This is a genomic window from Erwinia mallotivora, from assembly GCF_000590885.1.
Lineage (GTDB): Bacteria > Pseudomonadota > Gammaproteobacteria > Enterobacterales > Enterobacteriaceae > Erwinia > Erwinia mallotivora.
Map to the genome: position 1 here is coordinate 172,091 of NZ_JFHN01000075.1, position 57,671 is coordinate 229,761.

Here is a 57,671-nt window from a genome sequence, read left to right on the forward strand (position 1 = left end):
TGCTGTTCGATGAGCCTACGTCAGCGTTGGATCCTGAAATGATCAACGAAGTGCTGGATGTCATGGTTGAACTGGCTAACGAAGGAATGACCATGATGGTGGTCACCCATGAGATGGGCTTTGCCCGAAAAGTGGCTAACCGGGTTATCTTTATGGATGAAGGAAAAATTATTGAAGATTCGGCCAAAGATGACTTCTTCAGTCATCCGCAATCTGAACGTGCCAAAGACTTTCTCGCCAAAATCCTGCACTAAACCCGACGGACAGGGCGACGGTTCGCCCTGTCCTTTTCAGGGTACTTTCTGCATGCAGACGACTTCGACAACTACTTCTGTCTGAATGGCATCATTCTGAGCAGGGTATTGTCACGAAAAAGGGAGTGGTGACTTAATGCCGCCAGTGCATGTATACCGACCAGCCAGTAGCCGACGGGTGCCAGCGTCTCATGCCAGTCTGTCAGACTGGCAGCCAGTTCAGGAAGCGGGCTGGTGGACACCGGCATATTAATGCCAAACAGCATCCATTCTTTCCCTTTCAGATAACGCGAGCTGATCCCGAGCACCGGCAGCAAAATAAATAACCCATAAAGGCAGGTGTGAAGCAGATGCGACGCGGCAGTCATCCACAGGCGCAGGGGCGGAACAATCGCAGGCGTACGGTGGCGGGTTCGCAACCAGAGACGCAGAAGAATAATCAGCAACACCGTCGTACCGGCACTAAAATGCGTCACCACCATCAGGCTTCTCTGCCATGAGCCGTGGCTGGCCAGTCCGCGAAACTCCATCGTCGCATAGACAATAATCAGCAGTAACAACGTCAGCCAGTGAAGCAGAATTTGTGAAGTGGCATACCTGTTTTGCACGTTTTTCCCCTCTTAAGATACAGCACTATTAATTGTTGTAAGCTTAAGAAGGTATTACGCAAACCGTACAACTACCACAATAACCTCAGGGTTTATTGTAAATTGCCTGTTACGAAGGGAATTATTAACCAGAAAGTTACCCGGTGAGCCAGTTCAGCAGAACTGGCTGAATGTAAAAAACTGCCTGTAAGGGGCGAATGATTCAGGGGGCAAAGGCCCGGCGCTGGAACTGGTCATTGCCACATTCCGGGCAGCGGGTCAGGGTTTCCGGGGTGTAAATCGCACGGGTGAACTGACATTTTTCACAAACCAGATTGCCCAGCCCCACCACTTCGCCACTTTGATATACCCCGTGATGATTCAGATCCTGAAAAACCTCACGCCACTCCAGCTGGCTCTTATCGGTGATATCAGCCAGCTCCTTCCACACGCTTTCCCGGATAATACGCATAAATACGCTGTCGGTGCTGTCGTCCTGATTTTCCGCATAGCTGCGGGCAAATTCTTCCAGATCGCGGCGTACCGCGCGCACGACATCATCAATCTGACTGCGAGTCAGCTCACCGCGATTATTCATGCGCTGACGTGCGCTCTCCACCAGCATATCAATGTCGTGCTCTCCTTTATTAATTCTCTCGGTCAGCGATGACACCAGCTCCCGGTAATATTGAGCAACCTTGTTCATTTTTCCTCCAGTGGCGACCAGTTAGTGACATTTTCAGTTTAGCGTTGATCGGCTGATAACGAAGAGGGGACGATAAAATTTGCCTGCCGTCTTCCAGCTTGCAGAGAAATGCCTGCCGACGCCCCGGATACTGTTGTTGCGCCGGGCCTGAATCGGCTATGCTATGCGGATCTGAACGAAAGCATAACGTTTACAAAGGACCACTGGCCGCCATGCAAGAGCAATACCGCCCGGAAGAGATAGAATCCCAGGTTCAACAGCACTGGGATGAGAAGCAAACTTTTAAAGTCGTCGAAGAGGAAGGTAAAGAGAAGTATTACTGCCTCTCCATGCTGCCCTATCCTTCTGGCCGCCTACATATGGGCCACGTTCGTAATTACACCATTGGTGATGTCATTTCTCGCTACCAGCGCATGCTGGGTAAAAACGTCCTGCAACCAATAGGCTGGGATGCATTTGGCCTGCCTGCTGAAGGGGCGGCGGTAAAAAACAATACCGCGCCCGCGCCCTGGACTTACGACAATATTGCCTACATGAAAAACCAGCTTAAGCTGCTGGGTTTTGGTTATGACTGGAGCCGTGAACTGGCGACCTGCCAGCCAGAGTACTACCGCTGGGAGCAGTGGTTCTTCACCCGACTTTATGAGAAAGGCCTGGTCTACAAAAAGACCTCTGCCGTTAACTGGTGCCCTAACGATCAGACCGTTCTGGCTAATGAACAGGTTATCGACGGCTGCTGCTGGCGCTGTGACAGCAAGGTTGAGCGCAAAGAGATCCCTCAGTGGTTTATCAAAATCACAGACTATGCCGATGAGCTGCTCAACGACCTGGATACGCTGGAAAGCTGGCCGGAACAGGTCAAGACCATGCAGCGTAACTGGATTGGTCGTTCGGAAGGGGTGGAGATCACCTTTGACGTCGCCGACAGCAGTGAAAAACTGACTGTTTACACTACCCGTCCGGATACCTTTATGGGGGCCACTTACCTGGCTGTGGCTGCGGGTCATCCGCTGGCCGCTCAGGCTGCCGCCAGCCAACCGGCGCTGGCTGATTTTATCGCTGAATGCCGGAACACCAAAGTTGCCGAAGCAGATATGGCCACTATGGAGAAAAAAGGCATGGCGACCGGGGTGTTTGCTGTTCATCCACTGAGCGGTGAGAAACTGCCGGTCTGGGTGGCAAACTTTGTGCTGATGGAATACGGCACCGGGGCTGTTATGGCGGTTCCAGGCCATGACCAGCGTGACTGGGAATTTGCCACCAGATACAGCCTGCCTGTGGTCCCGGTTATCCTGAATGCCGATGGCAGCGAACCTGACCTGCGTGACGCCGCGATGACCGAAAAGGGAACGCTGTTCAACTCCGGCGAGTTTGACGGTTTGTCTCACGAACAGGGTTTTAACGCCATTGCCGACAGGCTGGCTGAACGGGGAGTCGGGGTACGCAAAGTCAATTACCGCCTGCGCGATTGGGGTGTCTCACGGCAGCGCTACTGGGGTGCACCGATTCCGATGGTGACGCTCGAAGACGGTACTGTAATGCCAACGCCTGAGGACCAACTGCCCGTTATCCTGCCGGAAGACGTGGTGATGGATGGCATTACCAGCCCGATTAAAGCCGATCCGCAATGGGCAAAAACCACGGTTAACGGTCAGCCAGCCCTGCGCGAAACGGATACCTTTGACACATTTATGGAGTCATCCTGGTATTACGCGCGTTACACCTGCCCTGATTACGACAAAGGTATGCTCGATCCGGCTGCGGCCAACTACTGGCTGCCGGTGGATCAGTATGTAGGCGGCATTGAACATGCCATTATGCACCTGCTCTATTTCCGCTTCTTTCACAAGCTGCTGCGTGATGCTGGTCTGGTCAACTCTGATGAGCCTGCCAAACGCCTGCTGTGCCAGGGGATGGTTCTGGCTGATGCCTTTTATTATCAGGGTGCGAACGGTGAGCGTAACTGGGTTTCCCCGGTTGAGGTTACCGTCGAGCGGGATGAAAAAGGCCGTATAACCAAAGCCACTGATAGCAACGGGCGCGAGCTGGTTTATGCCGGCATGAGCAAAATGTCCAAGTCCAAAAACAACGGCATTGATCCTCAGGTGATGGTTGAACGTTACGGCGCAGATACCGTGCGTCTGTTTATGATGTTTGCCTCCCCGGCAGAAATGACGCTCGAGTGGCAGGAATCGGGCGTGGAAGGCGCTAACCGTTTTCTCAAGCGCGTCTGGAAACTGGTTTTCGACCACACCGAAAAAGGTGCCACGGCAGCGCTGAACGTCGACGCGCTGAATGAAGATCAGAAGGCGTTGCGCCGCGATCTGCATAAAACCATTGCCAAAGTCTCTGATGACATTGGTCGCCGTCAGACCTTTAACACCGCTATAGCGGCAATTATGGAGCTGATGAACAAACTGGCTCGCGCGCCACAAGAGAGCGAGCAGGATCGCGCCCTGATGCAGGAAGCCCTGCTGGCCGTGGTCAGAATGTTATATCCATTTACTCCCCACGCCAGCTTTACGCTGTGGCAGGCGCTGGGCGGTACCGGGGATGCGGATAATGCAGCATGGCCGGTTGCTGACGAAGCAGCGATGGTCGAAGATTCTCTGCTGGTGGTGGTACAGGTTAATGGTAAAGTACGTGGCAAAATTACCGTTGCGGCAGACAGCACACAAGAGCAGGTGCAGGCTCGCGCCGCGCAGGAACACCTGGTCGCCAAATATCTTGCCGGCGTCACCGTGCGTAAAGTGATTTATGTTCCTGGCAAGCTGTTAAACCTGGTTGTGGGCTGATGTCAGGAGGAAATGTGCGACATCCGATAATGTCATTGCTGGTAGGACTGGCGGTATTAATCACCGCCGGATGCGGCTTTCACCTGCGCGGGACCACGTCGGTCCCGCCCGAAATGAAAACCCTGATTGTCGATTCAGGCGATCCTTACGGGCCACTGGCTCGCGCAGTGCGAGAAGAGTTGCGTCTTAACAACGTCACCGTGCTGGAAAAACCAGGTATGCGTAAGGATGTTCCCTCGCTGCGTCTGGGTGTGGAAACCCAACATCAGGATACCGCAACCATTTTCCAGGATGGTAAAACAGCCGAATACTCTCTGATGATGACCGTCAGTGCTCAGGTTCTGGTGCCGGAAAAAGGCATCTATCCGATTAACGCCACCGTCTATCGTTCGTTCTTCGATAACCCGCTGGCTGCGTTGGCAAAAGACTCTGAACAGTCAATTATTGTGAGTGAGATGCGCACCCAGGCGGCACAGCAGTTGGTGAGGAAGCTGCTTACTGTGCATGTTGCAGAAACTGACGCTTCCGTTAACACACTGGGTTCCACTCCGGCAGCGGCTGAAGATACCTCCCCCCGCTCCGCACTGCCGGACACCTCTTACGCCAGATGATCAGGATCTATCCTGAGCAACTTCGTGCGCAGCTCAATGAAGGGCTGCGCGCCTGTTACCTTTTCACCGGCAATGAAGCCTTATTGTTGCAGGAGTCGCAGGATGCTGTGCGCGCTGCTGCTCAGCCGGAGGGTTTCGTCGAATGCTTCAGTACAGAGATTGACGCTTACACCGACTGGCCGTCGATCTTCTCCACCTGTCAGTCGATGAGTCTGTTTGCCAGCCGTCAGATACTGATACTGACGTTTACTGAAAATGGTCCCAACGCCGCAATGGCAGAACAGCTGCTGACGCTCTCCACTCTGTTGCATAACGATCTGCTGCTGCTGCTGCGGTTACCCAGGCTGACCAAAGCGCAGGAAAACAGCGCCTGGTATAAAGCAATCAGTCAGCATGGCGTCGTGGTGCCCTGCCAGACACCAGAGCAGGCGCAACTGCCACGCTGGGTTGCCTCACGAGCAAAAAACATGCGGCTGTCGCTGGATGAGGCAGCTATTCAGCTGTTGTGTTATTGCTATGAGGGTAATCTTCTGGCGTTATCACAGGCGCTGGAGCGTCTGTCACTACTGTGGCCGGATGGCAAACTGACCCTGCCAAGGGTGGAGCAGGCGGTTAATGATGCGGCACATTTCACCCCTTTTCACTGGGTTGATGCCTTGCTGGCAGGTAAGAGTAAACGTTCGCAACATATCCTGCGACAGATGCAGGCTGAGGGCAGTGAGCCGGTCATTTTAATGCGTACCCTGCAGCGTGAACTGATGCTGTTGCTGACGCTGCAACGACAAATGGGCACCACCCCACTCCGCACCCTGCTTGATCAACATCGCGTCTGGCAAAATCGGCGGCCTCTGTTCAGTGAAGCCCTGCAACGCCTGTCAGCAAAACAACTGGCGCAGGCTGTCCGTTTACTGGCAAAAACTGAGCTGAGCCTGAAGCAGGACTACGGACAGAATGTCTGGCCTGAACTGGAGACGCTGTCGTTGCTGCTGTGCAGCAGGACATTTCCGGAGAGCTTCTGTGATATCTGATAACCGCAGTCTACAGGCGCTGTTTGGCGGAACCTTCGATCCGATTCATTACGGCCATCTGAAACCCGCTGAAGCGCTGGCGAAACAGCTTGGGCTGCAAAAAATCACGCTGATGCCAAATAATCTCCCGCCCCATCGCCCCCAACCGGAGGCTTCTCCCGCACAGCGGGCGGCAATGCTGGAACAGGCGATTGCCGGAAACCCGCTGTTTGACGTAGATCTGCGGGAAATGCAGCGCGATACGCCCTCCTGGACGGTTGAAACACTGGCGGCCTTACGAAAAGAACGCGGTAACACTCAACCTCTGGCATTTATTATTGGTCAGGACTCTCTGCTCGGATTAGATAAATGGCATCGCTGGCAGGCGCTGACTGACTATTGCCACTTACTGGTTCTCAGACGCCCCGGTTATGCTGAAAAGATGCCCACTGCGGAGCTTGAAACCTGGTTGCAGGCACATCTGACAAAAGATATCTCCCGCCTGCATCAATCACCTGCCGGCTGTGTTTACCTTGCGGAAACATCACTACTGCCTGTATCAGCCACTGAAATTCGCGCACGTCGTCATGCCGGGCTTCCCTGTGATGATCTGTTACCCCCTGCGGTAATTAAATGGATTAATCAGCAGGGTTTATATCCGCAGGTGAAATAGCCATATCACACGGCAGCATAATTTTTTTCATCCCCTGAAGTTATTGTTATTATCTGATAAGCAACAGATAAGAATAAAAGCGTATTAATAAATTAATGAGCATTTATACCTCAGCAATAAGATTAAAAAAATCGTAATAACTTTATTTTAATAATGACATTAAGATTATGAGAATCATCGCGGTGGTTTTTTATTATTATTGATTTGCCCCCTCTGGAACAGAAGACAAAAATTCATCCGGACCCCATCATCAGGCACGGGTTTAAAATCCGTTATCTGAGATGGGGATTACGTTCTCTTTCCGGAATATCTTAAAATGAAAAAAGAAAAGATGATGGTTAAAAGCCTGCTTCTGGCAGGCTGCATGGCGCTGTCTTTTAATGCCTTTGCTTATGATTTATATAATCCACAGCAAAGTTATCCTGGTGGCACCTATGTTATCCATAACGGTAAAACTTATTTAGCCAAATGGTGGGTGGCCGCCGGCCAGCGTCCCGATGAAGTGGTGGCAAATCCCTGGGATACCCCCTGGGAACTGGTGAGCGGTGCAAACATACCGGATGTTCAACCTGAACCGGCACCACAACCACAACCACAACCACAACCTGAGGTTAAACCTGAGCCGGAGGTGACGCCCTCTGACTTTCCACCTTACGTTGCAGGAACCCCCTATAAATCAGGCGATATTGTCAGCAACGCCGGCAGAGACTACATCTGCAAACAGGGTGTTGCCGCGTGGTGCAGCGGCAGTGCGCTGGCTTATGAACCCGGCGTCGGCCACGGCTGGGAATCCGCCTGGTCCGTCTATCAGGGCAGCGATCAAGGTGGAGCCGATAAACAACCCGAGCCGACAATGGTACTGCCGCGCAGTGAACTGGAAAAAACTGAGGCGCAGTTAACCAGCGGCGGATTAATGAGTGACGTGATGGCTTCAATTGCCACACTGGATAACGACCGGGTTGAAAAGATTACCGCTGGTGCCAGAGATAATCCTGACAATGTCAGGCGTGTGGAAAATATCCTGGGCGCCCAGCGCTGGGAATATCTGTTCCCGCATCGCGACCCTGCCTACACTTATGATAATTTCCTGAAAGCCGTAGGAAAATTCCCCCGCCTCTGCGGCGATTTTAATGATGGCCGCAATGCCGATCAAATTTGCCGCAAAACGCTGGCAACCATGTTTGCGCACTTTGCCCAGGAAACCGGTGAGCATAATGTTCACGGTACGGTTCCTGAATGGCGTCAGGGGCTGCACTGGGTACGCGAGATGGGCTGGGTGGAGGGCCAACCAAACGGTTACAACGGTGAATGTAATCCTGCTACCTGGCAGGGTAAAGCCTGGCCCTGTGGCACTGACAGTCAGGGACGCTATCTGAGCTATTTTGGTCGGGGAGCCAAGCAGCTCAGCTACAACTACAACTATGGTCCGTTTTCTGAAGCCATGTTTGGTGATGTCAGCGTGCTGCTTAATAAACCGGAGCTGGTGGCCGATACCTGGCTTAATCTGGCCAGCGCTATCTTTTTCTACATCTATCCACAGCCGCCTAAACCCAGCATGCAGTTTGTTATAGACGGAACATGGCAGCCCAACTTATACGATAAAGCCGATGGCCTGTTACCCGGCTTCGGCGTTACCACGCAGATCATCAACGGTGGCGTAGAATGTGGCGGCAGTGTTGAAATTGCTCAGTCGTTGAATCGTATTAAATACTATCAGGCCTTTGCTAAAGAGCTCAGTGTGCCGATTGCGCCCGATGAGATCCTCGGTTGTAAGAACATGAAGCAGTTCTCGGAGAACGGTGCAGGCGCATTGCCCATTTACTGGGAACAGAACTGGGATTACAACGAACACAATCCGGGTGGTAAAAGCTATGCCTGTAAACTGGTTGGCTATCAGACACCGTTCAGCGCATTTAAAAAAGGTGATTACATCCAGTGCGTCAAAGAGCACTTCCCTGATTTGACCATTACTGACAAATAAGCCCGGTTGGCGGGAGGGAGCGACCAGCCCTTCCGCACTCTCTGCCGGACCACGCCATCCATAGCGGATCTCTTCAGGTTATTCGCGCCCTGCCCCGCCTCTCAGTGAGCTCCACAAGGTCACTTCTGTTGTAATCAACATAAGATGATATAGTGATGATAATCAACCTGACTCATATACTTCAGATGGATCTCGTTATGTTTCAAAAGATGTTAATTAAGGTGAGGGATAAATCCGTGCAGTCTGAACAAGAACCACAATCATTTGTTGAAAAATTGCATCGGTTAAGAAGGGATATTCCCCCTTCTGAGATCAAAGAACTCATCCTGGACAGTGAAAAATACTATCTCGATAATCCAGACGTTAAAGAATCCGGTATGTGTGCCGTCGGGCATTTCTTTGACTATGGTGAGAAAGAAGGCCGCACCTTTCACATTCCTCAATTACGTCATAAAAAAACGTATACTGCTGAAAAAACCCATAAAAAAACAATTTATTCCACATTACCTCTCAACAGTGGAACAAATTTATACAGAGCCATATTTCCCGGCGAAAATGATAAAAACTGCATATTTAATCATGCAGGCAGCGCTTTGAAAGAAACGCTGGAAAGTATATTCACTGCTGATGAAGTTATTTTTATTCGTCCAAATTACGACCCTCTGACCGTATTCCTGATGACTCTCTGCCGCAAAACAGGTGTTACTGTCACGCTGGACATCGACGATTTAATGCTGCCTGAATTTGTTGCCAGCCAGGGTACTGTTCGTTCAAATGATACCGATGCAGGCTGGCTTGAAAAAATACTGATATGCGACTCTTCATTGTTATTACTTGCTGACAAAATAGTCTGCTCAACCCCACTGCTGGTTGAAATATATAAAAAATCTCACAATAATGTTTTATTACGTAGAAATAAATTACCCAAACGATTTTTCTCAGAAAACCAGATAAATAAAAAAGAGAAAAATGGGCCATTAAAAATCCTCTACCTTTCAGGTACTAAAACCCACGTCATGGACTTCAGTATCATATCTGGCGTGATGATGAAGCTTGCACAAACTCGCGATGATTTTGAAATAACATTTCTTGGGAAAACCGGGAATTATGCCAATACGCTGAAGGCTGCGGGTGCATCAGTACAACAAATCGACATTGTCAGTTTTGCAGAAATGATGACCATTATTTCACATCATGATGTTGTTTTAGTTCCTCTTGAAGATACTGTTTTCAATAACGCAAAATCCAATATTAAATTTATTGAGGCGGCCGCATGTGGTGTCCCCATTATCGCCTCGCCTGCGAGTGAGTTTTCTCAGTTTATCAAACACGGCGTCAACGGCTGGATATGTCACAGCACGGATGAATGGTATAATTGTATCGCCAGCCTGGCCCATGACAGAGACGCGGCGATTAACGCTGGCCTGGCAGCCCACCATACCAGCCTGACGGAGCTGTCCCTGTGAAAAATAAAGAACTGTATCCTGAATTTACCCTGATTATCGTTCCCGCCGCTGATGACCGTGAAACAGGCGATAAAATCAGGCGTTTCTTTTATGATGCTTATGCTGATGCCGTCAGCCATAAAACAGATTTATTTATTATCACCCGAGAGCATGATCTCTGTGAAAATCATTATGTTGACTGTGCACTGGCGGTCAGACCTGACAATGTTTTAATTTATGGTCTGGAAAATGATGTTTATTTTCATGGCATTGAAAATCTCAACCAGCTGATCGACATCTCCAGCGCCGTGGTGCGTATGGAAATTCAGACAGTGGCATGGACACCATCAGAGGCCTGAGCCTTTTTATCACGCCCTGAAAATCAGCCAAAGCTGAGGAAGCTCTCAACGCTTTTTCTTCTTAAGCAGGAATTTCACCAGGCTTCAGAAATCGGACTCAACATGGATAATCCGGGTGACGGATGTTCGATGACGACATCTGAACAAATAAAACCGCTCATCCGGGTTCTGCCCCCGCAGATTATCAACCAGCACATCATTGACACCGACCTTAAGGCTGTTATCCTTCGCTGCCATGTTTTTTAAGGCCGCGCCGTTGCTGTGAGTACCCGCTCAGTGATGCTGACATTAAGTGAAAAAAGCTGACAAAATTCTTCATCAGCCGGGCGAAATGCCTCGCGTCAGGTGGCACAATAATCAACCGTTTTTTCAGCAACCAGAAACCTCATGTGGGTCCACCTTCAGAAGCTGGCAAAACGTTGTTCAGCACGATCAGACCGTCATTCAGCCGTCAGGCAGGGCAATACGCCTGAATAAACGGATCTGGCAACGGAAAAACCATGTCGGGCTGCATACCATAGCTCATTGAAATTCCATCAAAATCAGAGGGGAACCTTTTGCAAGGTCAAACACTCCAAGACTTCGTCATTGACAAAATCGACGATTTGAAAGGCCAGGATATCGTTGCTGTTAACGTGCAGGGCAAATCCAGTATCACCGACTGCATGATTATCTGCACCGGCACATCAACCCGTCATGTGGCTTCCATTGCCGACCACGTTGTACAGCAATCCCGGGCAGCAGGCCTGAAGCCTATGTCGGTTGACAGTAAAATCTCCACCGACTGGGTAGTGGTGGATCTCGGTGACGTGATTGTCCATGTAATGCAGGAAGAGAGCCGTCGTCTGTACGAGCTCGAAAAACTCTGGAGTTAACAGGTGAAGTTGCAGTTGGTTGCAGTCGGCACCAAAATGCCGGACTGGGTGCAAACCGGGTTTATGGAGTATCTGCGCCGTTTTCCCAAAGATATGCCCCTTGAGCTGAGCGAAGTTCCCGCCGGTAAACGGGGGAAAAATGCTGATATAAAACGCATTCTTGAAAAAGAAGGTGAAATGATGCTCAGCACCGTGGGTAAAGGCAATCGCATCGTCACTCTGGATATTCCGGGCCAGCCGTGGGAAACCCCACAACTTGCCTGTCAGCTGGAGCGCTGGAAACAGGATGGTCGCGATGTCAGTCTGTTGATTGGTGGGCCGGAAGGCCTCTCTCCCGCCTGCAAAGCGGCGGCGGAGCAAAGCTGGTCACTCTCTGCCCTGACGCTGCCCCATCCGCTTGTCAGGGTACTGGTCGCCGAGAGTCTGTACCGGGCATGGAGCATCACAGCTAACCATCCCTATCATCGTGAATAACGCATAAACATACGGATACCCTGAAACAGCGGATGAAATTACAGCGCAATTTTTTTCGTGACTACACAGCCGAACAGGCACTGTTCGTTCGCCGGGCGCTGGTCGCTTTTCTGGGCATTTTTTTGCTTTCCATAATTCTGGTGGTCAATCTCTATCACCTGCAAATTATTCGTTATAACGATTACACCACCCGTTCGAATGTCAACCGCATCAAGCTGGTTCCGGTTGCGCCAAGTCGCGGTATTATTTATGACCGCAACGGTATCCCTCTGGCGCTGAACCGCACCATCTGGCAGATTGAACTGGTGCCAGATAAGGTCGAAAACCTCGAAAAAACGCTGCTGGCACTGCGTCCGATTGTTAATCTCAGCGACGAAGATTTGATTGCGTTCGAAAAGGAACGCAAGCGCTCACGTCGTTTCACCTCCATTCCGGTCAAAACCGGACTGAACGAAGAACAGGTTGCCCGATTCGCCGTTAATCAGTACGCCTTTCCTGGCGTGGAGGTTAAAGGTTATCAACGTCGCTACTATCCCTATAATTCTGCTCTGACTCACGTGCTGGGTTATGTTTCGAAGATTAATGACCGCGATGTTGAACGTCTGAATAAAGAAGGCAGGCTGCCGGACTACGCTGCAACGCACGACATTGGCAAGCTGGGAATTGAACGTTATTACGAAGATATCCTGCACGGTAAGCCTGGCTATGAAGAGGTAGAGGTGAATAATCGTGGCCGGGTGATCCGCCAGCTGCATGAGCAACCGCCTCAGGCCGGCCAGGATATCTGGCTGACTATCGATCTCAAATTACAGCAGTATATTGAAACGCTGCTGGCAGGCAGCCGTGCTGCGGTTGTGGTCACCGACCCACGCAACGGCGATGTTCTCGCCATGGTTTCCATGCCAAGCTACGATCCAAACCTGTTTATCGACGGTATCAGTAGCAAGGACTATAACTCGCTGCTTAACGATCCTAATCGACCGCTGATCAACCGCGCCACCCAGGGCGCTTATCCTCCGGCCTCTACCGTCAAACCCTACATTGCCGTCTCGGCGCTCTCTGCGGGGGTGATTAACAAAAATACCAGCCTGTTTGATCCGGGCTGGTGGCAGTTACCCGGTACGGAGAAACGCTTTCGCGACTGGAAGCACTGGGGACATGGACGCCTGAATGTCACTAAATCGCTGGAAGAATCGGCGGATACTTTTTTCTATCAGGTCGCCTATGACATGGGGATCGATCGCCTGGCGGAATGGATGAGCAAATTTGGCTACGGCCACCTCTCCGGTATCGACCTGACCGAAGAGACACCGGGTAATATGCCTACCCGTGAATGGAAAATGAAACGTTTCAAAAAGCCGTGGTATCAGGGGGATACCATCCCGGTTGGCATCGGTCAGGGCTACTGGACAGCCACGCCATTACAAATGAACAAAGCGATGATGATCCTGATTAACGATGGCATCATCAAAACCCCTCATCTGATGGCTTCAACCAGAGTCAATAATGTTCAGGTGCCCTGGCGCCAGCAGGAACTGAAACCGGTGGCCGATATTCACTCTGGCTACTGGGAGATTGCCAAAGACGGTATGTATGGCGTTGCCAACCGACCAAACGGCACTGCCCGTAAAAGCTTTGCGGATGCACCCTACAAGATTGCGGCGAAATCCGGTACGGCCCAGGTTTTTGGCCTTAAAGCTAATGAAACCTACAACGCCCATAAAGTGGCAGAGCTACTGCGCGACCACAAGCTGATGACCGCGTTTGCGCCTTTTGATAATCCCCGCGTGGCGGTCAGCATTATCCTTGAGAACGGTGGCGCTGGTCCGGCTGTCGGCACCATCACGCGACAAATCCTCGACCATATTATGCTTGGGGATAACAATACCAACCTGCCGGATGCGGCACCGGTGCCATCCGGCTATGAAGGTGAATAACCATGAATGACCGTCATCAGAAACGCACCATCTGGACCCGAATTCATGTCGATCCAACGTTTTTTATTCTGATTGCCGCCCTGCTGGTCTACAGCTCGCTGGTTATATGGAGCGCCAGTGGCCAGGATCCCGGCATGATGGAGCGCAAACTGGGACAAATTGCCATGGGCACGGTGGTGATGCTGGTTATGGCGCAGATCCCCCCCAGAGTTTACGAAGGCTGGGCGCCCTTTCTGTATATTTTTTGTGTCGTGTTACTGATTGCGGTCGATGCGTTTGGCCATATCAGTAAAGGTGCACAGCGCTGGCTGGATCTGGGCGTGGTACGTTTTCAGCCTTCGGAGATTGCAAAAATTGCCGTGCCGCTGATGGTTGCCCGTTTTATCAACCGCGATGTCTGTCCGCCCACGCTGAAGAATACCGCTATTGCCCTGGTACTGATATTTATGCCCACCCTGCTGGTGGCGGCCCAACCCGATTTGGGAACGGCGATCCTGATCGCCGCAAGCGGACTGTTCGTGCTGTTCCTGTCAGGCATGAGCTGGCGACTGATTTTGATAGCCATTTTGCTGGTCGGGGCTTTTATTCCGATACTCTGGTTCTTCCTGATGCATGATTACCAACGCAACCGGGTGATGATGCTGCTCGATCCGGAAACCGATCCCTTAGGTGCGGGTTACCATATTATTCAGTCGAAAATCGCCATCGGCTCTGGCGGTCTTCGTGGCAAAGGCTGGCTGCACGGAACGCAGTCGCAGCTTGAATTCCTGCCAGAACGCCATACTGACTTCATCTTTGCCGTGTTGGCCGAAGAGCTGGGGTTAGTCGGCGTGCTGATTTTGCTGGCTCTCTATGTGCTGTTAATTATGCGTGGCCTGATGATGGCAGCCAGAGCACAAACCACCTTTGGCCGGGTCATGGCCGGTGGATTAATGCTAATCTTCTTTGTCTATGTTTTTGTCAATATTGGCATGGTAAGCGGTATTCTGCCGGTGGTGGGCGTTCCGCTACCGCTGGTCAGCTATGGCGGTTCTGCGCTGATTGTACTGATGGCCGGTTTTGGCATAATCATGTCAATTCACACTCATCGAAAACTGTTATCGAAAAGCGTTTAAGAGGCTTGAACATGCGTAAGGACTGGCTCTGGATTGGCCTGGCTACAGCTCTGCTGGCAGCCTGTAGCACCACTGAACAACAGGCACCGGCTCCGCAGCAGCCAGCATATAATGGCCCGGTAGTGGAGATTGGCGGTGCTGAGCCGCGTTATGAACCGCTGGCGGCGGGAGCAAATCAGGATTACAGCGTTAACGGCAAAAAGTACCGCATTGTTAAAGACCCTTCCAACTTCAGCGAAACAGGTCTGGCAACCTGGTATGGTGATGAGGCCAAAGGTAATCGCACCGCTACAGGTGAACAATTTGATCCGGAAGCCCTGACCGCTGCTCACCCTACATTGCCCATTCCAGGCTATGTTCGCGTCACGAACCTGGCTAATGGTCGCCAGCTGGTGGTGCGGATCAACGATCGTGGCCCCTACACCCCAGGGCGCATTATCGATCTGTCAAAAGCAGCGGGCGATCGCCTGAATATTTCCAACAATACCCGGGTTAAAGTGGACTATATCAGCGTGGCACCAGATGGTTCGCTGTCTGGTCCGGGTACTGTTGGCACCCGGGTTGCCAAACAAAGCTACGCGTTGCCGCCGCGCCCGGATATCGGCGGGGGCATGGTGGTAATGGGCGCAGGCGCAGGAGCAGCCACCGCATCCGCACAGAGTCAAACCGTGACGCCTGTCGCCAGCCAGCCACAGGAGGAGGCAGAATCACACCCTGTCGATAATCGCAGCCTGAGTAGCGACGGCGGCATCGGCGCGCCGGTTAACAGCAACGGTTTCCTCGGTGCGCCACAGCCGCTGCGCAATGGTGTACTGGAAGGCAGTGAACCTGCGCCCGTGAGCACGCCTGCCGCCGCTGCGGTTGCTGCGGTTGCTACGCCTGCGGCGACAGCCCCGGCGGCCGCTTCTGCTCCTTCCACCTCAAGTGCAGCGACCAACTGGACGGTACAGGTTGGTGCCGTTAGCGATCCCGCTCGCGCCCATCAGCTACTTAACACACTGAGCAAAAAGTTTGGTGTGCCGGGTTCGGTGGAAAATCACAACAATGTCTGGCGCGTTCAGCTTGGGCATTTCCGTTCACGTCAGCAGGCCAGCACATTGCAACAGCGTCTGTCCAGCGAGGCGAACCAGTCATCATTTATTACGGTTGCTTCTGACAAAATGTAATACTGCCCGGCATCCTTCCGTGCCCTTCAGGCTGGGCCGATAAAGACGGATGCCGGACAGGACTGCTTTTGCTATAGTGAGTCACTTTTTTTTAACTAACCACGGATGTTGTCGTCCTGAACATGAACACTCTGACCTCCCCCCAACTGCTCAAACGTCTGACGGCAGCTTCACTGATTGCCCTCAGCCTGACCACCTTTGCTTACGCCGACGACGTGAACATTAAAACAATGATCCCCGGCGTGCCTGACATTGATGCTGAAGCCTATGTGCTAATCGACTATAACTCCGGCAAAGTTCTGGCAGAGAAAAATGCCGATGCCCGCCGCGATCCGGCCAGTCTGACCAAAATGATGACCAGCTATGTTATTGGTCAGGCTGTAAAAGCAGGAAAAATCCATCAGGAAGATATGGTCACCGTTGGAAAAGACGCCTGGGCTACGGGTAATCCGGTATTCAAGGGCTCTTCGCTGATGTTCCTGAAGCCTGGCGATCGTGTTCCGGTATCGCAGCTGACCAGGGGGATCGTACTGCAATCAGGTAACGATGCCTGTGTGGCCATGGCCGATTACGTAGCAGGCAGCCAGGATGCGTTCGTCGGTCTGATGAACAACTATGTCAAAGCTATTGGTTTGCAAAACACCCATTTCCAGACCGTTCATGGTCTGGATGCTGATGGTCAGTACAGTTCTGCACGCGATATGGCGCTGATTGGTCAGGCGTTGATCCGCGATGTGCCTGATGAATATGCGGTTTATAAAGAGAAAGAGTTTACCTTCAACAATATCCGTCAGCTGAACCGTAATGGCCTGCTGTGGGATACCAGCTTGCAGGTGGATGGTATCAAAACCGGTCACACCGACGCCGCCGGCTATAATCTGGTTGCCTCCGCAACTGAAGGCCAGATGCGCCTGATTTCGGCAGTGATGGGCGGACATACTTACAAAGGCCGCGAAACCGAAAGCAAAAAGCTGCTGACCTGGGGTTTCCGTTTCTTTGAAACCGTCGCACCACTTAAAGCGGGTAAAGAGTTTGCCTCTGAACCCGTCTGGTTTGGCAACAGCGATCGCGTACAGCTGGGTGTGGAAAAAGATCTCTACCTGACAATTCCCCGTGGACGGATGAAAGATCTGAAAGCCAGCTATACCCTGACCAATACCGAACTGCATGCGCCGTTGGCTAAAAATCAGGTTGTGGGTTCGATCAACTTCCAACTGGACGGTAAAACGATTGAGCAGCACCCACTGGTCGTGCTCAATGAAGTACAGGAAGGCGGTTTTGTTGGCCGTATCATTGATTACATCAAACTGATGTTCCACCACTGGTTTGGATAATCCCACCGCCCTGTCGCGCTTGATTTCGCTCTGAATGCGCCCCATATTGAACTGATATCCAGGCTCCCGCTGCGGCGGGAGTCCTTGTTTTAGCGTTACCGGAGAATGTATGAAAACCAATCTTAAAGAACTGCTCGAATTCCCCACGCCATTTACATATAAAGTCATGGGGCTGGCACAGCCGGAGCTGGTTGATCAGGTGGTTGAAGTTGTTCAACGTCACGCACCGGGTGACTACTCTCCGGAGGTCAAGCCCAGCAGTAAAGGCAACTACCACTCAGTTTCAATCACCATCACTGCCACCCATATTGAACAGGTTGAAATCCTGTATGAAGAGTTGGGTAATATTGAAATCGTGCGGATGGTTCTGTAAATGTCCGACTGACCGGAGCGACAGGTTGTCGCCCGTAGTCAGTGTCTTATTCCCTTCTCTCTTTACAGCGGACTGCGGGTTTTGAACGAGGAAACGTTATTGATCCGTCAGCTGGGCACTCAGCCCTGGGCTGATGTCTCTCAGGCTATGCACAGCTTTACCGATACGCGTTGCCAGTCCACGCCTGATGAAATCTGGCTGGTGGAGCACCCGCCGGTATTTACTCAGGGCCAGGCCGGAAAGGCAGAGCATCTGCTGATGACCGGAGATATCCCGGTGATGCAGAGCGATCGTGGCGGTCAGGTGACCTATCACGGGCCGGGCCAGCAGGTGATGTATGTGATGATCGATATCCGGCGACGAAAAATCGGTGTCAGGCAGCTGGTGACCGCCATCGAACAAACGGTTGTTGATACACTCGCTCACTTTGGGGTGATTGCGATGGCGAGGCCAGATGCGCCGGGGGTATACGTCAGTGATAAAAAAATCTGTTCGCTCGGCCTGAGAATTCGCCAGGGATGCTCATTTCACGGACTGGCGCTGAATGTTGATATGGATCTGGCCCCCTTTCAGCGGATAAATCCCTGTGGTTATGTCGGTATGACAATGACGCAACTCAGTGCATTTTCCCCCGGCGTACAGACAGCTGATGTGCAGCCACTGCTGGTGGAAAATTTTGCCCGACAGCTGCAAATCACAGCGGTCAGCTGGCTACAACAATCATTGCTGCCATGAAGATGGTCTGCCCGTGCGGATTTACAATTGCGTCACATTTTATCTCGTCGGCTGGCTGCAAGTCGCTCGCTGCAATGATATAATTTTTGCGCTTTTATCAAAAAAAGTTTAAGGCCAGTGCCTTATACGGTTAAAAAACTCTTTGCATTTTTTGCGACTGTCACAGCGCATGCCAACCTGGAACCTGCAAGATTATGAGTAAACCCATTCAGATGGAACGCGGCGTAAAATACCGTGATGCAGATAAAATGGCCCTGATCCCGGTGAAAACCGTGGTGACTGAACGCACGGAGATTTTGCGTAAGCCGGAGTGGATGAAAATCAAGCTCCCGGCCGACTCCAGCCGCATACAGGGCATTAAAGCTGCCATGCGTAAGAATGGCCTGCATTCCGTCTGTGAAGAGGCATCCTGTCCCAACCTTGCAGAGTGTTTTAATCACGGCACCGCCACCTTTATGATTCTGGGAGCCATTTGTACCCGACGCTGCCCGTTTTGCGATGTGGCACATGGTCGTCCTGTGGCTCCTGATGCCGGTGAACCGGAAAAACTGGCGCAGACTATCTCCGATATGCGTCTGCGTTATGTGGTGATCACCTCCGTGGACCGCGATGATTTACGTGATGGGGGTGCGCAGCACTTTGCAGACTGTATCAGCGCTATTCGCGAGAAAAATCCAACCATCAAAATTGAGACACTGGTTCCGGATTTCCGTGGAAGGATGGATCGTGCGCTTGATATCCTGAATGCCACGCCGCCTGACGTATTCAATCATAATCTTGAAAACGTGCCGCGCGTTTATCGTCAGGTACGCCCCGGGGCGAACTATGAATGGTCGCTGAAACTGCTGGAGCGCTTTAAAGAAGCTCACCCGGAGATCCCAACTAAATCGGGTTTGATGGTCGGACTGGGTGAAACCAATGCTGAAATTATTGAAGTGATGCGCGACCTGCGGCGTCATGGTGTAACCATGCTGACCCTGGGACAGTATTTACAGCCGAGCCGCCATCACCTGCCGGTGCAACGCTATGTCAGCCCCGCTGAATTTGATGAGATGAAAGCAGCGGCAATGGAAATGGGCTTTACTCATGCCGCCTGTGGGCCGTTTGTCCGTTCTTCTTACCATGCAGATATGCAGGCCAAAGGTCTGGAAGTGAAATAACTGACTGGCTTAAAACCCGGGTCGGTTACACTTTTTTACAGACACAAAAAACGGATGACGCAGTCATCCGTTTTTTCTGCACAGCAAAAAGATTATTCTTTGTGAGCAACCTGCTCTGCGGGCTTATCTTCATTAGCTGGCGTTTTTTTGGCGGAAGTGTCGTCATCACTCATGGCTTTCTTAAAGCCTTTGATCGCTGAGCCCAAATCGCCACCGAGAGAACGCAACTTATTGGTTCCGAACAGCAGGACAATCAGAGCACCGATGATCAGCAGCTTGGCAATACTGATACCTTCCATACGCACCTTCTTTTTTCATCTGACCAATGACAAGGCCAATAACAGTAATCCGTATTAACGCGTAGATCACCGGTCAATACAACCGTAATCTGTAACAGAGTAATATCTGCACAAAGCAGTGCTGAATGATAGCAGATAAAACGCTGCTGGAAAGCGTGGAATCGCACCACCAATATTATTTGTCCAGTTCCGGACGGGAAAAACGCAGATTATCCAGGACGGGCAGCTGTCTGCGTGCATCAGCAATACGTGAAGGATCCAAATCAGCGAAGATCAGCGCAGGGCCTTCAGCCGCTTTAGCAATAGCCACCCCTAATGGATCAACGATGAGACTGTTACCAATATTACGTGGCCCACATTCGCCAACGCCCACCAGATAGCAGGTATTCTCCAGCGCACGAGCCGTAACCAGCAGTTCCCAGTGCATCTCTTTCAGAGGCCCTTTCACCCAGGCCGCAGGTAACACCAGTACATCGGCACCATCCATTACCAGACGACGAGCCAGCTCAGGGAAACGCACGTCATAGCAGGTCATCAGCCCGATTTTCATCCCGGCAACCATCAGTATCGGCGGAACAACGTTACCTGCCATAACGTTTCGGGACTCCTGCATGGCGAAGGCATCGTATAGATGCAGCTTATCGTAGCGACCGACAATTTCTCCGTTGCGGATGGCAACCAGCACATTCAGCGCTTTGCCGTTGCTGGCCGGTACATGCACGGTCATGATTGTGGTCAGGTTATTTCCCCTGCTGGCCGCGCAGATTTTAGTCATGAAAGGACCATCAAGCGGCTGAGCCGCCTTCACTGCCCAGTCCGCATCGGCAATATCACGAGCCAGCACGGCCTCGGGCAGCACCAGTAAATCGGCATCACCAGCCAGAGCCTTTGCCATTAACGACATGATCGTCCCGGCGTTATCCAGCCACTCGCGACTGACAGCAAACTGCCCTGCTGCAACTTTCATCTGAAGGCTCCTTTCATTTATTGCAGAACATTCTTTCATTTGCCTGGAACGGTGGTATTTCCCGTGCATCGATCTCAGGCACTACTGCGGCATTGAAATGGTCAGTCGGCTGATTAAGACTGGCTGAGGTTTTTAATCAGGTAGCGCGGTGATTCACTGTAACCTTCACGGGCATAAAACAGATTAGCTTTGATACGCCGTTCGTGACAATGTACCTCCATCCGGTCACATCCTCGTTTTCGCGCCAACGCTTCAGCGTATTGCAACAGCTGCTGCCCGGCACCTTTACTCCTTTCTCCCTCGGCAATACAAAAGTAGCTGATGCGCGCAAAATCACCGGCAAGTGCCAGCTGTGGAATGAAGTGTAGCGACAGAAAACCCAGCACGGTGTCCCCCTGCTCCGCTACCAGTAGCTGTTCAGTCTGATCATGGATCAATTGCGCAAGGCGCTGCTCAATAAAACTTTCGGTGTTTTCGTAGCCCAGCTCAGTCAACAATGCACTCAGGGCAAAATTGTCCCGGATATGCGCCAGCCGAATATTCATCATTTTCCTCCGCGTTTCAGGCAGCCCTGGGGCACAATCAGTTAACAGGGCCAGCAAGGCATCTTTAACAGGTTATTGTTACCACCCCAGGACAGTTTTCATCGTAAAGGCTTCTAAGCCACGGTTCTGACATCATTCTTTTCAGGTTTAATGTTACCTTAATAAAGTCAGGCCAAACTCCCTGAGTCAACGTCTCAGAGAGAAGAAAAATGAATATCTTTCCCAAATCTCCTTGTGAAGTGATCGCCACTTCGATCACTATTCTGGCAGTGGTACTCTGGCTTGACCAATTTTTCTCACGCTGATTACCAGCACGGTGCATGAGAAAGCAGAATCAGGGGCAAAAAAAAACCCGCCATTCGGCGGGTTTTTAAAATTCTGTCTGATAACTTAAATAGCGGCAACGTTAGCAGCAGATGGGCCTTTGGCACCGTTGGTGATTTCGAACTCTACGCGCTGACCTTCAGCCAGAGTTTTGAAACCGTTGCTCTGGATGGCAGAGAAGTGTACGAACACGTCTTTGCTACCATCTTCAGGAGTAATGAAACCGAATCCTTTGGACTCATTAAACCACTTAACGCTACCTTTAATCTTAGACATCTATATTACCTTTACATGAAAAATGGACACTAAACTGTGTCGTTAGCTAGTACAGCAATTGCCGAGGCTTTTGTCCAGTAGCCAGCAATGAAAAAGTGATAAATATCGCTTTTTCGTTAGCTGACATCAAAAATTGTGCCTTTTATTGCCGCTAAAACTGCCAGCGGAACCAGGCGAAATAGACGTTGCCGTTATTGTACGTACCTGGAATATAGGTCATCTGGAAAGTAGCCTTACTGTAACCGATTGATGCAAGAGGCAACACCGCAGGCACAGGAATATACTTCCAGTTATCACGAGCAGTAACACCTGCTGTGTAGCCCAGCCCCAGACGGAAGTTCTGATCATTCAAAGGACGCCAGATTTTCTCCCAGCCAAAACCGGTGAACGGTTCCCACTTATTGAAAGAATCCTTGAAGACCATCGCATACAATCCGTTCCAGTTGCCTTTTTCATCAAAGCGCGACAGGCCAACCCCAGCCCCCCAGGGACGCTCATTATAGCGATCGGTTTTTTCTCTGTCGTAGGTCCAGCGGTTATGCCAGGTAATGGCAGGCACATACAGGTCGTAGCCCTGTGGCTCGTTCCAAGTCGTGCTGACTTTATCGCTGAATGACTGCCAGGTCGAAGTAAGAGCCGAACCCAGCGTCTGAGCCTGTGCCACCTCAGTTGTCGATATTCCGACGGACAGTGCCGCCATAAGTAAAGAGAATCTGATTAGCTTCACAATAAATACACCAGGTGTTGTTTCAAAATGCGCATCAGCCGCAATGAAATGTTTAAAATATAATGTTAAAGCGCGAGCATTATAGTCATTTACTTTAAACAATTCATGAATAAAGAAAAGGTTATGAAAAAAAACCTGTTTTTTTGCCCCGGAAGTTAATCTGACCTGTACATCTTTAAAAAAACATTTTTCAAATCAATAAATCGCAGCATTAAACCCTGAAAAATCAATTTTTATCTTTTCAACCCGTTGAAGAGAAATGATAAAAATGACATCAATCACATTTTTATAACATCTGATACATTTCGTTCTTAGAAATGAAATAAATTAAAAAAAGAAAACAATTTTTATCGTTAATCAATACCAGCCGGGGTAACAGATGTTGATTAATCTTTCTTAATCATGCCGTTATCTGTAACCCTGGCCGGATATAAATGATTAACAATATTTATCGATCATCGGTTGATTTTTGGTAAGATTACTCTAAATCAGGAGCGATAAAGGAAGGAGTACCGGCGTGAGAATACGTTGCTGGCGATGCGGGCACACAAGGATAATTTTTACCACACAGGGTGACAGATTTGGCGATCATCATGGGGCAGTATGTGCCAGTTGCAATAAGCCGATCACATTAAAAGATTGCCTCTTTACTGCTGACCAGAGTAAAGGCAGAAAGGAAAATAACACGTTTACCTCTATTCAGGATGCCACAATTCACAACTCAATTATGGCGGCATTACTTTCCCATCGTAATGATGAGAGTTAGTTACGCCGCCTGGTCACTCAGAACAAAATTTTGAAAACGCCCGTGATTGTTAACAGACCGACAATAAAGATGATGGCGATAATCCACAGAATAATTTTCATTCTCTTTTCCTGAAATATAAGTAATACTTCACATTTATCAGATGACTAAAGAAATGTAAGTATAGGAGAAAATTTTCATTCTGCTGTCGTCACTCGATGATGATTGTACATTACGGGAATTTTCGACAAGGCTTTCAGGCAGAAGAGTGTTCATCGGCAGGCAAAGGGGGCGTATCAGGTTCAGACTGGCTATCACGCTGATGACGGCGGCTGACCAGAAAAACGGGCATTGCCAGAAATAAAAGCAGGCTACCCGATACGCCACACACCAACATGCTGGCCATACCCGCTACCCCCGCCCCTACTGTCAGGCCCGCCACAACCAGCGACAGAATAAAAAAGAAGAACAGCGTCAGGCTGACAGGCAGAATATTGGTGATATCCATATCGCTGAGCGCCATTTTCACTGGTTTTACGGCACGCCTCTCCGCTTCCTGCTCTGCCCTGATCGTCATCTTCACCATTTCCAGGTCGACGCAGGGCAGAATAAAATCCTCCACAGGCTGGGAATGGTACAGCTCGTCAAAAACCCGACTGATAGGCGGGAAAGTCATTGGCCAGGTCGCACTGTGCACACCATAAGTGCTGAGTGCTGGCAGAGTAATACGCGGCCACTGTACCACCTGCAAATAGCGATCGTTGAATACCACCCAACTCTGCCGTATTGCCCCTTTGTTGACGTGATAGAGCCGGAACCTGTCGGCAGGCGGATAGTTGAGATAGCTCACCCGCGCGGTGATGAAAGGGATATCGCGCTGACGGCAATAGTTGACGCGGCTTTGCCCCTGAGCGGCCAGCAGTACGCCCAGTGAGGCCACGAAATAGAAAGAGGTATTTTCTGCGGCAAAAGGGCCGTTAAGATGCTCGATCAGACGCGTTTCACTGTTGGCATTGAGATGTTCAGGCCACCAGCGCCAGCTGCGACCAATCACCCGACCTGTAGGAACACGAAATACACCCAGCGGCTCCGTTTCTGTTGGCAACAAAGCAAAGGGAAAAATTTTACTGAAAAAGGTCAGTGCATCATCCGGGCCATCCCACTCACCGCTGGCTTCAAGGCCATGAAGGTTCGCAGTTAATTCACCCCAGCCAGTTTTACCCAGAATATCAATCTGATATTTGGTTTCTGCCAGACGTTCACCCAGACGCAGGATCGCCTGAGGAATATCCTTCAGCGACAGCTCAGGTACGTCCGGGACAGCCTCAGTTTGTTCACTTTCCATACTGCAAATTCCTCAAACAGTTCAATAAAACCTTATGAATTAAACCGCTTAACGCACAGAGCGTTTAATGAGGGCAGAAAGTCGTCCTGTCCACACCCAAAATGTAGCAAATTTGCCGAGGCAGAGGCTTTATTTTTAATGGCGAAAAAAATTTGGCTTTAGTAAAAAAAATTAAAATATATCAATGCAATAGTATACTTGCAGAACATATTTTTAAGCAACTACTACTGCTTATCTGAAGATCAAAGCGAAACCGATGGCAGGGGGATTTTTATAGAATGAACTGGTAATAGCCTGCCGGAACAAATCATCCTGTCCCGACAGTCATCAGGCAGTATTTACAACATGGCCTGTAATGCGAGACAACCCAACAGGCCACTGACGGCAATGATGGTCTCAAGCACGGACCAGGATCGCAGCGTTTCACCAATGGTCAGATTAAAATACTCTTTAAACAGCCAGAAGCCGGGGTCATTAACATGCGAGAAAATAACGCTGCCTGAACCTACGGCAATCACCATCAGCTCAGGGCTTACACCGGTGGTCGCGATGATCGGCGCAACGATCCCACCTGCTGTGATAGCCGCCACGGTGGCAGAACCCAGAGCAATTCTTAATGCAGCAGCAATCGACCAGGCCATCAGAATGGGTGACACCGCGCTGCCTTCCATCAACCCGGCAATATATTTATCCACGCCGCCATCAACCAGCACCTGTTTGAACGCCCCCCCACCACCGATAATCAACAACATCATCGCGATGATTTTAATAGAGTCGGTCAGGGTAGCCATCACCTGATCCATCGTGCGACCACGATTCAGACCAAAAGTGAAAAGTGCAATCAATACCGCAATCAATGTGGCCATAATCGGATCGCCAAAAAATTCGGCATAGGGCAGCAGTGCATGCCCCGTTGGCAGAACCATTTCGGCGATTGCGCGCACAGCCATCAGGATCACGGGCACCAGTGAAGTCCAGACGCTGACAGCAAAACTGGGCATCTCGGCGTCGCTGAATTTTTTCGGGTTGTAGAGTCCTTCAGGCACAGGCTTGTCGATACCTTTCAGGAACCGGGCATAAACGGGGCCGGCCAGGATCACCGTTGGGACGGCCAGTATGGTGCCAAATAACAGTGTTTTTCCCATATCCGCATGGAACAGCGTAGCAATTGCTGTCGGACCGGGATGAGGCGGTAAGAATCCATGCGTCACAGACAGCGCTGCGGCCATCGGTACGCCAACAAACAGCAGTGGCACACGCGCCGCCGCCGCAATGCTCAGAACCAGCGGCAGCATCAATACGAAGCCGACCTCATAGAACAGCGCAAAGCCGACGGTAAAGCCTGTCAGCACCACCGCCCACTGAATGTATTGTTTACCAAACTTCGCGATTAAGGTGACCGCAATGCGTTGTGCACCGCCACAATCTGCCAGTAGCTTGCCCAACATGGCACCAAAGCCCATGATCAGAGCAAGGCTTCCCAGCGTCCCCCCCACTCCGGCCTTAATTGAGCCGATGACTTTATTCACTGGCATTCCCTGCATCACGCCCACTGCCAGCGCCACAAGAATAAGCGCAATAAAGCCGTTAAGTTTAAAACGGATCATCAGTAGCAGTAGCAGCACTACACCAATCGCAACAATGACTAATGGCATATCATCTTCTCCGGTGAAGGCACAGTCTGACCCAGACTGAAAACGGTATCATTTTTCACCCAACAGGTTTGGTAACGCGGGCAATTGGGCACAGGTGATTTTTTATTCAGTGTTACCGGGAACATGTTAACGGTAACACTGGGAGCCGGAAATGGTCTGGAGCTGGGGAATTTACATTTTGAGATGAGGATCAAAATTTTGAAACAACCGTAACATCGTCGCTACCAGGGATAGCCAACCTCACGTTTTACCTGCTCAACTGGCGTGACTGCCAGCCAGTGACAATATTGCGGAATGCGGCTGCGATCGAGTGACTGAGGATCGATGGCCTGATAGCTCCCCTCACGCAGGGGGAACTTTGAAAAATAGTTGTACGTATGTACAGCATGAATATGGTAAGTCATTGCATCCAGAGCCTGGTCGAGGTCACATTCCACATCCAGAATGCGCTCACGACCGTGACGCAGCATTTGCCGGTAATTTTCATTGGCGGCAATTTCAGCGGCATACATGGTACTCACTCCTCGATACCAGCCCGGCCATTTACCCCAGTTTGCGCGGTCCCGACTGAACTCCTCCAACAATATCTGACACCAGTAAATCTGACGGCGCAAAAAAGGCAGCATAATCTCTGTCGGGGCCAGCAAAGAGTGACCGCATCCAAAACGATAATGATGCTCAACGCCGTGCCGCTGACAGAAGCGCAGCATCTTTTGTCGAAAATCCTCGTCATAATGATAAAGCCCGCGGCCAAAAACCGGAAAACTGGGACGGAAATCGGCAAGATGCCGGGTAAGAAAAACATCCGCATCCGTGCGCAGCAGGAAATCATACTGTCTGGCAACAGCATCAACAGGCTCGCCAGAAAGACAGCCTATTGAATTAAAGTAGCGATAATTTTCAAAGGGCGAACCTGCCACTGCGGTGGGCATACGCGGCACCAGAATAATGCCGGGATCGTTGGGCAGATACTTCTCACAGTGTGGATGGTGTACGACCAGTAAATCACTCTGCCGGTAACAACCACTGTAAATCCAGCTTTTATACAACCAGCTGAACTCCTCCAGCATGGCTGAAGAAAAATCAACATAAACCATCACAGCCAGTGTTTTAGCGCTGTTATGACGAGAATTTCTGACATCCATATCATCTTCCTCTCTGTCCATTTTTGTTCGACGGCAATGACTGCCTGCGGTCCTGTCCCTGGCAATCAGCCAGTGCTATATCACCACGCCGTGATAGCGAACTGAAAGAGTCCTCACAACCAAAGGGGTTTAACCATGATCTCCGACAACAAAAAGCGATAAAAACAATTCAAAATGTAACAAATGAATTCAGTAAGCGTCGAAATATGCCTGGCTGTTTTAACATTGACAAAAGTTCAAACAGTAAATTATTTACCAATGAAACCACCTACCCTCCAATAACAAAAACCACAGCAATTTATAAAAAATAAAACCAAACAAAAACATTATCACAACAAAAATAACCACTCGTTCGAATTCATTTTCAATTCATCCTGCTGCAATGAAAAAATGTTATATAAAATATTGAGCATATAAAATTTAACCATATCACTATGATCTCAAAGCCAATCAACATTGACTGGTATCGCCGCATTTCAATGCCCTTCCGGCTAAAATAAACATAACTTTCACATGTAAGCATCATTAACCACAAAAGAATTAACAGTATCAACCAACTGATTAACGGCACGATGAAACAATTCATCGCAAATATTGATGCTGTTACAGGTCAGTTCAACATTACTGTTACTACTCCTTCTCCTGAACTGGTGTTAGGATCACGCCTTTAATGGAATACCGATTTGCTACGGGCTGCTTGTGCCGCCTGTTACTGGCTATCGGTCAATAATAAGAAGCAATGTATGTCTGACAGAGGTAAGCAATGTTTGGATTAGATGCGTTCCACCTGGCAAGGATACAGTTCGCGTTTACCGTCTCCTTCCACATTATTTTCCCGGCCATCACCATTGGCCTGGCCAGCTTTCTGGCCGTGCTGGAAGGTCTGTGGCTGAAAACCAGAAATGAGGACTATCGCGACCTCTACCATTTCTGGTCAAAAATCTTTGCCGTCAACTTCGGTATGGGAGTGGTTTCCGGTCTGGTGATGGCTTATCAGTTTGGCACCAACTGGAGCGGTTTTTCGCAGTTTGCAGGCAGCATTACTGGGCCGCTGCTGACCTATGAGGTGTTGACCGCATTTTTCCTTGAGGCGGGTTTCCTCGGCGTGATGCTGTTTGGCTGGAACCGCGTAGGCCCCGGCCTGCACTTCTTCGCCACCTGTATGGTGGCGCTGGGCACTATTATCTCGACCTTCTGGATTCTGGCGTCCAACAGCTGGATGCAGACCCCGCAGGGCTACGCTATTGAGAACGGCATCGTTGTTCCGGTCGACTGGCTGAAGATTGTCTTCAACCCCTCTTTTCCGTTCCGGTTGTTGCACATGTCCACCGCTGCCTTTCTGGCCAGCGCTTTCTTTGTGGGTGCCTCTGCCGCATGGCATCTGCTGCGCAAAAATGATACCCCGGCAATTCGCAAAATGTTGTCAATGGCGCTGTGGATGGCGCTGATTGTTTCCCCCATTCAGGCAATGCTCGGCGATGCTCACGGTCTGAACACCCTGGAACACCAGCCGGCAAAAATCGCGGCCATCGAGGGGCACTGGGAGAACCCGCCGGGTGAACCCACGCCGCTGATCCTGTTTGGCCTCCCCGATATGGCAGCAGAGAAAACCCGATATGCGCTGGAGATCCCGATGCTGGGTAGCCTGATCCTGACTCACAGTCTGGATAAACAGGTCCCGGCGCTGAAGACATTCCCGAAAGAGGATCGCCCGGATTCCACCATCATTTTCTGGTCTTTTCGCATCATGGCGGGCCTTGGTATGCTGATGGTGCTACTGGGGGTGATCAGCCTGTGGCTGCGCCTGCGCAAACGGATGTACAGCTCCCGGCCATTTTTGTGGTTCACCCTGTTGATGGGCCCCTCGGGGTTGATTGCCATCCTTGCAGGCTGGTTCACCACGGAAATTGGTCGTCAGCCCTGGGTGGTCTACGGTCTGCTGCGTACAAAAGATGCGGTCTCTGCACATGGTGAGATGCATATGAGTATCAGCCTGATCGCCTTCATCGTGGTCTATATGTCGGTCTTCGGCGTGGGCTATACCTACCTGTTTAATCTGATTAAAAAAGGCCCACGCTCCGGCGAAGGCGATCATACTGGTGATGGCGGTCCCGGCACCTCGCACACCCCTTCACGTCCCCTGTCTGCCGTACAGGAAAAACTGAACGCTGGGGAGGATAAATAACATGGGTATCGATCTCTCAATTATCTGGTTCACCATCATCGTTTTTTCGACGTTGATGTACATCGTGATGGACGGATTCGACCTGGGTATTGGCATTCTGTTTCCGTTCAATAAGGATGCCACCGAGCGCGATATGATGGTAAACACCGTCGCGCCGGTCTGGGACGGTAACGAAACCTGGCTGGTACTGGGCGGCGCGGCACTGTACGGCGCTTTTCCGCTGGCCTATGCGGTGATTACTGATGCACTGGCGGTGCCGCTGACCATTATGCTGATAGGTCTGATTTTTCGTGGCGTGGCCTTTGAGTTTCGTTTTAAAGCCACCGAGCAGCACCGGCCATTCTGGGATAAGTCGTTCATCGTTGGCTCCTGGATGGCGACCTTCAGTCAGGGCGTGGTGCTGGGCGCGTTCATCAACGGTTTCGAGGTCACCAAACGCACCTGGAGTGGTCCGGCTTTGGGCTGGCTGACGCCTTTCTCGCTGTTCTGTGGTTTTGGTTTAGTGGTGGCATATGCTCTGCTGGGCAGTAGCTGGCTGATTATGAAAACCGAACATGCGCTGCACCGTAAAATGACCGCCCTGACGAAACCTCTGCTGCTGACGCTGCTGGTGATCATCGCGGTGGTCAGTATCTGGACTCCGCTGACGCATACCGACATCATGCACCGCTGGTTTACTCTGCCAAACCTGTTCTGGTTTTTACCGGTGCCGATTCTGGTACTGCTGTCAGCATGGGGATTGCTGCGTGCGCTACGACGTCATGCGCACTACTTGCCATTTCTGCTGACGCTGGCACTGGTATTCCTTGGTTTTACCGGTCTTGGCATCAGCGTCTGGCCGAATATCATTCCGCCCAATATCACCATCTGGCAGGCCGCCTCGCCCCCCCAGAGTCAGGGCTTTATGCTGGTGGGTGGCTTGCTGATTATTCCGGTGATCCTGGTCTACACCTTCTGGAGCTACTACGTTTTCCGCGGAAAAATCAAACCGGATGAAGGCTATCACTGACGGAACGGGCCGACAGGCCCGTTAACTGATACTAAGTGCACAAACAGATCGGCAGGAGAAGAGGATGAGAGTACAAAATCAGACTCAGCAGGACGGTAAATCCCCGGCGTGGCAACGTATTCTGTGGATGGTGGCAATTTACATCGCCAGCGTTATGGCGCTGGGGGTGGTGGCCACCCTGTTTCGGATGATGATGACCGCCGCAGGCATGAAGTCGCACTGAAAGGGCCGCCAGCGTAAAGGCCAGTCATACTTTTATACACAACCGCAGCGGTAAGCTGGCCGTAATCGTCTACGCTTTAAGTTCATTTATCAGGAAATCATGCCATCAGAAGGAGTCAGTATGAGTCTGTCAGATAAAGCGAAAGACAAAGCCGAAGAAGCCCTGGGTATCGGTCAGGAAGAGTTTGGAAAAGCCGTTGAATCTCCGGAGCATGAGTTCAAAGGCCGTGTGCGCCAGAAAGCCGCCCGCGCATCCTACGCGGTGGATGACGCACTGGACTGCGTGAAGAGTAAAACCCAGGATTCGCCATTCGTTTCACTGGCGATTGCCGCTGGCGTTGGCTTCCTCGCTGCGAAGATTTTAGGCCGTCGTTAACCGCAACGCCCTGTCTTAAAACCAGGCCGGATTTCCGGCCTTTTTTGTTGCCGTTTTACCCTCCGGCCGCCGCTGCGGCAATCACCCGCCTCCACCCTCAACCGTTGCCGGCAGATGACAAAATTGTCATTTTCTCCCCAGGCTGGCTGTCGGGTTCGCCCCGCTATAGTGGCATAACTCTGTTTTGGGACAGTTATTGCCATGAGCAACGCCTCGAAAGTTTATTTATTGCTGGCCGCCTCAGCGCTGGGTGCCGCACTTTTCCATTTCTGGCCGCAGGCACCTGCCGCCGCCGCCCCGGCCTCAGCGCCTCCGCCGACGCGGGTCAGTCTGGTCACCGCGCAGGTTAAACCTTTGCCGCTCAGGCTTATCACTCAGGGACATGTCGTTTCGCTTAATCAGGTGGATGTGCAGGCGCAACTCACCGGTACGGTGAAATCCGTTGCCTTCAACGAGGGGGATTTTGTCAGGCAGGGGCAGCTGCTGTTTACGCTGGAAGACAGCAGCCAGCAGGCAACGCTACGCCATGCGATCGCCGCGCAGGGAGAAGCAAAAGCGCTACTGAACAAAGCCCAACGTGATGTGGATCGCAGTCGGGCGTTGCGGGCAAAGAACTATCTCTCCGCTTCAGACTGGGACATATTGCAAAGCACGCTCCAGCAGTACAGCGCGCAATACACGGCAGCGCAGGAGGACGTGCGAAGTGCGCAGGTGCAGCTGGGATACACCCGTATCAGCGCGACGGTCAGTGGTAAAACCGGTGCGCTGAACGTCCATTCCGGTAGCCTGGTGCAGCCGGGCAGCACGCTGCCGTTGGTTGCGGTCAACCAGTTCGATCCCATAGGCGTTGCTTTTACCCTGCCGGAACAGGATCTTAATAAGGTTCTGGCTGCCCAGGCCAGCGGCCCGGTGCAGGTATCGGTGAAAAATGCGCAGGGCAAGCCGGTGACCGGCACGCTGGATTTTATCGACAATGGCGTCAGCACCGACAGCGGCACCATCAATCTGAAAGCACGTTTTAGCAACGCGCAACACCTGCTATGGCCGGGGGTATTTCAGGTGGTGACCGTGGACGCAGGCATCACGCCGCAGGCCGTGGTGCTACCGCCTCAGGCCATCCAGAACGGGCCTGATGGTCACTTTGTCTTTGTGGTTAATCAGCAGGGACGCGCCGACACCCTGCCGGTCAGACTGCTGTGTATTCAGCAGCAGATGGCGGTGGTTGACGCGGTTCCACAGGGGACAAAGGTGGTACTGGAGGGAGCAAATAATTTACGGCCCGGTATGGCGGTTGTCTTGGCTCAGGACAGACCGGCAGCGGGGCAGCAGCAATGAAATTATCTGAATGCTGTTTGCAACGACCGGTCGCCGTCATGCTGCTGTGGCTGGCGGTGATCGTTACCGGTATTGTCTGCTGGATAAACCTGCCGGTTGCCGCGCTGCCGACTTTCGATACGCCAACCATCAAGGTCAACGCCTCGCTCTCGGGGGCCAGCCCACAAACCATGGCCTCTTCCGTCGCCACGCCGCTGGAGAAAAATCTTTCCACCCTGCCCGGCCTGTCGATGCTGACCTCCACCAGCCTCCAGGGTGCAACAACTATCGTGCTGGAGTTTGATCCCTCGGTAAATATCGATTCGGCCGCGGTGGACGTGCAGTCCGCGCTCTACCAGACGATGAAAAAACTGCCTGCGCAGATGACCACGCCGCCGTCATTCAAAAAGGTCAATCCGGCGGATGCGCCAATTGCACAGATTGGTATTGATTCACCTTCAATGACGCTTTCCGATCTCAATCGCTTTTCAGACGACCTGATATCACCGGCACTCTCGACGCTGAAAGGCGTGGCCGGGGTGGATGTGATCGGGCAGAAACGCTATGCGGTACGCGCAGAGATTGACCCTGACAAACTGGCGGCCACCAATATGACGCTGGAGGAGGTGCAAACTGCACTGAAGGCGGCCAACGATAATTCTCCCATCGGCGAACTGGATGGCAAACGCCAGATGTTGATGCTGCAAACGCATGGCGACCTGATGAATGCCGCCGATTTCAGCAAGGTGGTGATTGCCACGCGCAACGGCCAACCGGTAAGGCTGTCGGATGTCGCCTCGGTGCAGGACAGCATTGAAAATACGCTAAGCTACAGCTCGGTTAACGGCCACACCGCAATCGTACTCAATGTGAACCGCCAGCCGGGTGCCAACATTGTCGCCACGCTGGACGCCATTCATCAGTTGCTCCCGCGATTACAGGCACAGATGCCTGCCTCGGTGCATATGCAACTGCTCAATGACCGCTCCGTCTCCATTCGCAACGCCATTCACGATGTCAATATCACTCTGCTGCTGACTATTGCGCTGGTGGTCATGGTGATCCTGCTGTTCCTGCGCCACGCGCGCGCCACGGTGATCCCGGCGCTGAGCGTACCCGTTTCGCTGCTGGGGGCCTTTGCGCTGATGTCGCTGTGCGGGCTGAGCCTCGACAACATCTCGCTGATGGGCCTGACCATTGCTGTCGGTCTGGTGGTGGACGATGCCATCGTGGTGCTGGAAAATATCATGCGCTATCTGGAAGAAGGGTTGCCGCCACGTCAGGCTGCTCTGCGGGGCGTAAAAGAGGTGGGTTTCACCGTGGTATCCATCTCCCTGTCGCTGGTTGCCGTTTTTATTCCGATCTTTTTTATGCCGGGGACCCTCGGCCTGCTGTTCCATGAGTTTGCCTGGGTGGTATCGCTGGCTATTCTGGTCTCCGCCGCCGCCTCGCTCACTCTCATTCCTCTGCTGGTGCCGCTGCTTTTCAGACATCAGAAGCCAAACCGTCCTGAACCGGCGTGGAGCCGCAGCTTTGAACGTTACTTTGAAGCCACGCGGCAGGGCTATGGCAGAGCGCTGGCATGGGCGGTCGATCATCGTACGGTTATGCTGTTGACCGCGCTGGCCACGGTACTGCTTACCGGCTGGCTCTACCAGACCGCGCCGAAAGGTTTTTTCCCGCAGGAGGATATCGGCCAGGTCACCGCCAATATTGATACGCCGCAGGACATGTCCTGGGAGGGGCGGCTGAAAGTGGCGCAACAGCTGGGAGCCACCCTGCAACAGGACCCGGCGGTAAGCGATATCGTCACCAAAGTCGATCATGACACCACCCAGTTAAACCTGACTCTGAAAGATCAAAACCTGCGCCCGCCGCTGGCGCAGGTTTTGCAAAAAATGCGCGCTGATACTGCCTACCTGCCGGGAATAAAGGTGTTTTACAGCCCGGTGCAGAACCTGAAAGTCGGGGGACGCAGCGCCAAAAGTAGCTACCAGTACACGCTGCAATCGGTCAACAGCAGTGGGGGCACTTCGCTGAACGACTGGAGTAATAAGCTGATGGCGGAAATGCAAAAAAGCGGCGTGTTTGTCGGGCTTAACAGCGATGCGCAACTGAACGGTTTGCAGGCCGATCTGGTGATTGACCGCAATAAAGCCTCGCTGATGGGGGTGGATATCGCGCAAATCAGAAACAACCTCTATGCGGCCTTCGGTACATTACAGGTTTCAACCATCTATGCCCCCGAAGACAGCTATCAGGTGATCATGGAAGTGCAAAGCCCGTTTCGACAAAACGAGAGCGACCTGTCGAAGATTTACGTGCGCTCGTCGGCCAGTACGCTGCTGCCCGTCACCACCTTCACCCACATCAGCCGCTCTCAGGGGGTCACGGCGGTCAATCATCAGGGACAGTTACCGGCGATCACGCTGTCGTTTGACCTGGCACCGGGAAAATCCCTTTCTGATGCCACCCAGGCAATCAGCAACGCGCAGCAAAACATTCAGCTACCCGCTTCGGTGTTTGGCACATATGCAGGTCAGGCGGCGCTGTATCAGCAGTCGCAAAGCAGCCAGATCTGGCTGATCGTACTGGCGCTGGCGGTAATCTACGTTATTCTTGGCGTGCTCTATGAAAGCTGGATCCATCCGGTGACCATTTTACTGGGACTGCCCTCTGCCGCCGTGGGCGCGCTGCTGGCGCTGAGGTTGCTGGGACTTGATCTGACATTTATCGCCATGATCGGCATCCTGCTGTTGACTGGCATCGTAAAAAAGAATGCCATCATGATGATCGACTTCGCCCTTGCCGCCCAACGGGAACAGGGACTGAGCGCGCACGACGCCATTATGCAGGCCAGTCTGCAACGCTTTCGCCCGATTATGATGACCACGCTGTGCGCCATCATGGGGGCATTGCCCATCGCATTCGGCTGGGGAGCCGGTGCCGAGCTGCGCCAGCCGATGGGCGTGGCAATTGTCGGTGGACTGCTGTTTTCCCAGCTGATCACCCTGTTTATTACCCCGGTGCTTTACCTGCTGTTTGACCGTGCTAATCAGCGGCTGACGGAGGTCTCCCATTCGGTGTAGGAACCATGAGATTACTGTTAGTGGAAGACCGCGTGCGTGGACTGGAGCTGGGCGCAGAAGATTACCTGATTAAGCCCTTCTCATTCAGTGAGCTGCTGGCGCGGGCGCGGGTGATTTTACGCCGCCAGGCGGCCATCACCCCGGCGGCAGAAGAGTCGATGTTGCAGATTGCCGATCTGACGCTTGATTTTCTGCGTCATCGCGTTGCCCGTGCCGGTAACCGCATTGAGCTGACACAGAAAGAGTTTTTGCTGCTGAGTCTGCTGATGCGCCGCACCGGCGAGGTGCTGTCGCGCACGGTGCTGGCCGAGCAGGTCTGGGACATGAATTTTGACCCGGAAACCAATGTGATTGACGTCGCCATTCGTCGTTTACGTAACAAAATAGACGATGGCTATGCGCCGAAACTGCTGCATACCATTCGCGGTGCCGGCTATGTGCTGGAAGAGAGAGACGATGCTGATACCCCGTAGCGTGCCGATCACTCTGCGGCTGACGCTGTTTTTTTCCGTGGCGATGGCGCTGGTGCTGTACAGCGTTTCCGGTCTGCTTTACCACACAATGCGCAGTCAGCTTGGGCAGAAAGATGAAAACGAACTGCGCAGTACACTGCGTTTTCAGCAGGAAATCGCCACCACCATTAGTGAGCGTCAGGGTCCGCAGGAGCAGTGGCAAAAGGAACTGTTTGAATTTATTGTGCAGCAGGAACGGCTGTCGCTGCGGATCATCAGCCCGGATGGCCGGGTCTGGTCGCAGTCTAAAAATATGCTTGTGCCGCAGCAGGACTTCCCACCACCCACCACGGATTTTCGCTATGACACCTGGCGCTATCATCAGGGTGAAGTCCATGAAAAATATCTGATTACCTCCACCAATTTTATTCTGAAAAACCATCAGCCCTGGCTGGTGCAGGCCGCGCTGAACGTCTCACGCAATAATGCCATTATTGAAAATTACTGGGCGCAGATGCAGCTCGCCGCCGCGCTGGCAATTGCCTGTTTTGCCGCGCTGGGCTACTGGCTGGCTCGCCGGGGCCTTTCACCGCTGCGGACCATCAGCCGTGAAATGGAAAACATCCACGCGGACGATCTGCACACCCGGCTGGCCACACAGCGCTGGCCTTCTGAACTGAGTGCCCTCTCCGCCTCTTTTGACGGCATGATGACCCGACTGGAAGCGTCGTTTACGCAGTTGAACCGCTTTTCATCTGATATCGCCCATGAATTACGTGGGCCAATCAACAATCTGATCTCCGCAGCCAGCGTGACGCAGAGTAAGGATCGCAGCATCAGGGAGTATCGCGACACCCTGGCAGCCATCGTGGAGGAAGGTGAACGGCTGTCACGGATGATCTCTTCGATGCTGTTTCTGGCGAGGGCCGATAACAGTAGTGAACCGCTCAGCCCTGAGCGGCTTAACAGTGCGGACGAATTTGCGCGGCTGATCGGTTATTACGAGATCCTGGCCGAAGATAAGCAGATCACCCTGCGCTGCGAAGGTGAGGTGATCTTTCACGCCGACCCGCTCCATCTGCAACGCGCGCTGGCTAACCTGCTGTCAAATGCTATCCGACACACTCCGCCCGGCGGCCATATTATGCTCAGTGCGCGACGTGAAGCAGACACCACCTGTCTGAGCGTAACGGATGATGGTGAAGGGATGGCAGCAGAGCATCTGCCGCACATTCTGGACCGTTTTTACCGGGTTGATGCCGCCAGAAGCAATGCCGAAAACACCGGGCTGGGACTGGCTATCGTTAAAACCATTGCCGAGCTGCATGGCGGCAAAGTGGTGGTCAGCAGCCAGCCGGGCCGGGGTAGCCAGTTCACGCTACGACTGCCGAACCTGCCCCCCACCCTCCCGACAGCCCCGCTGAAGCCGGTTCGGGCGGGCGCTACCTGTCAGAATTGTCATGCAGATGACCCGGCCGGGTCACTGCCCGTGCGGGATAATCATCAGGTCAAAACAACACACACATGAAAAGGTGACCATGATGAAACGTACACTCCTCTCGATTCTGTTCGGCGCTTGTTCTCTGTTTGCTTTAAGCCAGGGAGTCGCCGTGGCTGGCGTGGAAAAAAACGCCAGCGTCTGGCTGCTGACGCCCGCCAGCTGGCATCCGAATCCCAATAAACTGCACGAGAATTATCCGTGGGACCTGGGAGAAGGGGCACAAAATGAACTGCATCAGCAGCCGCACGACAAGGTCAGTAAAGACGGTGACGCCAACAGTCAGGCTAAAGCAGAGTACCATCAATCCTGACGTCGCCTGCTGACCGACACCGCCGCTGAACCCACGGCAGGCGGTGTCGGCCTGCTTAACGCTGCTGTTTCAGCTGCGCCCGCGCGGTAAAGAAACGCCGCGAGGCCAGATAACCGGCAATAATGGTCGAGAAACTGGCGGTGCCGAGCAGCATAAAGGTGACCATGATCTGATATTTAATCGCCTTCACCGGATCGATTCCGGCAAAAATCAACCCGGACATCATTCCCGGCAGACTGACCAGTCCGACTGTTTTAGCGGCATCCACGGTTGGGATCATCGCCGCACGAATGCTGTCACGCACCAGGGTGCCGGATGCCACCCTCACCGACGCCCCCAGACTGAGCATTTCCATAATTTTCTGCCGGTTATCAGCAAAGCGCTGATTCAGATTGCTGTAACAGAGCCCCACCGCCACCATCGCATTTCCGGCTATCATGCCGGAGACAGGGATCACCTGCATTGGCACAAATTCAATCGCGCCGCTGACCAACAGAATGGTCAGCGTCAGCGTGGTACTGAGGGTGACAGCGACAAAGGACAGAATAAAAGCATGGTCAATATTACGGCTGCGCTTACGGGCATTAATGGCCGCGTTAACACAGATAAACAGCACCATCAGCACCGTCAGTAACGCATTGTTCAAATCAAAAATGGTTTTCAGCACATAGCCAACCACCACCAGCTGGACCACGGCCCGCGCTACGCTCCAGACGATGTCTTTTTCCAGCCCCAGTTTTTCTTTACCGCTGACCAGCAGTGCCACCACCACCAGCAGCAGCGACAGCAGCAATGAGCTGTCAGTAATATTATGCTGATTCATCAATGTGACTCCCGCCGGGCTGAGGTAAGGTGAGCAAACGTTTTGCCTGGCGGATTTCCGCCACATCATGACTGATACTGACCGTCGCCACGCCCTGCTCCGCCGCCAGGCTGGCGATCAGTTGATTAATTCGTTGCCGGTTCTCTTCATCCAGCGCGCTGGTGATTTCATCCAGCAGCAGCACATCAGGTAAAAATTGCAGATTGCGTAATAATCCCACCCGCTGTTTTTCGCCGCCGGAAAGCTGCTCTGGTTTTTTTGCCAGAATGGTTTCCGGCAGGTCCATCTGCCGCAGGCCATAGCGAATTCTGGCGCTGTCCACCGTTTTCTTGCGGATTTGCCACGGCAACGCCAGATTGTCATATACCGTGTCACCAAACAGCACCGGCGTCTGAAAACAGTAAGAAACCCGCTGACGATAATGCTCCGGCCTGATACTGCCGGACGGCTGGCCTTTAAACAGGATCTGGCCGCCTGAGGGTTCAAGCAGCGAGGCGAGGATTTTCAGCAACGTGCTTTTTCCACTGCCTGACGGACCGGTCACCAGCAGAGATTCACCGGCATTCAGGGTCAGTGAAACCGGCTGCAACAAGGTTGTACCGTCCTGCATAAAATAAATATCCTGCACGTCGAGCAGGGGCGAAACAGGCGACATGATTTATCCAGCCAGAAGGAAATATTATTCAGTGGATAATAACGCAATAAGGCGACAAACCGTCGCCTTTTAAACAGGAAAATCACTGCCCGTTATTTCTGCTGTGCAGAATAACTCAGTATGACCTTATCGTCGGGCAGATGAGTAAATCTGGAAATAATCTGGTGAAAATCTGCGGTGGAATTAAGATGGCTGAACTGTGCCGGATAAAGATCCTTCGCCAGAATTTCCATACCAATAATATTATAAGGGTGGTTGTAAAAATGGTGGTAAACGCCATATACCCTGCCCTCTTTTACCGGCGTAATTTGTTGCAGACCATTACGGGCAACTAGTTTATTAAAGGTCACCGCCACGGCGTCAGGCGAAGTATTATAACCAAACGGCAGCACGTTTTTATTCGGACGCGCCGAGCCGGACATAATATAAACATCCGGCTTCATGGCGATAATTTTTTCCAGCGCCACAAAACCTGATGCGCCAGGCAACAGGCTGGAGCCAATGTTTTTACCGCCAACCGCTTCAACCAGCCCACCCCAGCCGTTATGTCCGTGCGTAAAGCAGCAGTTATCACTGTTGCCCGCAATCGGCTCAATAAATACCGTGGGCTTCTGCTTAACCTGGGCTATCTGTTGTTGCAGCGCATCCCAGTGCTGATGATAGAAATCCGTATAGGCTTTAGCCCGTGCCTGCTGATTCAGGATCTCGCCCAGTAAGGTGATGCTGTTGGCGGTGTTTTGCGCCGGGTGCAGTTCATAGTCAATAAAAACTACCGGAATATTAAGCTTTTGCAGGGTGGTCAGCACGCCGGTTTGTTGCAACGCGGGCTTCGCGCGCAGCTGGGCAATCATCAAATCCGGCTTTTCGGCAATCACGCTTTCCAGGTTAACCTGCCCCTGGTCATTAAAGCCCATATCGATAATTTTACCGGCGGCGGGCCAGGTTTTCTTTAATACTTCCCAGGTCTGAGGGTCCTGTTTTTTGGGCAGGTTATTCCATGCCACCAGCCGTTTAAATGGATTTTCCCGATCGAGCAGCGCCAGAGCGAGAATATCCCGCCCGTCCTGCAGGATAATATGCTGAGGCTCGTGGCTGAGGGTAATCTTCTGATTATCCATATCGGTAATTTCGAGGGGCCAGGTGGTTGCGGCGCAGCTCGTCGAAACGGCAAGCAGCGCTGACAACAGCCAGTAACGAAGGGTCATGTTATTTCTCCATAAAAACGAACGCAGGAATCGCGGGCAAATATACCGACAACACCAGGCTATTTCATCTTTTTTAGCCGGAGGAGAGTAACATCACCCTGTTGAATAAATTCAACCGGGCCAGACTGAATTAAATGGTAACAAAATGAATTTAATGGTTACCTGAATATGCCTTTTTTAATCGCCGGTAAAAACAGCCACTGATAAATCGTCATCAGGCAAAGATAAACCCTGTCGGTCAGGCGGGTATTTCGTCGACAGAGATAAACCGCCATCAGGGCCACCACCGCTGAACCCAGAATATCGAGCGGGAAATGCACCCCCAGATAAATTCGAGCCCAGGCAATTCCCAGGCTTAAAACCAGTGCTGTGCCGCCCTGTAGCCAGCGGCTGGTTGCCAGCAGGCTGAAGCTGACGGCAAAAGCCACCGACAGATGGTCGCTGGGAAAGGAAGGATCCGCACTGTGAGCCAGAAAATGGTGTCCGACAGGGACCATAAAAGGCCGTGGATGTTGCCACAGCAGGCCGATTGCCAGATTGAACAGCAGCGCTATCGCCACGCTGACTGAGGCATTCAACGCCAGGCGTTTACCCTGCTCAGCGCCAAAAAACCACTGCGCCAGCAGCAGCAGAGGAAAGAGAAAAATCACCCAATTGGCAAAGAGATTACCCAGTGCCAGCATGGTCATTCCGGGACTGGCCGGGGCATTAATCAGCGAGAAAAGCAGCAGGTTGGCCTTTTCCCAGGCCGCTTGTGGTAACAGCATGGTCACTCCTTACGATGATGCCATCAGCCAGAGAGTGACTCTGACATTCAGGCCGGTGGGTGCACGTTTTGCCGGACGTAGTATAATTTCGCCCTGCATACGGTCCAGCAGCGTGCGCACAATGGATAATCCCAGCCCGGACCCGGTCGCTTCATTTCCCTCAATGCGGTAGAAGGGATCAAATACGCGCAGGCGTTTTTCAGCCGGGATGCCCGGACCGGTATCCTCAATTTCTATCACCACCCGGCCGTCAACCCTGAGGACCTGCAGGTCGATACGTCCGTTTTCAGGGGTATAGCGAATGGCGTTGTCCAGTAAATTTTTAAGCACGCCAGCCAGCGCCAGCGGTTGACACACCACCGCTATCTCACTGTTCTCCAACATGCCCAGATCGAGGTTTTTCTTTTCTGCCAGCGGCAGCAAATCGGCAATCACTTCTCTTATCAGCCGATCAATCGCGACCTGCCGCTGCGCGACGGCCTGCGTCTCACGGGATTGCGCTCTGGCCAGTGACAGCAACTGTTCCAGCAGATTTTTGGCACGGGTAATGCCCTCACGCAGACGCATCACCCGCCGTTGGCTCTCCGCTGGCAGCGCGGTTGCCGACAGGTTTTCAGCCTGTAATGACAGCGCGGTCAGTGGCGATCGCAGTTCATGCGCCGCATCCGCAACGAAGCGTCGTTGTGCTTCCACAGAAAGGGAAACGCGCTCAAGCAAACGGTTAATAGCGTGGGTAAAAGGCACAATCTCCTTCGGCATCCCGGCAGTGGTCAGCGGCGTGGTATCCAGCTCGCTGCGATGATGGACCGCCACCGCCAGCTGCTGGATCGGCCGAAAAATTTTTCTCACCAAATCCGCCACCACCACCAGCAGTACCGGCACCAGAACAAAAAAAGGCAGCAGGGTGCGCAGCGCACCCGACATCGCCACCTCATCCTGTACGGAAGCCCGCTGCGCCACTGCAACTTTGGTGGCGGCATCCAGCTGACGCACCAGCACCCGATAAAGATGATGATGGGTTTGCAGCGTATGGAAACCTTCCGCCAACGCAAAGGGCAGGACAAAGCCTTCTTCCGCCTTTTGCCCCTGTTGCCCGGTCGCAAACATAAAGTGAACGATGATCCGCGACTCACGCTCATCATGGATCGGGGGACCAATAAGATTGCTGCCTCGCACCGCCAGTACGCCATTTTTCGCCAGCTCGGCTATCTGACTGAGCGAGGAGTCCTGTAACTCATGCGCTTCATCCAGCGCAGAGTAAAAAGCAATGCCGCCGGTCAACAGTGCCACCAGCATAATGGCGCTGCACAAACCGAACGACAGTCGGGCCTGGACCGACTCTTTCAGGCGTTTGCCGATACCATCCATCCCACGCCCCGGACATTTTTGATTGCCTCTGTACCCAACTTTTTGCGCAATGAATGGATGAAAAACTCCACCGCGTTGCTTTCAATCTCTTCGCCCCAGCCATAGATTTTTTCTTCCAGTTCACTGCGCGAGAGCAGCTTTCCCGGTCGAATCAGTAACGCCTGCAACAGCGCGAATTCACGCCTGGAGAGGCGAAATACCTCCTCCTTATCCACCGTAAACGCCTGATGGCTGGCAGGGTCGAGGCTGATGATGCCGTTACTCAATACCGGACCGGACATGCCGCCTTTACGACGCAGCACCGCACGAATACGCGCCAGCAGCTCACGCATTTCAAATGGCTTAACCACATAGTCATCCGCGCCGGAATCCAGCCCGCGCAGTCGGTCTTCCAGCGCATCTCTGGCGGTGATAATCACCAGCGGAACTTCATTCCCACCGTTGCGCAGGGTTGCCAGCACGCTGAAACCATCCTGGCCGGGCAGGCCTAAATCCAGCAGCACCAGGTCATAGCGCTGCACCGCCAGCGATGCATTCGCCTCATCGCCGTTTTTTACCCAGTCAACGGCATAGCTTTGTGCTCTGAGTGCTTCGCGCACGGCTTCACCGATCATGGCGTCATCTTCAGTTAACAGTACCCGCATCCTGTTCTCCTGCCCTGTTACACGGAATGGCGGCTGCGCTCCGCCAGCGAGAGATACGCCACCAGTCCGGCGATCGCCAGCAGAAACAGGGCGTTAATTTCGACAATCCCGATGCCCAGTCCTCCCTGCTCCACCGGCTGGGCCAGCAGGTCGCCGGTTGAAGCGCCCAGCGGACGGGTCAGGATGTAAGCCAGCCAGAAACAGGCGACCGCGTTACATTTGCAGCCCCACCAGGCCAGCGCCACCAGCGCTATCGCCACGGCAAACACCATTGCCGAAAGCGGATAGCCCAGATTCAGCCCCTCTGACAGCCAGTCACCCGCGGCGGTGCCCAGCGCGAAGGTGAACAGGATCGCCGCCCAGTAAAAGGCCTCGCGCAGAGGTGTGGTGATGGAATGGATCGACAGGGTGCCTTCGCTGCGGTGCCAGAGCATAAAGGTCAGGATCAGGGCAGAACCAAACATCAGCGTGGAGTAGCCCAACGGAATCCCCAGTGAGTCGGTAAAATTATCGGTGACCAGCGTGCCGAAGATGCTGACCAGCACCACGGTCAGCCAGTAGAGGGCCGGGACAGAGTGACGCGCGCGCATCTGCATCCCCAGCACCACCGCCAACAGTATCCCGGCCACCAGCGAGGTGAAGCCCAGACCAAAGCCAGGGTTAAAATTAAGATAGTCGGCGGCCGTTTCCCCCACCGTGGTGGACATCATTTTGATCAGCCAGAAAAACAGCGTGACCTGCGGAACTTTACTCAGTTCGCTGTGAACCGATGACATGGCTGGCATGTGGAATTTCCTGTCAGACTCAGATAGCGTCAGTCTGCCGGGGAAAACTTAGCAAGACATTAAAGCGGGGATTTTTTTGCTGGCAATGGGGTCACTGTTGGTCGCTACTCGTTAAGGATAATGACAGTCAGCTTAATGCGGTTCAGGATGTGGCGTTATCACCGCGATAAAGCCCGAATAAGTTTGAGCACAGGCTGCGTGTCTGAAGCTGCATATTCCATAGTGGACAGGTAAATTATTTTCTCGCCATCAAAGCCATTTTTAAAAAATTGATATTTCAGACCCGGCGCACAAACAATCACATCCGCTATTTGTTTTATTACTTCACTGTCGGCCTCGCCCGGATCCAGAATCGCCTGCCAGGGCAATCGGGCGCTGATAATATCTTCATTGAGCTTCTTGATATATTTTGATTCGCTGAACCAGGAAAAAATCCCGCCGGTAATGGGGGGAGATCTTCCCAGGAGTGGACTTGAGTTATATACAAAGACAATCATCCTTAAATTCATAAAACAATCCTTTAGCAAGATATCCCTCTTTTTTAATGTGATCGACTGCCTGCTTACTCGCGGGCAGGCGGCTGGGACGTCGAGCAAAAATTAACGTCACTGCCGTCCGTTTCCATTCAGGCCAAAACCGCACCGAGGATCCACTCAGCGTTTTTTACTCGCCTCAGGCCAGCAGACCAGCAGCAGGCCGCAGAAGATCAACAGCACGCCCGCCAGCTTGCCCCAGTGGAAAGGCTCGTCCAGGCCGGGCAGATAGAGTGCGGCAACCCAGACCAGCACATAGCTCAGACTGAGCAACGGATAGGCTCTGCTCAGCGCGATGCGTTGCAGCGCCAGCAACCAGCACAGCATGGAAAGCGCGTAAGCACCCAGCCCGGCGATTAATCCCAGAGCGGCCGGTGACAACGCCAGTAAGGCGTGAAAAAACAGTCCCGCTTCACTGATGGCGGGCAGATGTAACATTGACCAGCGCATCAGTAACTGCGCGCCACTGACCAATAGCACGCTGCATAGTGCCAGAATCATCCCCATCAGGCGTACGCTCCCATCACGGCCACACCGGCAACAATCAGGCCAATACCCAGCCAGTGGCGCGGGGAGACCGGCTCCTGCCATAGCCAGCGGGCCGCGAGGACCACCAGAATAAAATTCAGGCTGAGCATCGGGTAAGCCACACCCACCGGAACATGCTGCAACACCCGCAGCCACACCAGCATGGCAACGCCCAGCAGCAGTACACTCATCGCCAGCCAGAACAGCAGATGCTTTTTACCCTTCAGCAGGCCGTGGTGAGCGGCCTGTTTCTGGCACAGCTGCCCGGCACAGCTGAGCAGGCTGGCCAGCACAATCAACAGCATATTCATGGCGTCTGGTTGTACTGGTACATGACCAGCCGTCCCTGACGATAAATGAAGTCGGCCTTTGGCAGATCGTTACCGCTGTTGACTTCATCGCGCGACAGCAGCAGAACCAGCGTCACCTGACCTTCGCGACGATGTTGTTCCAGCCACTGCGGGAAATCACTATCAGAGACAAATTTGTCCTTTGCATCAGGATAGCTCAGGCCATACTGTACTTCGCCGCGCTGTTGATAGAGCACAATATCGCTTCGTTGCAGTTCCCACGCCAGCCCGGACGCAATTCCCGGATTGTTCGCCAGCAGGAAATGACTTGAGCCGATTTTGCTTTTCATCCCCTGAATAAACTCCTGCGGCTGTTTAGAATCGACCACCCTGTCCGGAATAACCTGTCCCAGCACCAGCGCCAGCCCCAGCGGGCAAAAAGCGGCCCAGCTCCAGCGCTGTTCCGGCGCTTTCAGCGTCAGCAGACCACCCAGTCCCCACACCAGAAACGCCGCGCCGGCCAGCACCACTTTCAGTACTTCGTGATAGCCATAAAGCGCATGCTTCGAAACACCCCAGGGCGCGAGGACAACAACCACGGTGACCACGCAAAGTAAGCCAAATACCAGGTTGATCCAGCCATTAACCCGCAACGTTTTGCCTTTAACCAACACCAGCTGCATCGCCTGACGCGCCAGCAGCGCGGCAAGAGGCGCAAAGCACGGCAGGATATAGGTCGGCAGCTTGCCTTTGGCGATACTGAAAAACAGCAGCGGCATCACCACCCAACAAAGCAGATAGAGGCTACCGCTGTTTTCATCCCGATCGCGCCAGCCGTTCCGCAGTGCGGCAGGCAGCATCGCCAGCCAGGGCAGGCAGCCCAGCAGCAGAATCGGCAGGTAATACCAGAAAGGCGCTTTGTGTTGGGCATTATCTTCAGCAAAGCGCTGGATATGCTCGACCCAGAAGAAATAGTGCCAGAAGTCCGGCTCCCGCTGTGCGATGGCAATCGCCCAGGGCGCACTGATCGCCACCGCGCCCACTACCGCCAGCGGACCAAACATCAGCAGCTCTTTAAAACGCTTCTGGTGGATAGCCCAGGGCAGGATCGCCACCACCGGCACCGCCAGCGCCAGAAACCCTTTGGTCATAAACCCCATGCCGCAGGCGACGCCCATCAACAGCCAGGCCAGCACTTTTTTGCCGGTGGTCGGCGCATTGACCGCCAGCCAGTAGCCACACATCGCCGCCGCCAGCCACAGGGTGATCATCGGATCGAGCACCGCATAGCTGCCTATGCCATAGACCAGCAGGCTGGTGAGGAAGATCACCCCGGCCATCAGCGCGGTGTTCCGGTCGCGCCAGATGCGCAGCGTCAGCCAGTAGACCATCAGCGCCGTCAGTGTGATGGAAAACACCGAGCCAAAACGCACCGCAAAGTTGTTGTGGCCAAATATCAGCTGACTGAGATTGTTAATCCAGTAACCCGCTACCGGTTTTTCAAAATAGCGCAGGTCGAAAAAGTGCGGCACCACCCAGTTTCCACTGACCAGCATCTCACGACTGATCTCCGCATAGCGGGTTTCATCGGGTTGCCACAGATGGCGAAATTCTAATGGGATCAGATAGTAAAGAGAAAACAACAGCAAAAGGAGAAAGCCATTTCTCATTATTTTCATACAAAATTACTCAACTCATTGCTGGCATCCGAGCCATCCCTCACGGCCAGGGAGACTACCCCGGACTATTTTTCCTGTCGGCAGGCTGGACAGGTCTTCAGGCAACAGCTCGCTCAGCGGGCAGAACTGAATATCCGCCTGCGCCGCCAGCGTCAGCAGATCGCTGAACAGATCGCTCATCACAATCCCTTCCACTTCCGCATGAATGGTGTAAACCGGCGTACCGCGATCCTGCTGGATCTGGTCGATGATAAAGGCGTTAAAATCCTCTTTACTGACCGTCGATCCGACCACTTCATCCCAGGTCGGCAGGGTTACCGGGATTTGCACCGTGCCGGTGCTGCCATCACTTAACAACGGCAGAAACGGCGTAGTGCCACGGCAGTCGCTGTTGTAGTGGAAATGAAAACCTTCTTTGGCATCAACGGTGCGCTGATCGGCCCGCCAGCCAGCAACGGCAGAACAGGTGACCGGCTGTTCAGAGATGACACTCAGCGCATCGCGACCCAGTCGGATCTGGCGCGTCAGCTGCTCCGGCGGCCAGACGCCCGCCCAGGTTTGCCAGGCAAAATGATCCCAGGCATGCAGGCCCACTTCATGATGATCCACCGTGGCATTAATGATTTCTGCCAGCCCTTTGCCAATGTTGCGCCCCGGCCAGGCAGTACCGGCCAGCAGGATATCCCAGCCGTACAGCGAGGCGGCATTGGAACGCAACATTTTCCACAGGAATTTCGGCTTCAGCAGACGCCATAAATGGCGTCCCATGTTATCCGGCCCGACGCTGAAGAAAAAAGTGGCCTGAGTGCGATGTAAACTGAGGATTTCCAGCAGCTTTGGCACCCCATCACGGGTGCCCCGCCACGTATCAACATCTATACGGAGGCCAACTTTTCTCATTTGCTCTCTTCCACCCCGTCAACGGTACGCAGGAAGAAGTCCAGCGTGGCGTCGATGGTTTTATCCATCGTCACCTCCGGCGTCCAGTTCAGCAGGCGACGGGCATTGCGGATAGCCGGTTTGCGGTGCTCCACGTCCTGATAACCTTTGCCGTAATAGCTGCTGCTCTCGACATCACGGAAACCGGCAAACGGTGGAAACTGGTTGCGCAGCGGGTGACGTTCAAAGCTTGCCAGCAGCTGCTCAGCCAGCTCTTTGATACTGGCTTCATTGTCCGGGTTGCCAATGTTGATGATCTGGCCGTCGCAGTTATTGTTTTTATTTTCAATAATGCGGAACAGTGCTTCCACACCGTCGCTGATGTCGGTAAAGCAACGTTTCTGTTTGCCGCCGTCGACAAGCTTTATCGGTGAGCCTTCGACCAGGTTGAGGATCAGTTGGGTGATAGCGCGTGAACTGCCAATACGTGCGGCATTGAGGTTATCCAGACGCGGCCCCATCCAGTTGAACGGACGGAACAGGGTGAAGCGCAGCCCCTCTTTGTCACCGTAGGCCCAGATAACCCTGTCGAGCAATTGCTTGGAGACGGAGTAGATCCAGCGCTGCTTGTTGATCGGCCCCACCACCAGGTTGGAGCTGTCCTCATCGAAGTTCGGATCGGTACACATGCCGTACACTTCAGAGGTGGAAGGGAAAATGATGCGTTTTTTGTATTTCACGCAGTCGCGGATGATCTTCAGATTCTCTTCAAAATCGAGTTCAAACACGCGCAGCGGGTTGCGGGTATATTCGATTGGCGTGGCAATCGCCACCAGCGGCAGGATCACATCGCATTTTTTAATGTGATACTCAATCCATTCGGAGTGAATGCTGATATCGCCTTCCACGAACTGGAAACGGGGATGACCGACAAAACGGCTGATGGCGTCAGAACCGATGTCCAGGCCGTAAATATCGAAGTTGTCATCTTTAAGCAGGCGCTCGGTCAGATGATTACCGATAAAACCATTAACGCCGAGGATCAGTACGCGGGTGCGACGTTTGACGGCGGTCACCGGCTGATTTCTCAGCAGAGCACCGCTGACCAGACCCAGCGTCTGGGCCAGTTGCGATCCCTGCATGTAGACACCGTTTTCACTCTGTCCGGTCACCACCTCCAGCGCGCCCTGACCACAGGCGACGATCAGCGGGCTGACTGACAGCACCGTCCCGGCTTTCGCCGCAGGCTGATCGTGACGAACCTTACCTTTCCAGACGAGGAATTTTGCAGAGCAAACGTAGCCGAAAGCGCCCGGCCACGGCTCAGTCACCGCACGGACCAGATTGTTAACTACCTCAGCAGGCTGTGACCAGTCGATACGGCCATCTTCCGGTTTGCGACGACCCACTACCGTCGCCTGACTGTGGTCCTGCGCTTTACCGCTCAGTTGGCCTGCCTTCAGAGCAGGCAGGCTGTCAGCCAGCAGTTGTTCGGCGGTGGCGTTCAGTTTGCGGTGCAGCGTCAGGGCGTTATCTTCGGCGGTGATCGCCACCCGCTCCTGCGCCATGATGTCGCCAGCGTCAGCGCGCGCGGTCATCCGGTGAAGGGTGACGCCGGTTTCGCTTTCACCATTGACCAACACCCAGTTCAGTGGCGCACGACCACGGTATTTTGGCAGCAGTGAACCATGCAGGTTATAGGCCCCGGAAGAGGCGCAGCTGAGGATCTCTTCACACAACAGGTTACGATAATAAAAGGAGAAGATCGCTTCAGGGGCCATCGCCTTAATGCGATCGATCCACAATGGATGATTGACGTCTTCCGGCGCAAAAACCGGAATGCCCAGCTCAGCAGCGGTACGGGCAACGGAGGCAAAAAAAGGATTTTCCGCAGCAGAATCTGCGTGGGTGAAGATAGCCTCAATCTGATAGCCAGCCTTAACCAGTGCATTGATACCAATGCAGCCCATATCGTGATAGGCAAATACAACTGCTTTCATTATTTATCGTCCTCAGTGGAGACGGGATGGGAAGAATTGATCACACGCTGAATAAAGTAACGGGGACGGGCGCGAACATCGTTGTAAATACGGCCGATGTACTCCCCCAGTAGTCCCATACCGACAAATTGCGCACCGATAAAGATAAACAGCACGGCAAACAGCATGAATACGCCATCAGCAGCCCACTGCGGACCCAAAAACAGGCGTAAACCGATCAACAACAAAGAAAACGCAAACCCGGCCAGCGCGATCATGCTGCCCACCACGCTGAGCATCCGCAGCGGCGTGGTGGTCAGACAGGTTACCAGGTCATACATCAGATTAATCAGCCGCATCAGGCTGTATTTTGAGTCGCCAAACTCGCGCTCCGCATGCAGTACCGGGATCTCAATCGCCCGGCGGGCAAAGGTATTAGCCAGAATGGGAATAAAGGTGCTGCGCTCGTGGCAGTGCAACATGGCATCGATGATGTGGCGACGGTAGGCACGTAACATGCAGCCATAGTCACCCATAGCTTTGCCGGTGGTGCGCTGGATCAGGTGGTTGATTAGCCGTGAAGCCTTCTTGCGGAACCAGCTGTCCTGCCGGTTCTGACGCACGGTGCCCACCACGTCATAACCTTCCTGCGCGGTGGCAACCAGACGCGGGATCTCTTCCGGAGGATTTTGTAAATCGGCATCCAGCGTGATGATCAAATCCCCACTGACATGGCTGAAGCCCGCCATAATGGCCGAATGCTGACCATAGTTACGATTGAGCAGTACGGCAACGATATGGCTGCCCTCTTCTTCTGCGGCGGTGGTCAACATCGCCGCAGAGTTGTCACTGCTGCCGTCATCAACCAGCAGAATTTCGTAATCCATCGGCAGCTGCGCGCAGGCAGCATCAGTACGACGGAGCAATTCGGGCAGGCTTTCCTGTTCGTTGTAAACGGGGATTACCACGGAGACTTTGTTAATCGGCTGTTCAGCAGTCATGAAATTTCTCGGCGATATCATGCAGCGCAGCAATTACGCGACTGACATCTTCATCGGTCATTGTAGGAAATAGTGGGATGGAACAAATACGCGCCGAGTTCCACTCGGTAGCCGGTAACGACAGCGCAGGAAAACGCTCGCGATAATATTTCTGGGTGTGGGCCGCGCGGAAGTGCAATCCGGTGCCGATATTGCGCGCTTTCAGCTCCTGCATCAGTTCATCACGGCTCAGCCCGCAGCGTTGCGGGTCAACGCGGATGATAAACAGATGCCAGGCATGTTGATGCGGCCAGCATGGCTGAGCCAGCGGCAGGAAAGGCGTGTCCGCCAGCTCGCGCAGGTAACGCTGAGCAATCGCTTCGCGGCGGGCATTCATTTCTGACAATTTATCCAACTGCACCAGGGCAATGGCCGCGTTGATATCCGCCAGGTTGTATTTGTAACCCGGGGTAATAACTTCGGCCTGCGGCGCACGTCCGTGCGTCTGGCGGTCAAAGGCGTCAACGCCCAGTCCATGAAACTTCAGGCTACGAATACGATTTGCCAGTGATTCATCATCGGTCACCACCAGGCCACCTTCAGCACAGGTCATATTTTTAATGGCATGGAAGGAGAAGATGGCCGTACCCGTCGCGCCGACATGACGCCCCTGATAATACGTGCCCGTAGCATGGGCTGCGTCATCAATGACCGGGATGCCATAGCGCCTGCCCAGCTCATGAATAGCGTCAATATCCGCCGGGGCTCCGGCATAATGCACGGGAATAATCGCTTTGGTCCGGGGAGTAATCGCCGCTTCAATCAGCGCCGGCGTGACCATCAAGGTATCAGGGTCAACATCGATCATTACTGGCTCAGCGCCCAGCAAGGCAATCATATTCAGCGTGGAAACCCAGGTCAGTGAGGGAGAGATGACTTCATCTCCGGCACCAATGCCCAGCGCCATCAAAGTAACATGCATCCCGGCCGTGGCCGAACTGACCGCTATTGCATGTTGGTTGCCAGTGAGTTCACAAAATGCTTTTTCCAACTGTTGGTTTTTCGGGCCAGTGGTAATCCAGCCGGAACGAAGTACTTCACTGACCGCAGCCAGTTCGGCTTCGCCCATTGCCGGGCGGGAAAAGGGGAGAAATTCGGACATTATCAAACTTCCTTAAACAGTCACCTGAGTCAACTTTAACAGAATGTGCGATTTGCACATCCGGTTATTTAGATAACCCTTTGAAATAGCACCAGCAACACTTTAATAACGTGTGACAACCTCATGTTATTAGCGGCCCGCTTTTTGTTATCTCTGGCTTCAGCCAGGCGCGAATCATTGTGGCATGTTGTCAACTGCGCTGATTCAACATTTCATGAACGATAGAGCATATTCCTTAATTGAAAATTAAGAGAAGGCAGATAAAAGTAAATCAGCGGAATTTAAGCGGTGCCGTTCATAACGCGTTCAGATGGCAACATAAAATGGCCAGGAAGATTTAATCTGTTGATCAGCAAGGATTTAAAAAAACTATTTTTTTGTTTATCTCCATGCGGCTGTCAAATAATGTTACTGCCCTGCAAAACCCGGCTCCGTGGTGCAAAAAGCCGCCCTCACTTTGGCCTGGCAACGTAACGAAAACCGGTCAAAAAAATGTTTATCACAATGTAAATAAAAACTCACTTTTTAACAGTTACCGAGCAATGGCGTTTCCCACTGAGCAATAATCGGATTGATCGACAGCGCCCATTGCCCTGTTCAGCCTCGCGACGCCGGCTGCCGGTTTCAGTTACGGCACATTAAATCTGCGCGGTTTTTTTCCACAAAAAAAGGGCAACCGAATCAGGGTTGCCCTTTTGTCTTTATCGGCACATCTCAGTGCCGTGGGTGTTGATTATTTCCCGGCATTGTCAGGCAGGGCATAAGCAATAATGTAATCGCCCAGTTTGGTCCCGAATGAGCCATGACCACCGGCAGCAATCAGCACATACTGTTTGCCGTTCACTTCATAGGTCATTGGCGTTGACTGACCGCCCGCAGGCAGGCGGGCTTCCCACAGGGCTTTGCCGTCGGTGACGTTGAACGCACGCAGGTAGTTATCTGCCGTGGCTGCGATAAACATCACATTGCCTGCGGTAGAGATCGGTCCGCCCAGCATCGGCATCCCCATTTTAAACGGCAGTGGCAGCGGTGAGCTGTCACGTACCGTACCGATACGTTTTTTCCACACAATATCGTTGGTTTTCAGATCAACCGCGGAAATGTAGCCCCATGATGGCTGCTTACAAGGTAAACCCAGCGGAGAGAGGAACGGGTTGAGCGTCACGCCGTAAGGCACACCATATTGTGGCTGAACACCCGTTTCCGTGCCGCTGCCGCCTTTATCATTTTTATCCGGCCACATCGGATTGTTCGGGCCGCGCGGGATCAGACGTGAAACGAACGGCAGCGCCATAGGATTGGTCACCGCGATCTGACGATCGGTATCCACAGAGATGCCGCCCCACTCGAACATGCCCAGATTTCCCGGGAACACCAGGGTGCCCTGCTCTGAAGGTGGTGTGAACGGGCCTTCATAGCGCAGACGGTGGAACATCACCCGGCAGACCAGCTGATCGTAAACCGTGGCACCCCACATGTCCGCGCCGCTGAGGTTTTTCTTCGGACGGTAGGTCAGTTCCGAGTAAGGCTGGGTTGCAGAGAGACGATCGCCCTTTGCCGCGCCCTGAGGTACTGGCGTTTCCGGAGCAGGCACGACTGTTTTACCCGTGCGTCTGTCCAGCACAAAAATGTTGCCGGTTTTCGCCGGGACATAGACCACCGGTACGGTATTGCCATTCTGGTCCGTGATATCAGCCAGCGTCGGCTGCGCCGGTACATCCATATCCCACAGATCGTGGTGAACCGTCTGGTAGAACCACGCCAGTTTACCGGTGGTGGCATTCAGCGCCAGCAGGCCACTGGCAAAACGCTCCATTTCTGGCGTGCGGTTGCCACCCCAGATATCCGGTGTCGCTACCCCAATCGGCAGGTATACCAGATCCAGCCGGGCATCATAAGCCGCCGGTGCCCATGAATTCGGGGAGTTGGCGGTATACTGCTGCTCACCCTGCGGCAGGATGTTTGGATCTTTAGCCCCGGTATCAAATGCCCACAGCAGCTTACCGCTGTTAACATCGAAACCGCGAATCACCCCGGAGGGTTCTTTGGTTGAGTAGTTATCGGTGACCGCACCCGCGATAACGATGGTCTTATCGGTGACGATCGGTGGCGAGGTTGGCTCATAAGCACCGGCACGCGCATTCGGCATGTTCTGTTGCAGGTTCAGTTTGCCGTTGTCACCAAACTCCGGGCAGAGTGCGCCGGTTTCTGCATCCAGCGCGTAGAGGTTGCCGTCGTTAACCGGCAGGAATACGCGGCGTGAACAGAGTGCGGGCTTGCCACCAGCAGAGGTTGCTACCGCGTCAGGGCTGGCATGATAAGAGACGCCACGACAGGTAACATGCTGGAAGGAAGGATCGGTTTTCAGCTGAGGATCAAATTTCCACTTCTCTTTGCCGGTAGCAGCATCGAGCGCAAACAGGATCTGGTGTGGCGTACAAAGATAGAGAGAATCACCAATTTTAATCGGCGTCACCTCATCCGTCATCTCACCCGGATCGCTGGGGCGCTTCATGTCGCCAGTACGGAAAGTCCAGGCTTCCTGCAACTGACCGACGTTTTTGTCGTTAATCTGGCTCAGCGGCGAATAGCGCGTCCCTCCCTGAGTACGACCATAGGCAGGCCAGTCCCCGGCCGCCACACCATCAGCAGATTTGCCGATTTCAGCTGCCTGCGGCGCGCTGAGTGAACCATTGATTTCCTGCGGATCGTTGAACACCGAGTAAGCCAGCGCAATTACCGTCACCACCAGCACCAGGCTCAGCGCGCCACGGGCGAAGGCTCCCTGAGACAGGCCACGGTAGATAAACGGCAGCACCAGCCACAGGCCGAGGAAGAATGTCACGTCCAGTCGTGGCGTCAGCGCCCAGAAATCAGGCCCCACTTCCCACAGTGACCAGACCAGCGTCGCCAGCAGAAACAGCGCATATAGCAGCAGCGCAGAGGAGCGACGACGAAACAGCAGCCAGGCAACAATCAGTTCAGCCACACCTGCGATGATGTAATAAAACGAGCCGCCCAGCTTTGCCAGCCAGACACCGCCAGCGAGCAGATATATCCCACTGAGTGCGGCAAACACAGCCGTCAGGATCACGAGAATTCGTGATACCGGTGCTTTACTTTGCATAGTTTGAACCTTCCCCAAAATTAACGTCTGCGATTCAGCGCTGAGGTTGAATCGTATTAAAAACCGGTTTCATACTGATTATCCATCCCGGTATTTTGTGCCTGACCGACTCCGCCGATCAGGGCGTTCTTCGCTCAGCTGACTCAGAAAGTGTAAGTCAGCGTCGCCCCGACACCGTAATTGCGTCCCGGCGCCGGCTCGTAATAACGACCATTCCCTTCGTTGACGATCACTGAACCGACGTATTCTTTATCGAACAGATTGTCCACGCGTGCGAAGGTATCGAGCGACCATTTGTTCCAGTTAAAAAGATAGCCGCCATTCAGACTGGTGACGGTATAAGACGGTGCTTTCGCGTCGTTGGCGTCATCAGCGGCAATGCTGCTCATGTAACGCATTTCTGCCCCGGCATGCCAGCCAACGGGCAAAGCCCAGCCCAACGAGGCATAGCCCATATTGCGCGCCACGCCGGGCAGCCGGTTTCCCGCTGGCGTACAGCTGCCATCATCGTTACAGGTTTGATTGCGGTAGGTTGCATCCAGCAGCGTCCAGGCCATTTTCATCTGCCAGTTTTCAGCAAACTGTTGATCTAGCGACAGTTCCAGCCCACGACGGCGGGTTTTTCCGGCATTTTTGTACACTGAACGGCCATTACTGCTCTCCGCCACCACCAGCTCGTTATCGGTACTGGTCTGGAACAGCGCCGCAGTAAACAGCCCGTAGCCGACACGGGTCTTGCTGCCCAGTTCAACAGTGTCGCTGGTCGCCGGTTTCAGCCCCAGATTGAGGCCGGTTGCGGTGCCGCTGATGGAGCGGTATGAGAGTTCATTAATGGTGGGGGTTTCAAAACCGCGTCCGGCGGAAAAATAGAGGTTCGACGCATCGGTCAGCGCGTAGTTCAGCGATCCCATCGGCAGCAACTGATGGTAGCGGCGGCTACCGCTGTCATCGCCGTTGCCCGCATTGACATAGTAATCTGTCGAATTAAAACTGACGGTGCTGTAGCGCATCCCGGCGTCAAGCGTCCATTTTGGCGTCAGTTTCCAGCTGGTTTGCAGATAAGGGTCGAGGTTCCACATCAGATTCTTTTCGTTGCGCCGTAAATCGCCCTTCTCACCCAACACGGTACTGCCGTTGACCGTCACAAAGTTCTGAAAACCCTGGCGGCGTTCGGTCATGGTTTCATAATCCACGCCAGCGGTCAGGCTGAATGGCACGGAGCCAAGCTGGTCATCATGTTTCCAGCGCGTATCCACGCCGGAATATTTACGCTCCAGCACAATCACCCCACCCGGATAAGCCGGATTGCGCTGGGTGCTGAGCGGGATGGACTGGTACTGCGTGGTGTGGCGCTCGCCATGCCAGCTGGTCAGGGTCAGCTGATCCTGCTCACTCAGGTCACGCTGATAGCGCAGACCAACCTGCGTCTGATCGAGACTTTTGCGGGTGTTATACAACGAACCACGCGGCGACTGACGTGGATTTGCCTGCCATTCGGCGCGGGTCAGTCCACCCGGATCGTTAGCATCGACGGAAACAGAGTTAAACATCAGCGTCAGGGTGCTGACGTCATCAATACGCACCCTGAAATTACCGTTGCCCAGGTTTTTCTGCGTACCGCTCTGGTCACGAAAGCCACGGGTGGTGAAGCGCGAAGCGGAAATGTTGTAACTGACATCACCCGCATGGCTGCCGTCACCGGTCGCACCGCTGGCTTTTACACTGTTACGCCAGCTGCCATAGCTGCCGTAGTAGGTGCCAGCGGTCAGGGTGGCAGGCTGGCTGCCGGTTTCGCTTTCAACGTTCACCACGCCACCGGAAGCGTTGCCGTACAGCGCCGAATAAGGTCCGCGCAGCACTTCAACCCGGTCAATGGAGTTGATATCGATGTTTGAGGTTTGTCCCTGACCATCTGGCATGGTGGCCGGAATACCATCAACATAAACACGAACGCCGCGAACACCATACATGGCGCGACTGCCAAAACCTCGCACCGACAGTTGCAGATCCTGGGCATAATTCTGGCGATTCTGAATCTGCAAACCCGGCACACTGGCCAGTGACTCAGACAAATTAATCTGTGGCGTGCTGCTGCGCAGAGCCTGTCCATTGACCACGCTGACAGCGGCAGGTGTGTCCAGCTCCGACAAGCCGTTACGCTCTCTGATGACCATCAGCGAGCCCTCCTGCGGCG

52 protein-coding genes and 2 pseudogenes (1 of these 54 cut by a window edge) are annotated in these 57,671 nt (G+C 53.0%); 26 read left to right on the forward strand and 28 right to left on the reverse strand.

What is annotated here, in order from left to right:
• Positions 1-254 carry the end of an amino acid ABC transporter ATP-binding protein gene (locus BG55_RS20895; protein WP_034941693.1) on the forward strand. It extends 472 nt beyond the left edge of the window, so 254 of the gene's 726 nt are visible here — the last part of the coding sequence; its start codon lies off the left edge, out of view; its stop codon occupies positions 252-254.
• A 71-nt stretch (positions 255-325) separates the two neighbouring features.
• Here BG55_RS20895 and cybB read toward each other — a convergent pair whose 3' ends face one another.
• The gene (gene cybB / locus BG55_RS20900; protein ID WP_034941694.1) at positions 326-862 is read right to left on the reverse strand and encodes a cytochrome b561; all 537 of its coding nucleotides are present in this window, start codon (positions 860-862) and stop codon (positions 326-328) included.
• A 202-nt stretch (positions 863-1,064) separates the two neighbouring features.
• Complete coding sequence (locus BG55_RS20905) at positions 1,065-1,547, reverse strand: zinc ribbon-containing protein (protein WP_034941697.1); 483 nt, start codon at positions 1,545-1,547, stop codon at positions 1,065-1,067.
• A 212-nt stretch (positions 1,548-1,759) separates the two neighbouring features.
• On the opposite strand from BG55_RS20905, the gene leuS reads away from it, so the two are divergent.
• From leuS to lipA, 16 genes and pseudogenes are all read left to right on the forward strand, one after another.
• A complete protein-coding gene (leuS, locus tag BG55_RS20910) occupies positions 1,760-4,342 on the forward strand; it encodes a leucine--tRNA ligase (RefSeq protein WP_034941698.1) in 2,583 nt (860 codons plus the stop codon).
• Between the two features lie 14 nt (positions 4,343-4,356).
• A complete protein-coding gene (gene lptE, locus BG55_RS20915; protein WP_034941701.1) occupies positions 4,357-4,953 on the forward strand; it encodes an LPS assembly lipoprotein LptE in 597 nt (198 codons plus the stop codon).
• Entirely contained in the window at positions 4,950-5,981 is a 1,032-nt protein-coding gene (gene holA, locus BG55_RS20920) for a DNA polymerase III subunit delta (protein WP_034941703.1), read from the forward strand. Before lptE ends, holA begins: the two co-directional genes overlap by 4 nt.
• On the forward strand, positions 5,974-6,633 hold the full coding sequence (gene nadD / locus BG55_RS20925; protein WP_235192810.1) for a nicotinate-nucleotide adenylyltransferase: 660 nt from the start codon (positions 5,974-5,976) through the stop codon (positions 6,631-6,633). Before holA ends, nadD begins: the two co-directional genes overlap by 8 nt.
• A gap of 859 nt (positions 6,634-7,492) precedes the next feature.
• Positions 7,493-8,587 (forward strand): annotated as a pseudogene (locus BG55_RS20930) (chitinase); the annotation flags it as partial.
• A 224-nt stretch (positions 8,588-8,811) separates the two neighbouring features.
• Positions 8,812-10,080 carry a glycosyltransferase gene (locus BG55_RS20935; RefSeq protein WP_034941707.1) on the forward strand — a complete coding sequence of 423 codons (1,269 nt, stop codon included), beginning with the start codon at positions 8,812-8,814 and terminating at the stop codon, positions 10,078-10,080.
• Positions 10,077-10,418 (forward strand): hypothetical protein, encoded by a 342-nt coding sequence (locus BG55_RS20940; protein WP_034941709.1) that lies wholly within the window; start codon positions 10,077-10,079, stop codon positions 10,416-10,418. The genes BG55_RS20935 and BG55_RS20940 overlap by 4 nt, the downstream gene beginning before the upstream one ends.
• Positions 10,419-10,975: 557 nt before the next feature.
• A complete protein-coding gene (gene rsfS, locus BG55_RS20950; protein WP_034941712.1) occupies positions 10,976-11,293 on the forward strand; it encodes a ribosome silencing factor in 318 nt (105 codons plus the stop codon).
• A gap of 3 nt (positions 11,294-11,296) precedes the next feature.
• Positions 11,297-11,767 (forward strand): 23S rRNA (pseudouridine(1915)-N(3))-methyltransferase RlmH, encoded by a 471-nt coding sequence (rlmH, locus tag BG55_RS20955; protein ID WP_034941715.1) that lies wholly within the window; start codon positions 11,297-11,299, stop codon positions 11,765-11,767.
• 32 nt (positions 11,768-11,799) lie between these two features.
• On the forward strand, positions 11,800-13,704 hold the full coding sequence (gene mrdA / locus BG55_RS20960) for a peptidoglycan DD-transpeptidase MrdA (protein ID WP_034941717.1): 1,905 nt from the start codon (positions 11,800-11,802) through the stop codon (positions 13,702-13,704).
• A gap of 2 nt (positions 13,705-13,706) precedes the next feature.
• Entirely contained in the window at positions 13,707-14,819 is a 1,113-nt protein-coding gene (mrdB, locus tag BG55_RS20965) for a peptidoglycan glycosyltransferase MrdB (RefSeq protein WP_034941720.1), read from the forward strand.
• A gap of 11 nt (positions 14,820-14,830) precedes the next feature.
• The gene (gene rlpA / locus BG55_RS20970) at positions 14,831-15,985 is read left to right on the forward strand and encodes an endolytic peptidoglycan transglycosylase RlpA (protein ID WP_034941721.1); all 1,155 of its coding nucleotides are present in this window, start codon (positions 14,831-14,833) and stop codon (positions 15,983-15,985) included.
• Between the two features lie 122 nt (positions 15,986-16,107).
• Positions 16,108-17,319 (forward strand): D-alanyl-D-alanine carboxypeptidase DacA, encoded by a 1,212-nt coding sequence (gene dacA, locus BG55_RS20975; protein ID WP_034941724.1) that lies wholly within the window; start codon positions 16,108-16,110, stop codon positions 17,317-17,319.
• A 109-nt stretch (positions 17,320-17,428) separates the two neighbouring features.
• The gene (gene ybeD / locus BG55_RS20980; RefSeq protein ID WP_034941727.1) at positions 17,429-17,692 is read left to right on the forward strand and encodes a DUF493 family protein YbeD; all 264 of its coding nucleotides are present in this window, start codon (positions 17,429-17,431) and stop codon (positions 17,690-17,692) included.
• Positions 17,693-17,773: 81 nt separating this feature from the next.
• Complete coding sequence (gene lipB, locus BG55_RS20985; RefSeq protein WP_034941728.1) at positions 17,774-18,427, forward strand: lipoyl(octanoyl) transferase LipB; 654 nt, start codon at positions 17,774-17,776, stop codon at positions 18,425-18,427.
• A 194-nt stretch (positions 18,428-18,621) separates the two neighbouring features.
• The gene (gene lipA / locus BG55_RS20990; protein ID WP_034941731.1) at positions 18,622-19,587 is read left to right on the forward strand and encodes a lipoyl synthase; all 966 of its coding nucleotides are present in this window, start codon (positions 18,622-18,624) and stop codon (positions 19,585-19,587) included.
• Positions 19,588-19,679: 92 nt separating this feature from the next.
• On the opposite strand, the gene tatE is transcribed toward lipA, so the two are convergent.
• The 9 genes from tatE to BG55_RS21030 all read right to left on the reverse strand — a co-directional run bounded on the left by tatE (position 19,680) and on the right by BG55_RS21030 (position 27,615).
• The gene (gene tatE, locus BG55_RS20995; RefSeq protein ID WP_034941733.1) at positions 19,680-19,886 is read right to left on the reverse strand and encodes a twin-arginine translocase subunit TatE; all 207 of its coding nucleotides are present in this window, start codon (positions 19,884-19,886) and stop codon (positions 19,680-19,682) included.
• 175 nt (positions 19,887-20,061) lie between these two features.
• Complete coding sequence (locus tag BG55_RS21000) at positions 20,062-20,853, reverse strand: deaminated glutathione amidase (protein WP_034941736.1); 792 nt, start codon at positions 20,851-20,853, stop codon at positions 20,062-20,064.
• A gap of 113 nt (positions 20,854-20,966) precedes the next feature.
• Entirely contained in the window at positions 20,967-21,398 is a 432-nt protein-coding gene (locus BG55_RS21005) for a GNAT family N-acetyltransferase (protein WP_034941739.1), read from the reverse strand.
• 390 nt (positions 21,399-21,788) lie between these two features.
• The gene (gene cspE / locus BG55_RS21010) at positions 21,789-21,998 is read right to left on the reverse strand and encodes a transcription antiterminator/RNA stability regulator CspE (RefSeq protein ID WP_004156612.1); all 210 of its coding nucleotides are present in this window, start codon (positions 21,996-21,998) and stop codon (positions 21,789-21,791) included.
• A 151-nt stretch (positions 21,999-22,149) separates the two neighbouring features.
• A complete protein-coding gene (gene pagP / locus BG55_RS21015; RefSeq protein ID WP_034941890.1) occupies positions 22,150-22,698 on the reverse strand; it encodes a lipid IV(A) palmitoyltransferase PagP in 549 nt (182 codons plus the stop codon).
• Positions 22,699-23,508: 810 nt separating this feature from the next.
• The gene (locus tag BG55_RS23600; RefSeq protein WP_446681973.1) at positions 23,509-23,592 is read right to left on the reverse strand and encodes a small membrane protein YohP; all 84 of its coding nucleotides are present in this window, start codon (positions 23,590-23,592) and stop codon (positions 23,509-23,511) included.
• A gap of 134 nt (positions 23,593-23,726) precedes the next feature.
• Positions 23,727-24,815 (reverse strand): hypothetical protein, encoded by a 1,089-nt coding sequence (locus tag BG55_RS21020; protein WP_052018973.1) that lies wholly within the window; start codon positions 24,813-24,815, stop codon positions 23,727-23,729.
• A gap of 338 nt (positions 24,816-25,153) precedes the next feature.
• Positions 25,154-26,470: a gluconate transporter gene (gene gntT / locus BG55_RS21025; protein WP_034941742.1), complete on the reverse strand. Its 1,317-nt coding sequence runs from the start codon at positions 26,468-26,470 to the stop codon at positions 25,154-25,156.
• A 221-nt stretch (positions 26,471-26,691) separates the two neighbouring features.
• Positions 26,692-27,615 (reverse strand): DUF7164 domain-containing protein, encoded by a 924-nt coding sequence (locus tag BG55_RS21030; protein ID WP_034941743.1) that lies wholly within the window; start codon positions 27,613-27,615, stop codon positions 26,692-26,694.
• Between the two features lie 763 nt (positions 27,616-28,378).
• On the opposite strand from BG55_RS21030, the gene BG55_RS21035 reads away from it, so the two are divergent.
• From BG55_RS21035 to BG55_RS21075, 9 genes and pseudogenes are all read left to right on the forward strand, one after another.
• A complete protein-coding gene (locus BG55_RS21035; RefSeq protein WP_034941746.1) occupies positions 28,379-29,800 on the forward strand; it encodes a cytochrome ubiquinol oxidase subunit I in 1,422 nt (473 codons plus the stop codon).
• A 1-nt stretch (position 29,801) separates the two neighbouring features.
• Positions 29,802-30,809: a cytochrome d ubiquinol oxidase subunit II gene (cydB, locus tag BG55_RS21040; RefSeq protein WP_034941747.1), complete on the forward strand. Its 1,008-nt coding sequence runs from the start codon at positions 29,802-29,804 to the stop codon at positions 30,807-30,809.
• Positions 30,810-30,873: 64 nt separating this feature from the next.
• Positions 30,874-31,032: a DUF2474 domain-containing protein gene (locus BG55_RS22180; protein WP_071995071.1), complete on the forward strand. Its 159-nt coding sequence runs from the start codon at positions 30,874-30,876 to the stop codon at positions 31,030-31,032.
• Positions 31,033-31,152: 120 nt separating this feature from the next.
• Complete coding sequence (locus BG55_RS21045) at positions 31,153-31,407, forward strand: hypothetical protein (protein WP_034941752.1); 255 nt, start codon at positions 31,153-31,155, stop codon at positions 31,405-31,407.
• Positions 31,408-31,608: 201 nt separating this feature from the next.
• Positions 31,609-32,742, forward strand: a complete 1,134-nt coding sequence (locus tag BG55_RS21055; RefSeq protein WP_034941757.1) for an efflux RND transporter periplasmic adaptor subunit — start codon at positions 31,609-31,611, stop codon at positions 32,740-32,742.
• On the forward strand, positions 32,739-35,810 hold the full coding sequence (locus BG55_RS21060; protein ID WP_034941763.1) for an efflux RND transporter permease subunit: 3,072 nt from the start codon (positions 32,739-32,741) through the stop codon (positions 35,808-35,810). The genes BG55_RS21055 and BG55_RS21060 overlap by 4 nt, the downstream gene beginning before the upstream one ends.
• A gap of 20 nt (positions 35,811-35,830) precedes the next feature.
• A pseudogene (locus BG55_RS21065) lies at positions 35,831-36,283 on the forward strand (DNA-binding response regulator); the annotation flags it as partial.
• Entirely contained in the window at positions 36,267-37,790 is a 1,524-nt protein-coding gene (locus BG55_RS21070) for a heavy metal sensor histidine kinase (RefSeq protein ID WP_084276411.1), read from the forward strand. The pseudogene BG55_RS21065 and the gene BG55_RS21070, both read left to right, overlap by 17 nt.
• 13 nt (positions 37,791-37,803) lie before the next feature.
• Positions 37,804-38,073, forward strand: coding sequence for a hypothetical protein (locus BG55_RS21075; protein WP_034941765.1), 270 nt, complete (start codon positions 37,804-37,806; stop codon positions 38,071-38,073).
• Positions 38,074-38,128: 55 nt separating this feature from the next.
• On the opposite strand, the gene fetB is transcribed toward BG55_RS21075, so the two are convergent.
• The 17 genes from fetB to pqqU all read right to left on the reverse strand — a co-directional run bounded on the left by fetB (position 38,129) and on the right by pqqU (position 57,651).
• Positions 38,129-38,896 carry an iron efflux ABC transporter permease subunit FetB gene (gene fetB / locus BG55_RS21080; RefSeq protein WP_034941767.1) on the reverse strand — a complete coding sequence of 256 codons (768 nt, stop codon included), beginning with the start codon at positions 38,894-38,896 and terminating at the stop codon, positions 38,129-38,131.
• Positions 38,883-39,551 carry an iron efflux ABC transporter ATP-binding subunit FetA gene (fetA, locus tag BG55_RS21085; protein ID WP_034941772.1) on the reverse strand — a complete coding sequence of 223 codons (669 nt, stop codon included), beginning with the start codon at positions 39,549-39,551 and terminating at the stop codon, positions 38,883-38,885. Before fetA ends, fetB begins: the two co-directional genes overlap by 14 nt.
• 92 nt (positions 39,552-39,643) lie before the next feature.
• The gene (locus BG55_RS21090; protein WP_034941774.1) at positions 39,644-40,756 is read right to left on the reverse strand and encodes an ABC transporter substrate-binding protein; all 1,113 of its coding nucleotides are present in this window, start codon (positions 40,754-40,756) and stop codon (positions 39,644-39,646) included.
• A 158-nt stretch (positions 40,757-40,914) separates the two neighbouring features.
• Entirely contained in the window at positions 40,915-41,523 is a 609-nt protein-coding gene (locus BG55_RS21095; protein ID WP_052018974.1) for an undecaprenyl-diphosphatase, read from the reverse strand.
• Positions 41,524-41,532: 9 nt separating this feature from the next.
• The gene (locus BG55_RS21100; RefSeq protein WP_034941776.1) at positions 41,533-42,891 is read right to left on the reverse strand and encodes a sensor histidine kinase; all 1,359 of its coding nucleotides are present in this window, start codon (positions 42,889-42,891) and stop codon (positions 41,533-41,535) included.
• Complete coding sequence (locus tag BG55_RS21105; protein ID WP_034941779.1) at positions 42,867-43,535, reverse strand: response regulator; 669 nt, start codon at positions 43,533-43,535, stop codon at positions 42,867-42,869. The genes BG55_RS21100 and BG55_RS21105 overlap by 25 nt, the downstream gene beginning before the upstream one ends.
• A 17-nt stretch (positions 43,536-43,552) precedes the next feature.
• On the reverse strand, positions 43,553-44,320 hold the full coding sequence (locus tag BG55_RS21110; protein WP_052018975.1) for a COG4705 family protein: 768 nt from the start codon (positions 44,318-44,320) through the stop codon (positions 43,553-43,555).
• A 158-nt stretch (positions 44,321-44,478) separates the two neighbouring features.
• Positions 44,479-44,829, reverse strand: coding sequence for a hypothetical protein (locus BG55_RS21115; RefSeq protein ID WP_034941780.1), 351 nt, complete (start codon positions 44,827-44,829; stop codon positions 44,479-44,481).
• A 144-nt stretch (positions 44,830-44,973) separates the two neighbouring features.
• The gene (arnF, locus tag BG55_RS21120) at positions 44,974-45,360 is read right to left on the reverse strand and encodes a 4-amino-4-deoxy-L-arabinose-phosphoundecaprenol flippase subunit ArnF (protein ID WP_034941783.1); all 387 of its coding nucleotides are present in this window, start codon (positions 45,358-45,360) and stop codon (positions 44,974-44,976) included.
• A complete protein-coding gene (gene arnE, locus BG55_RS21125) occupies positions 45,360-45,692 on the reverse strand; it encodes a 4-amino-4-deoxy-L-arabinose-phosphoundecaprenol flippase subunit ArnE (RefSeq protein ID WP_034941785.1) in 333 nt (110 codons plus the stop codon). The genes arnF and arnE overlap by 1 nt, the downstream gene beginning before the upstream one ends.
• A complete protein-coding gene (arnT, locus tag BG55_RS21130) occupies positions 45,689-47,350 on the reverse strand; it encodes a lipid IV(A) 4-amino-4-deoxy-L-arabinosyltransferase (protein WP_034941787.1) in 1,662 nt (553 codons plus the stop codon). Before arnT ends, arnE begins: the two co-directional genes overlap by 4 nt.
• A 15-nt stretch (positions 47,351-47,365) precedes the next feature.
• Positions 47,366-48,250, reverse strand: coding sequence for a 4-deoxy-4-formamido-L-arabinose-phosphoundecaprenol deformylase (gene arnD, locus BG55_RS21135; protein WP_034941789.1), 885 nt, complete (start codon positions 48,248-48,250; stop codon positions 47,366-47,368).
• Positions 48,247-50,229: a bifunctional UDP-4-amino-4-deoxy-L-arabinose formyltransferase/UDP-glucuronic acid oxidase ArnA gene (arnA, locus tag BG55_RS21140; RefSeq protein ID WP_034941792.1), complete on the reverse strand. Its 1,983-nt coding sequence runs from the start codon at positions 50,227-50,229 to the stop codon at positions 48,247-48,249. Before arnA ends, arnD begins: the two co-directional genes overlap by 4 nt.
• On the reverse strand, positions 50,229-51,209 hold the full coding sequence (gene arnC, locus BG55_RS21145) for an undecaprenyl-phosphate 4-deoxy-4-formamido-L-arabinose transferase (protein ID WP_034941794.1): 981 nt from the start codon (positions 51,207-51,209) through the stop codon (positions 50,229-50,231). The genes arnA and arnC overlap by 1 nt, the downstream gene beginning before the upstream one ends.
• A complete protein-coding gene (gene arnB, locus BG55_RS21150) occupies positions 51,199-52,350 on the reverse strand; it encodes a UDP-4-amino-4-deoxy-L-arabinose aminotransferase (protein ID WP_034941797.1) in 1,152 nt (383 codons plus the stop codon). Before arnB ends, arnC begins: the two co-directional genes overlap by 11 nt.
• 733 nt (positions 52,351-53,083) lie before the next feature.
• The gene (locus BG55_RS21155) at positions 53,084-55,477 is read right to left on the reverse strand and encodes a glucose/quinate/shikimate family membrane-bound PQQ-dependent dehydrogenase (protein WP_034941799.1); all 2,394 of its coding nucleotides are present in this window, start codon (positions 55,475-55,477) and stop codon (positions 53,084-53,086) included.
• Positions 55,478-55,620: 143 nt separating this feature from the next.
• Positions 55,621-57,651, reverse strand: a complete 2,031-nt coding sequence (gene pqqU / locus BG55_RS21160) for a TonB-dependent receptor PqqU (protein ID WP_052018977.1) — start codon at positions 57,649-57,651, stop codon at positions 55,621-55,623.
• Positions 57,652-57,671: the final 20 nt, after the last annotated feature.

Excerpts from the sequence above, each read along its gene's own strand:
- fetB (WP_034941767.1), bottom strand. The coding sequence starts at position 38,896 with ATGAATCAGCATAATATTACTGACAGCTCATTGCTGCTGTCGCTGCTG.
- BG55_RS21060 (WP_034941763.1), top strand. The coding sequence starts at position 32,739 with ATGAAATTATCTGAATGCTGTTTGCAACGACCGGTCGCCGTCATGCTG.
- BG55_RS21045 (WP_034941752.1), top strand. The coding sequence starts at position 31,153 with ATGAGTCTGTCAGATAAAGCGAAAGACAAAGCCGAAGAAGCCCTGGGT.
- BG55_RS20935 (WP_034941707.1), top strand. The coding sequence starts at position 8,812 with ATGTTTCAAAAGATGTTAATTAAGGTGAGGGATAAATCCGTGCAGTCT.
- arnD (WP_034941789.1), bottom strand. The coding sequence starts at position 48,250 with ATGAGAAAAGTTGGCCTCCGTATAGATGTTGATACGTGGCGGGGCACC.
- pagP (WP_034941890.1), bottom strand. The coding sequence starts at position 22,698 with ATGGCGGCACTGTCCGTCGGAATATCGACAACTGAGGTGGCACAGGCT.
- rlpA (WP_034941721.1), top strand. The coding sequence starts at position 14,831 with ATGCGTAAGGACTGGCTCTGGATTGGCCTGGCTACAGCTCTGCTGGCA.
- mrdB (WP_034941720.1), top strand. The coding sequence starts at position 13,707 with ATGAATGACCGTCATCAGAAACGCACCATCTGGACCCGAATTCATGTC.
- arnA (WP_034941792.1), bottom strand. The coding sequence starts at position 50,229 with ATGAAAGCAGTTGTATTTGCCTATCACGATATGGGCTGCATTGGTATC.
- BG55_RS21020 (WP_052018973.1), bottom strand. The coding sequence starts at position 24,815 with ATGGAAAGTGAACAAACTGAGGCTGTCCCGGACGTACCTGAGCTGTCG.
- BG55_RS21005 (WP_034941739.1), bottom strand. The coding sequence starts at position 21,398 with ATGAATATTCGGCTGGCGCATATCCGGGACAATTTTGCCCTGAGTGCA.
- cydB (WP_034941747.1), top strand. The coding sequence starts at position 29,802 with ATGGGTATCGATCTCTCAATTATCTGGTTCACCATCATCGTTTTTTCG.
- leuS (WP_034941698.1), top strand. The coding sequence starts at position 1,760 with ATGCAAGAGCAATACCGCCCGGAAGAGATAGAATCCCAGGTTCAACAG.
- BG55_RS21095 (WP_052018974.1), bottom strand. The coding sequence starts at position 41,523 with ATGCTGTTACCACAAGCGGCCTGGGAAAAGGCCAACCTGCTGCTTTTC.
- BG55_RS21070 (WP_084276411.1), top strand. The coding sequence starts at position 36,267 with ATGCTGATACCCCGTAGCGTGCCGATCACTCTGCGGCTGACGCTGTTT.
- BG55_RS21055 (WP_034941757.1), top strand. The coding sequence starts at position 31,609 with ATGAGCAACGCCTCGAAAGTTTATTTATTGCTGGCCGCCTCAGCGCTG.
- pqqU (WP_052018977.1), bottom strand. The coding sequence starts at position 57,651 with ATGGTCATCAGAGAGCGTAACGGCTTGTCGGAGCTGGACACACCTGCC.
- BG55_RS20905 (WP_034941697.1), bottom strand. The coding sequence starts at position 1,547 with ATGAACAAGGTTGCTCAATATTACCGGGAGCTGGTGTCATCGCTGACC.
- lipA (WP_034941731.1), top strand. The coding sequence starts at position 18,622 with ATGAGTAAACCCATTCAGATGGAACGCGGCGTAAAATACCGTGATGCA.
- arnF (WP_034941783.1), bottom strand. The coding sequence starts at position 45,360 with ATGGGGATGATTCTGGCACTATGCAGCGTGCTATTGGTCAGTGGCGCG.
- BG55_RS21035 (WP_034941746.1), top strand. The coding sequence starts at position 28,379 with ATGTTTGGATTAGATGCGTTCCACCTGGCAAGGATACAGTTCGCGTTT.
- BG55_RS21100 (WP_034941776.1), bottom strand. The coding sequence starts at position 42,891 with ATGGATGGTATCGGCAAACGCCTGAAAGAGTCGGTCCAGGCCCGACTG.
- mrdA (WP_034941717.1), top strand. The coding sequence starts at position 11,800 with ATGAAATTACAGCGCAATTTTTTTCGTGACTACACAGCCGAACAGGCA.
- holA (WP_034941703.1), top strand. The coding sequence starts at position 4,950 with ATGATCAGGATCTATCCTGAGCAACTTCGTGCGCAGCTCAATGAAGGG.
- BG55_RS21115 (WP_034941780.1), bottom strand. The coding sequence starts at position 44,829 with ATGAATTTAAGGATGATTGTCTTTGTATATAACTCAAGTCCACTCCTG.
- BG55_RS22180 (WP_071995071.1), top strand. The coding sequence starts at position 30,874 with ATGAGAGTACAAAATCAGACTCAGCAGGACGGTAAATCCCCGGCGTGG.
- ybeD (WP_034941727.1), top strand. The coding sequence starts at position 17,429 with ATGAAAACCAATCTTAAAGAACTGCTCGAATTCCCCACGCCATTTACA.
- BG55_RS21075 (WP_034941765.1), top strand. The coding sequence starts at position 37,804 with ATGAAACGTACACTCCTCTCGATTCTGTTCGGCGCTTGTTCTCTGTTT.
- BG55_RS21105 (WP_034941779.1), bottom strand. The coding sequence starts at position 43,535 with ATGCGGGTACTGTTAACTGAAGATGACGCCATGATCGGTGAAGCCGTG.
- fetA (WP_034941772.1), bottom strand. The coding sequence starts at position 39,551 with ATGTCGCCTGTTTCGCCCCTGCTCGACGTGCAGGATATTTATTTTATG.
- arnB (WP_034941797.1), bottom strand. The coding sequence starts at position 52,350 with ATGTCCGAATTTCTCCCCTTTTCCCGCCCGGCAATGGGCGAAGCCGAA.
- BG55_RS21090 (WP_034941774.1), bottom strand. The coding sequence starts at position 40,756 with ATGACCCTTCGTTACTGGCTGTTGTCAGCGCTGCTTGCCGTTTCGACG.
- cspE (WP_004156612.1), bottom strand. The coding sequence starts at position 21,998 with ATGTCTAAGATTAAAGGTAGCGTTAAGTGGTTTAATGAGTCCAAAGGA.
- tatE (WP_034941733.1), bottom strand. The coding sequence starts at position 19,886 with ATGGAAGGTATCAGTATTGCCAAGCTGCTGATCATCGGTGCTCTGATT.
- BG55_RS23600 (WP_446681973.1), bottom strand. The coding sequence starts at position 23,592 with ATGAAAATTATTCTGTGGATTATCGCCATCATCTTTATTGTCGGTCTG.
- arnC (WP_034941794.1), bottom strand. The coding sequence starts at position 51,209 with ATGACTGCTGAACAGCCGATTAACAAAGTCTCCGTGGTAATCCCCGTT.
- BG55_RS21110 (WP_052018975.1), bottom strand. The coding sequence starts at position 44,320 with ATGCCAGCCATGTCATCGGTTCACAGCGAACTGAGTAAAGTTCCGCAG.
- arnT (WP_034941787.1), bottom strand. The coding sequence starts at position 47,350 with ATGAAAATAATGAGAAATGGCTTTCTCCTTTTGCTGTTGTTTTCTCTT.
- BG55_RS21000 (WP_034941736.1), bottom strand. The coding sequence starts at position 20,853 with ATGAAAGTTGCAGCAGGGCAGTTTGCTGTCAGTCGCGAGTGGCTGGAT.
- BG55_RS21030 (WP_034941743.1), bottom strand. The coding sequence starts at position 27,615 with ATGGATGTCAGAAATTCTCGTCATAACAGCGCTAAAACACTGGCTGTG.
- dacA (WP_034941724.1), top strand. The coding sequence starts at position 16,108 with ATGAACACTCTGACCTCCCCCCAACTGCTCAAACGTCTGACGGCAGCT.
- gntT (WP_034941742.1), bottom strand. The coding sequence starts at position 26,470 with ATGCCATTAGTCATTGTTGCGATTGGTGTAGTGCTGCTACTGCTACTG.
- BG55_RS21155 (WP_034941799.1), bottom strand. The coding sequence starts at position 55,477 with ATGCAAAGTAAAGCACCGGTATCACGAATTCTCGTGATCCTGACGGCT.
- arnE (WP_034941785.1), bottom strand. The coding sequence starts at position 45,692 with ATGAATATGCTGTTGATTGTGCTGGCCAGCCTGCTCAGCTGTGCCGGG.